This window comes from Rahnella sp. EDr1-12 (assembly GCF_049206505.1).
In the GTDB taxonomy this organism is placed as follows: domain Bacteria; phylum Pseudomonadota; class Gammaproteobacteria; order Enterobacterales; family Enterobacteriaceae; genus Rahnella; species Rahnella rivi.
On record NZ_JBLZNY010000004.1, the window covers coordinates 57,456 to 115,126 of the forward strand.

At 54.4% G+C, this 57,671-nt stretch carries 48 protein-coding genes (1 of these 48 only partly in view); 20 read left to right on the forward strand and 28 right to left on the reverse strand.

Going from position 1 to position 57,671, the window contains the following annotated elements; genetic code table 11:
• Positions 1-9: 9 nt before the first annotated feature.
• The 5 genes from aroK to pilM all read right to left on the reverse strand — a co-directional run bounded on the left by aroK (position 10) and on the right by pilM (position 4,393).
• Complete coding sequence (gene aroK / locus ACO0U8_RS16995; protein ID WP_014333540.1) at positions 10-531, reverse strand: shikimate kinase AroK; 522 nt, start codon at positions 529-531, stop codon at positions 10-12.
• A gap of 346 nt (positions 532-877) precedes the next feature.
• Positions 878-2,140 carry a DNA uptake porin HofQ gene (gene hofQ, locus ACO0U8_RS17000; RefSeq protein ID WP_421671397.1) on the reverse strand — a complete coding sequence of 421 codons (1,263 nt, stop codon included), beginning with the start codon at positions 2,138-2,140 and terminating at the stop codon, positions 878-880.
• Positions 2,140-2,985, reverse strand: coding sequence for a pilus assembly protein PilO (locus ACO0U8_RS17005; protein WP_421671301.1), 846 nt, complete (start codon positions 2,983-2,985; stop codon positions 2,140-2,142). Before ACO0U8_RS17005 ends, hofQ begins: the two co-directional genes overlap by 1 nt.
• The gene (locus ACO0U8_RS17010) at positions 2,982-3,554 is read right to left on the reverse strand and encodes a PilN domain-containing protein (RefSeq protein ID WP_421671302.1); all 573 of its coding nucleotides are present in this window, start codon (positions 3,552-3,554) and stop codon (positions 2,982-2,984) included. The genes ACO0U8_RS17005 and ACO0U8_RS17010 overlap by 4 nt, the downstream gene beginning before the upstream one ends.
• A complete protein-coding gene (gene pilM, locus ACO0U8_RS17015; protein WP_217202950.1) occupies positions 3,554-4,393 on the reverse strand; it encodes a pilus assembly protein PilM in 840 nt (279 codons plus the stop codon). Before pilM ends, ACO0U8_RS17010 begins: the two co-directional genes overlap by 1 nt.
• 121 nt (positions 4,394-4,514) lie before the next feature.
• On the opposite strand from pilM, the gene mrcA reads away from it, so the two are divergent.
• On the forward strand, positions 4,515-7,070 hold the full coding sequence (mrcA, locus tag ACO0U8_RS17020; RefSeq protein ID WP_056775357.1) for a peptidoglycan glycosyltransferase/peptidoglycan DD-transpeptidase MrcA: 2,556 nt from the start codon (positions 4,515-4,517) through the stop codon (positions 7,068-7,070).
• 96 nt (positions 7,071-7,166) lie between these two features.
• Here mrcA and nudE read toward each other — a convergent pair whose 3' ends face one another.
• Positions 7,167-7,724, reverse strand: a complete 558-nt coding sequence (nudE, locus tag ACO0U8_RS17025) for an ADP compounds hydrolase NudE (RefSeq protein ID WP_056775361.1) — start codon at positions 7,722-7,724, stop codon at positions 7,167-7,169.
• 467 nt (positions 7,725-8,191) lie between these two features.
• Here nudE and ACO0U8_RS17030 point away from each other — a divergent pair, with 467 nt between their 5' ends.
• The 7 genes from ACO0U8_RS17030 (at position 8,192) to ACO0U8_RS17060 (ending at position 15,127) form a co-directional block, all read left to right on the forward strand.
• A complete protein-coding gene (locus ACO0U8_RS17030) occupies positions 8,192-10,336 on the forward strand; it encodes an intracellular growth attenuator family protein (RefSeq protein ID WP_390973497.1) in 2,145 nt (714 codons plus the stop codon).
• 108 nt (positions 10,337-10,444) lie between these two features.
• Positions 10,445-11,134, forward strand: coding sequence for a GMP/IMP nucleotidase (gene yrfG, locus ACO0U8_RS17035; RefSeq protein ID WP_056775364.1), 690 nt, complete (start codon positions 10,445-10,447; stop codon positions 11,132-11,134).
• A 24-nt stretch (positions 11,135-11,158) separates the two neighbouring features.
• Complete coding sequence (hslR, locus tag ACO0U8_RS17040) at positions 11,159-11,563, forward strand: ribosome-associated heat shock protein Hsp15 (protein WP_122097296.1); 405 nt, start codon at positions 11,159-11,161, stop codon at positions 11,561-11,563.
• A 25-nt stretch (positions 11,564-11,588) separates the two neighbouring features.
• Entirely contained in the window at positions 11,589-12,473 is an 885-nt protein-coding gene (hslO, locus tag ACO0U8_RS17045; RefSeq protein WP_056775370.1) for an Hsp33 family molecular chaperone HslO, read from the forward strand.
• Positions 12,474-12,712: 239 nt separating this feature from the next.
• Positions 12,713-14,335 (forward strand): phosphoenolpyruvate carboxykinase (ATP), encoded by a 1,623-nt coding sequence (gene pckA, locus ACO0U8_RS17050; RefSeq protein ID WP_421671303.1) that lies wholly within the window; start codon positions 12,713-12,715, stop codon positions 14,333-14,335.
• Between the two features lie 103 nt (positions 14,336-14,438).
• Positions 14,439-14,651 carry a FitA-like ribbon-helix-helix domain-containing protein gene (locus tag ACO0U8_RS17055; protein WP_056775379.1) on the forward strand — a complete coding sequence of 71 codons (213 nt, stop codon included), beginning with the start codon at positions 14,439-14,441 and terminating at the stop codon, positions 14,649-14,651.
• The gene (locus ACO0U8_RS17060; RefSeq protein WP_122097294.1) at positions 14,648-15,127 is read left to right on the forward strand and encodes a type II toxin-antitoxin system VapC family toxin; all 480 of its coding nucleotides are present in this window, start codon (positions 14,648-14,650) and stop codon (positions 15,125-15,127) included. Before ACO0U8_RS17055 ends, ACO0U8_RS17060 begins: the two co-directional genes overlap by 4 nt.
• A 123-nt stretch (positions 15,128-15,250) precedes the next feature.
• Here the strand turns inward: ACO0U8_RS17060 and envZ are convergent, their stop codons facing one another.
• Together envZ and ompR are read right to left on the reverse strand one after the other, a co-directional pair.
• Positions 15,251-16,612: a two-component system sensor histidine kinase EnvZ gene (envZ, locus tag ACO0U8_RS17065; protein WP_056775384.1), complete on the reverse strand. Its 1,362-nt coding sequence runs from the start codon at positions 16,610-16,612 to the stop codon at positions 15,251-15,253.
• Positions 16,609-17,328, reverse strand: a complete 720-nt coding sequence (gene ompR / locus ACO0U8_RS17070) for a two-component system response regulator OmpR (RefSeq protein ID WP_009635740.1) — start codon at positions 17,326-17,328, stop codon at positions 16,609-16,611. Before ompR ends, envZ begins: the two co-directional genes overlap by 4 nt.
• Positions 17,329-17,975: 647 nt before the next feature.
• Here ompR and ACO0U8_RS17075 point away from each other — a divergent pair.
• The 4 genes from ACO0U8_RS17075 to ACO0U8_RS17090 all read left to right on the forward strand — a co-directional run bounded on the left by ACO0U8_RS17075 (position 17,976) and on the right by ACO0U8_RS17090 (position 22,995).
• Positions 17,976-18,530 (forward strand): fimbrial protein, encoded by a 555-nt coding sequence (locus tag ACO0U8_RS17075; protein ID WP_390973507.1) that lies wholly within the window; start codon positions 17,976-17,978, stop codon positions 18,528-18,530.
• Between the two features lie 94 nt (positions 18,531-18,624).
• Entirely contained in the window at positions 18,625-19,311 is a 687-nt protein-coding gene (locus ACO0U8_RS17080; RefSeq protein WP_390973509.1) for a fimbrial biogenesis chaperone, read from the forward strand.
• Between the two features lie 120 nt (positions 19,312-19,431).
• The gene (locus ACO0U8_RS17085; RefSeq protein ID WP_390975714.1) at positions 19,432-21,903 is read left to right on the forward strand and encodes a fimbria/pilus outer membrane usher protein; all 2,472 of its coding nucleotides are present in this window, start codon (positions 19,432-19,434) and stop codon (positions 21,901-21,903) included.
• A 9-nt stretch (positions 21,904-21,912) separates the two neighbouring features.
• Positions 21,913-22,995 (forward strand): fimbrial protein, encoded by a 1,083-nt coding sequence (locus ACO0U8_RS17090; protein ID WP_421671304.1) that lies wholly within the window; start codon positions 21,913-21,915, stop codon positions 22,993-22,995.
• A gap of 36 nt (positions 22,996-23,031) precedes the next feature.
• On the opposite strand, the gene pbpC is transcribed toward ACO0U8_RS17090, so the two are convergent.
• Both pbpC and ACO0U8_RS17100 read right to left on the reverse strand, forming a co-directional pair.
• Positions 23,032-25,401, reverse strand: a complete 2,370-nt coding sequence (pbpC, locus tag ACO0U8_RS17095; RefSeq protein ID WP_421671305.1) for a penicillin-binding protein 1C — start codon at positions 25,399-25,401, stop codon at positions 23,032-23,034.
• A gap of 75 nt (positions 25,402-25,476) precedes the next feature.
• Positions 25,477-31,479 (reverse strand): MG2 domain-containing protein, encoded by a 6,003-nt coding sequence (locus tag ACO0U8_RS17100; RefSeq protein WP_421671306.1) that lies wholly within the window; start codon positions 31,477-31,479, stop codon positions 25,477-25,479.
• 275 nt (positions 31,480-31,754) lie between these two features.
• Here ACO0U8_RS17100 and greB point away from each other — a divergent pair, with 275 nt between their 5' ends.
• The 6 genes from greB (at position 31,755) to ACO0U8_RS17130 (ending at position 38,937) form a co-directional block, all read left to right on the forward strand.
• Positions 31,755-32,228 carry a transcription elongation factor GreB gene (gene greB, locus ACO0U8_RS17105; protein ID WP_056775408.1) on the forward strand — a complete coding sequence of 158 codons (474 nt, stop codon included), beginning with the start codon at positions 31,755-31,757 and terminating at the stop codon, positions 32,226-32,228.
• Between the two features lie 121 nt (positions 32,229-32,349).
• Positions 32,350-34,683, forward strand: a complete 2,334-nt coding sequence (locus ACO0U8_RS17110; RefSeq protein ID WP_217202650.1) for a Tex family protein — start codon at positions 32,350-32,352, stop codon at positions 34,681-34,683.
• Positions 34,684-35,081: 398 nt separating this feature from the next.
• Positions 35,082-35,306 (forward strand): ferrous iron transporter A, encoded by a 225-nt coding sequence (feoA, locus tag ACO0U8_RS17115; RefSeq protein ID WP_056775414.1) that lies wholly within the window; start codon positions 35,082-35,084, stop codon positions 35,304-35,306.
• A gap of 65 nt (positions 35,307-35,371) precedes the next feature.
• On the forward strand, positions 35,372-37,690 hold the full coding sequence (gene feoB / locus ACO0U8_RS17120; RefSeq protein ID WP_421671307.1) for a Fe(2+) transporter permease subunit FeoB: 2,319 nt from the start codon (positions 35,372-35,374) through the stop codon (positions 37,688-37,690).
• Positions 37,691-37,698: 8 nt separating this feature from the next.
• Positions 37,699-37,938, forward strand: a complete 240-nt coding sequence (locus tag ACO0U8_RS17125) for a FeoC-like transcriptional regulator (protein WP_122097288.1) — start codon at positions 37,699-37,701, stop codon at positions 37,936-37,938.
• Positions 37,939-38,016: 78 nt separating this feature from the next.
• A complete protein-coding gene (locus ACO0U8_RS17130; RefSeq protein WP_122097287.1) occupies positions 38,017-38,937 on the forward strand; it encodes a LysR family transcriptional regulator in 921 nt (306 codons plus the stop codon).
• Here the strand turns inward: ACO0U8_RS17130 and ACO0U8_RS17135 are convergent.
• The 11 genes from ACO0U8_RS17135 to bioH form a co-directional block, all read right to left on the reverse strand.
• Entirely contained in the window at positions 38,917-39,561 is a 645-nt protein-coding gene (locus ACO0U8_RS17135; protein WP_217202647.1) for a hypothetical protein, read from the reverse strand. The two genes, ACO0U8_RS17130 and ACO0U8_RS17135, sit on opposite strands and share 21 nt — an antisense overlap.
• A 93-nt stretch (positions 39,562-39,654) precedes the next feature.
• On the reverse strand, positions 39,655-40,590 hold the full coding sequence (gene mdcH / locus ACO0U8_RS17140; protein ID WP_421671308.1) for a malonate decarboxylase subunit epsilon: 936 nt from the start codon (positions 40,588-40,590) through the stop codon (positions 39,655-39,657).
• Positions 40,591-40,617: 27 nt separating this feature from the next.
• Positions 40,618-41,244, reverse strand: coding sequence for a malonate decarboxylase holo-ACP synthase (locus ACO0U8_RS17145; RefSeq protein WP_421671309.1), 627 nt, complete (start codon positions 41,242-41,244; stop codon positions 40,618-40,620).
• Between the two features lie 15 nt (positions 41,245-41,259).
• The gene (locus ACO0U8_RS17150) at positions 41,260-42,222 is read right to left on the reverse strand and encodes an AEC family transporter (RefSeq protein ID WP_056775431.1); all 963 of its coding nucleotides are present in this window, start codon (positions 42,220-42,222) and stop codon (positions 41,260-41,262) included.
• Between the two features lie 189 nt (positions 42,223-42,411).
• Positions 42,412-43,227: a biotin-independent malonate decarboxylase subunit gamma gene (mdcE, locus tag ACO0U8_RS17155; RefSeq protein ID WP_136376618.1), complete on the reverse strand. Its 816-nt coding sequence runs from the start codon at positions 43,225-43,227 to the stop codon at positions 42,412-42,414.
• A complete protein-coding gene (locus ACO0U8_RS17160; RefSeq protein WP_122097282.1) occupies positions 43,224-44,066 on the reverse strand; it encodes a biotin-independent malonate decarboxylase subunit beta in 843 nt (280 codons plus the stop codon). The genes mdcE and ACO0U8_RS17160 overlap by 4 nt, the downstream gene beginning before the upstream one ends.
• On the reverse strand, positions 44,056-44,358 hold the full coding sequence (locus ACO0U8_RS17165; RefSeq protein WP_421671310.1) for a malonate decarboxylase subunit delta: 303 nt from the start codon (positions 44,356-44,358) through the stop codon (positions 44,056-44,058). The genes ACO0U8_RS17160 and ACO0U8_RS17165 overlap by 11 nt, the downstream gene beginning before the upstream one ends.
• Positions 44,359-44,398: 40 nt before the next feature.
• On the reverse strand, positions 44,399-45,256 hold the full coding sequence (locus ACO0U8_RS17170) for a triphosphoribosyl-dephospho-CoA synthase (RefSeq protein WP_056777135.1): 858 nt from the start codon (positions 45,254-45,256) through the stop codon (positions 44,399-44,401).
• A gap of 5 nt (positions 45,257-45,261) precedes the next feature.
• Positions 45,262-46,923 (reverse strand): malonate decarboxylase subunit alpha, encoded by a 1,662-nt coding sequence (gene mdcA, locus ACO0U8_RS17175; RefSeq protein WP_056775441.1) that lies wholly within the window; start codon positions 46,921-46,923, stop codon positions 45,262-45,264.
• A 308-nt stretch (positions 46,924-47,231) separates the two neighbouring features.
• Positions 47,232-47,501 carry a YdgH/BhsA/McbA-like domain containing protein gene (locus tag ACO0U8_RS17180; protein ID WP_056775443.1) on the reverse strand — a complete coding sequence of 90 codons (270 nt, stop codon included), beginning with the start codon at positions 47,499-47,501 and terminating at the stop codon, positions 47,232-47,234.
• A gap of 232 nt (positions 47,502-47,733) precedes the next feature.
• On the reverse strand, positions 47,734-48,504 hold the full coding sequence (gene bioH / locus ACO0U8_RS17185; RefSeq protein ID WP_122097279.1) for a pimeloyl-ACP methyl ester esterase BioH: 771 nt from the start codon (positions 48,502-48,504) through the stop codon (positions 47,734-47,736).
• A 46-nt stretch (positions 48,505-48,550) separates the two neighbouring features.
• On the opposite strand from bioH, the gene gntX reads away from it, so the two are divergent.
• Positions 48,551-49,234, forward strand: coding sequence for a DNA utilization protein GntX (gene gntX, locus ACO0U8_RS17190; RefSeq protein ID WP_421671311.1), 684 nt, complete (start codon positions 48,551-48,553; stop codon positions 49,232-49,234).
• A 103-nt stretch (positions 49,235-49,337) separates the two neighbouring features.
• Complete coding sequence (nfuA, locus tag ACO0U8_RS17195) at positions 49,338-49,913, forward strand: Fe-S biogenesis protein NfuA (protein ID WP_056775453.1); 576 nt, start codon at positions 49,338-49,340, stop codon at positions 49,911-49,913.
• 53 nt (positions 49,914-49,966) lie between these two features.
• Here nfuA and malQ read toward each other — a convergent pair whose 3' ends face one another.
• From malQ to ulaB, 7 genes are all read right to left on the reverse strand, one after another.
• A complete protein-coding gene (gene malQ, locus ACO0U8_RS17200) occupies positions 49,967-52,042 on the reverse strand; it encodes a 4-alpha-glucanotransferase (RefSeq protein ID WP_421671312.1) in 2,076 nt (691 codons plus the stop codon).
• A gap of 8 nt (positions 52,043-52,050) precedes the next feature.
• Positions 52,051-54,465, reverse strand: coding sequence for a maltodextrin phosphorylase (gene malP / locus ACO0U8_RS17205; protein ID WP_421671313.1), 2,415 nt, complete (start codon positions 54,463-54,465; stop codon positions 52,051-52,053).
• Positions 54,466-54,720: 255 nt separating this feature from the next.
• Positions 54,721-55,410, reverse strand: a complete 690-nt coding sequence (locus ACO0U8_RS17210) for an L-ribulose-5-phosphate 4-epimerase (protein ID WP_122097275.1) — start codon at positions 55,408-55,410, stop codon at positions 54,721-54,723.
• Positions 55,407-56,267: an L-ribulose-5-phosphate 3-epimerase gene (locus ACO0U8_RS17215; RefSeq protein WP_421671314.1), complete on the reverse strand. Its 861-nt coding sequence runs from the start codon at positions 56,265-56,267 to the stop codon at positions 55,407-55,409. Before ACO0U8_RS17215 ends, ACO0U8_RS17210 begins: the two co-directional genes overlap by 4 nt.
• A gap of 10 nt (positions 56,268-56,277) precedes the next feature.
• Positions 56,278-56,934: a 3-keto-L-gulonate-6-phosphate decarboxylase UlaD gene (locus tag ACO0U8_RS17220; protein WP_183849767.1), complete on the reverse strand. Its 657-nt coding sequence runs from the start codon at positions 56,932-56,934 to the stop codon at positions 56,278-56,280.
• A 25-nt stretch (positions 56,935-56,959) separates the two neighbouring features.
• Positions 56,960-57,430 (reverse strand): PTS ascorbate transporter subunit IIA, encoded by a 471-nt coding sequence (gene ulaC / locus ACO0U8_RS17225; protein ID WP_421671315.1) that lies wholly within the window; start codon positions 57,428-57,430, stop codon positions 56,960-56,962.
• A 10-nt stretch (positions 57,431-57,440) separates the two neighbouring features.
• On the reverse strand, positions 57,441-57,671 hold the 3' portion of the coding sequence (ulaB, locus tag ACO0U8_RS17230; protein WP_122097273.1) for a PTS ascorbate transporter subunit IIB. It continues 78 nt past the right edge of the window; the window shows 231 of its 309 coding nt (coding positions 79-309); its start codon lies off the right edge, out of view — the gene reads right to left on this strand; the stop codon is at positions 57,441-57,443.

The following is a 57,671-nucleotide window of genomic DNA, read 5'->3' on the forward strand; positions in this document are numbered from 1 at the left end:
AACCAAAAATCAGTTACTTTCCAGCATGTTAATAATCTGGTTGGCGACGACTTTGGCACTTTGATCATCGGTACGAATAGTGACGTCGGCAATCTCTTCATACAAAGGATTGCGTTCTCTCGCCAGTGCTTCAAGCACTTCACGCGGCGGAGCACTCACTTGTAATAATGGACGTTTTTTGTCGCGTTGTGTACGCGCCAGTTGTTTTTCGATGGTAGTTTCAAGATAGACGACAACGCCACGCGCCGACAAACGGTTACGGGTTTCACGTGATTTAACGGAACCCCCGCCAGTTGCCAGAACGATGCCTTGTTTTTCGGTCAATTCGTTGATCACTTTTTCTTCGCGGTCGCGGAAGCCGTCTTCGCCTTCTAAATCAAATACCCAGCCCACATCAGCTCCGGTACGTCGCTCAATTTCGTGATCGGAGTCGAAAAACTCCATATTGAGTTGTTGAGCTAACTGTCGACCAATAGTGCTTTTGCCGGCACCCATAGGCCCAACCAGAAAGATATTGCGTTTCTCTGCCATGTTTTTCGGTATTACTAAGACTATTTCGTTGATGATAACCCGCCCCGCCAATCAAATTAGCGGCGGGACCTAAACTGAAACCTCATGAGCGATAGTGCGAGATCAGAAAAAAATTATCTCAACACTCTTGGTAGTTTGGCAACCGAATAAATCACATTGCACGCCGCAGGAGGGAAACCGTACGTTTTTATCGACGTGTGTGCAGTAAAAAAAGATCACGGTGCTTAATTCGGTAACCCTTGTAAGCTAAATCGACGGCAGCGTCAAACTCAGAAGCCTCTGACGACACAAAAAGTTGCACGTGCTCAAGGTAATTATGCGGTTTAGGTTAACACTTAATACCCGCTTAGCGGGTGCGGATTAAGGTTGGAGTGATGAAAATCACCAACTCACGCCGCTGTTCATTCGTATACTGGTGTTTAAACAAGGAACCTACCACCGGAATATCGCCGAGGACGGGCACTTTTGTATCTGTGTTCTGATTTTTACGTTGAAAAATTCCGCCGAGTACAATCGTTTCGCCATCTTTTACAGTGACCTGGGTTTTAATTTCCTGCTTATCGATCGCCAGCGCTTCACCTTCTGACTGTTTAATGCTCCGCCCCGGCATGTTCTGGCTGATTTGTAATGCCAGCTGGATGCGACCGTCACGCTGAATTTTGGGCGTCACTTCCATACCGAGCACGGCTTCTTTAAATTCGATCGAGGTGCTGCCACTCGCACCACTGGACACCTGATAAGGAATTTCGGTGCCCTGTTTGATACTGGCGGTCTGCATATGCGCCGTCAGCAACCGCGGGCTGGCGATAATATCGACTTTGTCTTCCTGCTCAAGCGCAGTCAATTCGAGATCCAGTATCCGTCCGCTGATGTGCGCCAGATTAAATCCCGCGGTAAATATCGGGTTTTCTACCGGCATCCCCATGCTGAAATTGTTCATACGCACGGCTTTGGTGATCGCCTCTTCCCCCGTGAATCCCCAGCGTACGCCTAATTCCCTCAGGCTTTCGCTATTCATTGTTACGATGTGTGCTGCCAGTTGCACCTGCTGCAAGGGCAGATCCATCTCTTTCACCCACGGCGCAACCACATCCAGCGCTTCTTGAGTATCACGCAATAAAAGTGTGTTGGTGCGCGGATCCGCAGACGCACTGCCCTTTACAGAAAGCAGCGTGCCTTTTTGCGCGTTCAGACTCAGCGCCGCGTCTTTGGCATCGGCATATTGCAGCGGCACGGTCAGGCTGAGTACCGGACGTTGATCTTCCTGCTGCTCGGCAGCCTCCCTGAGTTTCTGTTGCTGTAAAAGCGGATCGATTTCAGGTGACACCATCAGCACGTTGCCTTCCAGCTGGCTGGTGAGATGGTTCATGCGCAGGATAATATCCAGCGCCTGCTGCCAGGGCACTTCCCTGAGCTTCACGCTGATCTGCCCTTCAATGCCCGGCGCAGTAATAAGATTGAGCTGCCGGGTATCGGCCAGCGCCTGCAACACCATTTCCACCGGCGCGGTCTGAAACTCCAGTGACACCGGCGACAACTGAGCGGCCTTCGCCGCGCTAAAACACAAACATAACGGCAGCCACCAGGCGGCATAGTTAATCTGTTTCATCATTTTCCTTTCCGTGGAGTGACAATAGGTTGACCAAACCGAAGGGTCTGGCGCTGCTCGCCGCAGCGAATATCGCTGATGCTGAGTTCGATCTTTGACGCACTGAGCGCTTCTACCGTCCATTGCGGCATACCGATCTGCGCGCCTGCTTCTACCTTTATCCAGCCTTCATCCGGCGAGAGTAACCAGCCGGACTGCTGCCCTTCCGCCTGCACTATCCCGCCTAAACGCCATGCCGAAGATAGCGCTTCGTCCGCACAAGGCCGGGCTGGCGTGGAAGCAAAGGGATCACGCACGGGAAGGCTCGTGGCAGCCGCATCGGGAATTTCCGCAGCCTCGGCGGTTTGCGTCAATAAAAGTGAGGCCGCAAGACCGTCTTCACCCGCCCGCAGATTCAGTTCACTGAACGCCGGATGCGAAGGTTTTTGCAGCAATGTCTGAAGAAAATGCATCAGCGCGCTAAACGACGCGTTCAGATGAAGTTCACCTTGCGGGCCGGGCGCGGGCAACCACTGAACCAGCGTGGCTTGTGAGGTTTTCAGTGGCTGTGAGAATTGCTGCTCCAGAGGCAAAATGTCATTTTCTGCCCGCACGTTTTCTTTCAGAGTCTGCTCCAGGCGCGACAGCGGTGATGCCTGAAGCAATATCACCTGGGCATGAGCCACAACCCGCTGTATATCCTTGATCTGCTTCTCCAGATCATTCTGTTGCTGCCACATGCCACTCAACACGCACTGATATAGGATCATCGCCATGCATAACATTGCACACGTCAGCATTGATGCCAGCTGCCAGCCCGGTCTTTGCATGAGAGGTTCAAGCCGCGCGGCGAAGGAGAACGTCATGGCCGCGCCTCCTGTTTATCCGCTGATAAAACGTCAGGCGGCTGACGCAGTTGCATCTTCAGGGTAAAACTCAGCGCCAGACCGGATTGCTGACGTACATCTGCAAGGCTGACGTCACCGAGTAATTCGCTGGCGGCGAGCGTTTCACCAAAAGCCAAAATATCGTGATAAAATCGCCCTTCACCCTTGAGCGTCAGGTGGTTCTGATGCTCAGTCAGTTCACTCAGCCGGAGATCCTCGGGCATATTTTCAGCCAGCAACGTCAGCAGTTGCAGATAGTCCCTGCTTCGCTGCGCCTTCTGCTGGCTTATCAGGCGCTGAGCCATCTGCTCTTTTACCTTTGCTGATGCCGCATCCACACGCCGTTGCTGGAGAGACAGCGCCTGCGAAGCGAGTTTCAGCGCAGCGACATGCTGCAGTAACAGTGTCTGATGCTGTGCCTGAAAAGCAGCACAGATCCAAGAACCCGCCAGCAGCAATCCCGGAAACAACATCGTCACGTTCAGCCAGAAACGCAGCCGTTTCCGGCCCTGCACCCTGCGCCAGGGCAATAAATTGACCTGTAGCATCAGCAATCCATATGTCGCAGTGCCAGCCCGACGGCGGGAGCAAAAGCGCCGGGGCTGACCGGTAGCGGTGCAGATAACTGACCGATAGCGCTCAGCGGCGACCAGCTTTGCAGTGACGGCGGTGGATTTTCGCCGCTGTAATAGCCTCCGGCTTCACACAACGTCGCCGCGCGATACTGCGTACGAACCCGCTCTGCCAGGGAAGTGTCGGCCTGCGCGTCAGTGTTATCGAATAATCCAAACTGGAACGGCAAACCGTGCGGCGAAGCCCAGAGAATGGCATCGTCGAGAGGATGAATCAGCAAAGCGTCACCGGGAAGCCCGGCGGCATGGGCGGCAACCTGAAGAGCACAGGGGGCAAGTTCGATCACCTGCGGGAAAAGCTGCGCCTGCGCCAGACAGCGCATCCACTGTTCGATTTCCTGCTGCCTGGCAGCGGTGACCACCATCTGATTATCGCCGCACGGGTCTGCGCGATAGTCCATCACCAGATGTTCGATGCTGAGGGGGAACTGTTTCGCCGCATGGGCGAAAATAAAGGCGCTGCGGGCAGGCTCAGGCATACGCACATCAGGCGCGGCCATACGCTGCTGCATGATCCGCTGTGCCGGGAGGCTGATTCTGAGTGACAGCGTCGAGGGTAAGGTTTTGCGCCAAATTGATAAAATGGCGATCAGTGGCGCAGTCTCATGTAATATGCCCTCCCGCAACGTGAAATCGGGCAGCGGATGCTGCCACCAATGACGTAATTGCCAGCCATGACGCCGCCTTTGTACGGCGATCGCACGGGCAAAACCGGCTTGAATATCCAGACCTACCTGCCATGCTTGTAGTCGCATTTTCGCCCAATCTCCATATCGTCAAGTAAATAAAAGTACGTATCCATGTTGCAGGCTTGCCTTTATACTACCGCGCGGTTGTTTATAAACTGCCCAATTGACACTAAATGGGAAATCTCAGGTGAAGTTCGTAAAGTATTTATTGATTCTTGCAGTGTGTTGCATTTTGCTGGGAGCAGCCTCGATCTTCGGTTTGTATAAATTTATCGAGCCTCAGCTACCCGATGTTGCCACGCTCAAAGACGTGCGCTTGCAAACACCCATGCAGGTCTTCAGTGCCGAAGGCGATCTGATCGCCCAATACGGTGAGAAGCGCCGTATCCCGCTGAAACTGGGCCAGATCCCTCCGGAAATGGTGCATGCGTTTATCGCCACAGAAGACAGCCGTTTTTACGAGCATCACGGTGTGGATCCGATCGGTATTTTCCGTGCGGCGTCTGTCGCGCTGATGTCCGGTCACGCCTCACAGGGCGCGAGTACCATTACTCAGCAGCTGGCCCGTAACTTCTTCCTGAGCCCAGAACGCACGCTGACCCGTAAAATCAAGGAAGTATTTTTAGCCATCCGCATTGAACAGCTGATGACTAAAGATGAAATCCTCGAGCTGTACCTAAACAAGATTTATCTCGGTTACCGCGCCTATGGCGTGGGCGCTGCTGCGCAGGTGTATTTCGGGAAAGACGTGAGCCAGCTGACACTCAGCGAAATGGCCGTGATTGCCGGTCTGCCAAAAGCGCCGTCAACCTTTAACCCGCTCTATTCACACGACCGTTCTGTTGCACGTCGCAATACCGTACTGGCCCGTATGCTGGATGAAAAATACATCACGCAGGAGCAGTACGATCAGGCACGTGCAGAACCGGTTGTGGCGAACTATCACGCCCCACACATTGAGTTTTCTGCGCCGTACCTGACCGAAATGGTGCGCCAGGAGATGGTGAAACGTTATGGCGACAACGCTTATAACGATGGCTATGAGGTCTACACCACCATCACCAAGAAAACGCAGCTGGCAGCGCAGGAAGCCCTGCGTACTAACGTACTGAATTACGATATGCGCCATGGCTACCGCGGCCCGTCGAATCAGATGTGGAAAGTCGGTGAACCTGCGTGGGATGAAGACAAAATCGTTCAGTCGCTGAAAACGCTGCCGGTCTACGGGCCATTGTTCCCGGCGGTCATCACGTCAATCGACGATGCACAGGCCACGGCAACCATGTCTAACCGTGCGGTGATCAGCCTGCCGTTTAGCACCATGCGTTGGGCGCGACCTTACCGTAATGACAATGCTCAGGGCCCGACGCCGAAAAAAGTGTCCGACGTGGTTCAGCCGGGCCAGCAGGTGTGGGTGCGTAAAGTGGGTGATGTCTGGTGGCTGGCACAGGTTCCTGATGTCAACTCCGCCATCGTTTCCCTGAATCAAAACGACGGCGCGATTGAAGCGCTGGTGGGTGGATTTGATTTCAACCAGAGCAAATTTAACCGCGCAAATCAGGCTGTCCGTCAGTTGGGTTCGAACATTAAACCGTTCCTGTACACCGCTGCGATGGATAAGGGGCTGACGCTCGCCACTATCCTCAATGACATGCCGATCACCCGCTGGGATGCGGGCGCAGGCCAGGACTGGCGTCCGAAGAACTCCCCGCCAACCTACGTTGGCCCTATCCGCCTGCGTCAGGGGCTGGGAGAGTCTAAGAACGTGGTGATGGTGCGTGCGATGCGTGCGATGGGCGTAGATTACGCAGCAGAATATCTGCAGCGTTTCGGCTTCCCGGCCGCTAACATTGTGCATTCTGAATCACTGGCGCTCGGTTCTGCTTCGTTCACGCCATTACAGGTGGTGCGCGGTTACGCGACGCTAACCAACGGCGGTTATCTGGTGGATCCGTATTTCATCACCAAAATCTTGTCGGAGTCCGGCGAAGTTCTGTTTGAAGCTAAACCGAAAATCGCCTGCCGCACCTGTAATATTCCGGTGATTTATGGTGATACACAGAAATCGGCGGTGCTATCTGATGACAACGTGGAAAACGTTGCCACTTCAGTGAATAACAGCAATAACGCGGTGCCGACGCCGCAGCTTGAACAGGTGCCGGCTAACTCTCCGCAGGTCGATGCACAGCAACAGTACGCGCCACATGTGATCAGTACGCCGCTGTCATTCCTCATCAGTGATGCGCTGAACTCCAACATCTTCGGCGAACCTGGCTGGATGGGCACAGGCTGGCGCGCAGGACGTGACCTGAAACGTCACGACATTGGCGGTAAAACCGGGACAACCAACAGCTCGAAAGATGCCTGGTTCTCCGGCTATGGTCCAAATGTAGTGACTTCAGTCTGGATTGGTTTTGACGATCACCGACGCGATCTGGGGCGTTCGACCGCTTCGGGTGTGATCCCGGATCAAATCTCCGGCGCTGAAGGCGGTGCGAAGAGTGCGCAACCGGCATGGGATGATTACATGAAAGCGGTGCTGGAAGGCGTACCTGAAGAGAAACAAACGCCGCCTCCGGGCATTGTGACGGTGACTATCGATAAGAGCACCGGTAAGTTGTCTGACGGCGGCGGTGGCAGCCGTCCGGAATACTTCATTGACGGAACGCAGCCGACGGAACATGCGGTGCATGAAGTCGGGACGACCATCATGGATAACGGTCAGGAACACGAACTGTTCTGATGCCTGAGCTGTAAAGCAAAAAAGCCGGTCTGCATAATGCATGACCGGCTTTTTTATTGGCGTTTTTTAGGCTCAAACGCCGCAAAGCCCATTGAGTCAGCGGGCGTTGCGGGTCAGGAAATCATGCGCCAGGAATAACGCGCTGACGTTGCGGGCTTCGCAAAAATCAGGCTGTTGCAGCAGTTCCATCATCCGCGAAATCGGCCAGCGGGTCTGCGGTAAAGGCTCCGGCTCATCACCTTCGAGACTTTTCGGATACAGTGCTTTCGCAATCACAATGTTCATACGGCTGGAGAAATAGGACGGCGCCATCGTCAGTTTTGCCAGTACGTCAAAATGACCGGCACCGTAACCGACTTCTTCCATCAGTTCACGGTTCGCCGCTTCCAGCACACTTTCTCCTGCATCGATAAGCCCTTTCGGAAAACCCAGCTCGTAGCTTTCGATACCGACGGCATATTCATGGATCAGCAGCAGATCGTCATCAATGATCGGCACGATCATCACCGCTTCGCGATCGGAAGGACGCATGCGTTCATAGACACGTTCGGCGCCATTGCTGAACGCCAGATCAACAGATTCGATGGTGAATAAACGCGAACGGGCTACGGTTTCCACCTTCAGGATTTTCGGTTTTTGCAGGTGTTGTGTCATTTCATCCCCAACTTATTATTCACCTGACTGCGGGTGTCGTAATGGGTTCATATGGGTTTCTGAATATTACTATCAGAAAACATTGTGCGTTAATGCAAGCCTGAATCGCAATCTTTACCGCGCATAAGTTCCGCGCGGACGGGTATATTCACCGCCGAAGCTCGGATTTCACTCCTGATATCGTGCAAAAAAGACCCGTTGTTATGTTCGCGTCACAATTCTGCTTTAACAAAAACACGCACGATTCAAAATAGGATTATACCGATACCCATTAAAGTACAATTGCGGATATCCTTTAGCGTGGTATGTTTTGAAAAAAATTTGCGCATAAAAATCAGTCAAATAATGAAAATTCTGTCCGATATCAGGCCGCGCGTAAAAATGTGTATTGGGTTTATGTGTTTTTAAATTATGTATAATACTTTCACAGAGTTGACGTAAGTCACCCACGTCAGAACGGGGATAGGATGAGCACAGTAGTCGTGACACTGGTGTTGTTGTGTATCGCAATCATTGCCACTGGGAGTTTCTTTTGGTTTGCCTTGCGACGCCGCCAACGCGACGAGTCCGTGGTACATTTCCCCACCCCCAGCCAGCGAAAACTTTCGCAACAAGAGCGCGACGCCGTTGAACGGTATCTGCGACAAAGCGAAGGCCTGGGACAAACACCGATTACCCACCGTAATAACCTGATTATCCTGCGCGATAAACTCATCCTGACCACCAAAAGCGAAAACGTCTACAGCCTCAAGCGCGCGATTACCCGTTACGGGGTCGCCAGCGAAGAGACCAACAGCGGACGCTACTTCCTTGATACCACCGAAATTCACCTGCCGCCTTTCTGGGAGCAATACATTGCCCAGGAAAATCAGGTTGAGCTGATCAAAACGCAGTCTATGCCGCTGGTCATCTCCCTTAACGGGCATTCGCTGGTCGATCACGTCTATGAAGGCCCGACGCCGGTTTCTACCGTGCTGCCTTCGCAGCCGCAAAATGCCTCGATCCGCCATGAAGAAAGTGAACATATCGAACTGGTAAAAGTGCGCCGTGAAACCCGTGAAGAACACGCACTTACCCGCTCCAGCGGCGTGAAAGAAGCGCTGGCCATCTCCGGCGTTTTATTGCTGCTGTTTATCACCCTGCTCAGCCCGGTGGTGTTCCTGCCGTGGTTACTGACGCTGGCGGCGGTGCTTACTGCCTGGGTGAGCTGGCGCGTCGTCTCCGAACGTTTAGGTAAAAACCGCAAGGAAATCCATTGCCTGCGGGGATTACCTAAACGCTGGGGTCTTTTTGGTGAATCCAAACAGGGTGATATCAGCAATATTTCACTCGGTACGGTTGATCTGATTTATCCGCCGCACTGGCAGCCGTTTATTGGCCGTGACCTGGGCCAGCCGACAGATATCGAGCTGTACATGAACAGCCACGTGGTTCGTCAGGGCAGCTATTTGTCTTTGCACGACGAAGTGAAAAAATTCCCGTTGCAACTGTGGGGAAAGAACCTGGTGCTGGCGACCAGCGCTTTCCTGCTGCTGCTCATGCTGCTGGTGTACGTACCGCTCGGACTGCCGCTTAAACTCAGCATGGCGTGGCTACAGGGTGCGCAAAGTGCGCAGGTCAACAGCGTGCAGGATCTGGAAAAAACGGCGCTGCGCGTCGGCGACACGCTGAAAGTTCAGGGCACGGGGATGTGCTATGTGGCGCCATCGGGCAGCCGCAGCGCATCGGGTTTCATGCCATTCGACTGTTCCGGTATTTACTGGAACAACGCCGCGCCGCTGCCGGTTCCGCAGTCAGAAATTATTGATGCCGCCACCGCACTGCAAACGACGGTCAACAATCAGATGCATCCGGGTGAAAATCTGGAGCAGAACATCAACCCGCAACTGGCGACCGCGATTGAAAAATCCGGCATGATCCTGCTCGATGATTTCGCCGATATCGTGCTGAAAACCGATGCGCTGTGCGGAAACAAATCAAACGAGTGTGTGCGCCTGAAAAATGCGCTGGTGAATCTGGGCAATTCAAATAACTGGAGCATGCTGGTGAAGCGTGCAAAAGCGGGAACATTGCAGGGAATCAACGTTCTGCTGCGGCCAGTCAGCGCGCAATCATTGAGTGAACTGGTCAACAACGCCACGTCTTCTTTCTTCCTGCAGGAAACCCGCCGCGCCGCTGACAGCCTGAACAGCCCACCTCCGGGCGGATTCCTGATCAGCAATGACGAAGGCCGTCAGCTGGTCGAACAGCCGGTGCCGCCGGTCGGGTTATTCGGTAATCCGCCACAGGATCAGTGGAAACAGCTGCAAACCCTTTCCGCGATGTTGCTGCACACACCGTTCAGTGCGCAGGGTGTGATCACCAGCATCAGCATTGATGCCAACGGCACGCGTCACATTTCATTGCACAGTGAGCCCGATATCTCGACGCTGTGGCGCTATCTTGGCACCAGTGTGCTGCTGTTCTTGCTGCTTGGCGTCCTGCTGGTGAATACGGTGCTGTTTATCCGTCGCTTCATCAAAGACAAGCGTCGCATCGACGATATTGAACAGTATTACAACGCCAGCTTTCACCCGACATTGATGCCTGCCCCCACGCATACGCTGAACTGAATCCCAGGGCGGCTCTGCGCCGCCCTGAGAGAATATGGTATTCTGGCCCTTCCCTGCTTGCGTTTAACCTCTCCTGCCATGCTCCGGCACGCAGGACATGGAGTTTTCATGCCTCTTGATCTCGACTGGAACAATATCGATACCGTTTTACTGGATATGGACGGCACGCTGCTGGATCTGGCTTTCGACAGTCAGTTCTGGTTACAGGACGTGCCGGCAGCACTCAGCCTGCAACGTGCAATCCCGCTGGAAAATGCCCGCCAGATCATTCATGACGAATACCTGGCCGTTCAGCACACCATGAACTGGTATTGCTTTGATTACTGGAGCGAGAGGCTAGATCTGGACATCTATCAGATGACCACAAACATCGGCAAAAATGCGCGCTTACGCGAAGATACGGTGCCGTTCTTGCGTCATCTGCGGGCGAGCGGTCGCGAAACTATTTTGCTGACTAACGCGCATCCCCACAGTCTGTCAGTTAAAATTGAACACACCGGTTTGGATCAGCACCTTGATTTATTACTTTCCACCCACACATTTGGTTATCCAAAGGAAGATCAACGTTTGTGGGCTGCCGTGCAGCAGCAGACCGGTTTTAACCCCGGCAGAACCCTGTTTGTCGATGACGGGGAACCGATCCTGAATGCGGCAAAAACCTTTGGTATCCGCTATTGTCTGGGTATAGAAAATCCGGATTCGAGCGGGGCAAATAAGTCATTCCAGGGACACCCTTCCATCAATGACTACCGCGACCTGTTGCCTTCGATTCACCCCGTAACAGGCCCGGCTCAGTAGTTCCGGTACGTTTCAGGGGGAGAGATGAAAGGTAAAAAGGAAGAGGACGACAACGCAGTACGTCTCGATAAATGGCTGTGGGCGGCTCGTTTTTATAAGACCCGGGCACTGGCACGCGAGATGATTGACGGCGGCAAGGTGCATTACAACGGCCAGCGCGGGAAACCCAGCAAGCTGATGGAACTGAATGCCGAAATCACCCTGCGTCAGGGAAACGATGCAAAAACGATCATTGTGCTGGGGCTGACCACTCAGCGTCGCAGTGCGGAAGAAGCGCAAACGCTTTATCAGGAAACCGAGGCCAGCATTGCCAGCCGGGAGAAAATTTCTCAGGCGCGGAAGATGAATGCGATGCCCCATCCGGACCGACGTCCGGACAAAAAGGAACGCCGCAACCTGATCAAATTCAAATATGGCGATGCGGAATAAAACACCGCCAAACAGAGAGAACGTTATGTCAAATCACGACCAGTTACACCGTTACCTGTTCAACCATCACGCTGTGCGCGGCGAACTGGTTTCACTCCATGAGACGTTCCGGCACATCGTAGCGGGTCACGACTACCCGGCGGAAGTCCGTAATTTACTGGGCGAAATGTTGGTCGCCACCAGCCTGCTGACGGCCACTCTGAAATTTGATGGCGATATCACCGTACAACTGCAGGGCGATGGCCCGCTGAAACTGGCGGTGATCAACGGCAATAACCGACAGGAATTGCGCGGCATTGCGCGTTTACAGGGTGACATCGCCGAAGGCAGTTCCCTGAAAGAGATGATTGGTAACGGCTACATGGTGATCACCATTTCTCCAAACGTGGGCGAACGTTACCAGGGCGTTGTCGGGCTGGAAGGTGAAAATCTGGCTGAGTGTCTGGAAAACTATTTCATGCAGTCTGAACAGTTGCCGACACGTATTTTCATCCGTACGGGCGAAGTCGAAGGCCAGCCCGCGGCTGGCGGCATGTTGTTGCAGGTTCTGCCCGCTGAAGAGACGGACGCGGAAGAGTTCAGCCATCTGTCACAGCTGACGACCACCATCAAAGCTGAAGAATTGCTGAATTTGCCGGCTAACGAAGTGCTTTATCGTCTGTATCATCAGGAAGAAGTCACTCTGTATGAACCGCAGGACGTATGTTTCCGCTGTACCTGTTCGCGTGAACGCTGCGCCGGTGCGCTGATGACGCTGCCAGATGAAGAGATCCTCGAAATGCTGGAAGAAGACGGCAAAATCGAGATGCACTGTGATTATTGCGGTTCAGATTATGAATTTGACGCCATGGACATGGCGACGCTGAAGGCGAGCGGCAATGTTATTTCGGGAAATGATAACGTTCATTAACTGTTAACTCATTAAACTAAAGGGACTTTCTGTTGAAAGTCCCTTTTTTATTGCTTCCTCATAACTTCATTGCACAATTTGTTAGTTTTCCATCACATTTCCAGAAGAAAATTCACATCTCCGGTTATTCTTTGAGAGCTATCGCTGTTTGACCGCCATAAATACCTACAATTACCGCTGGTTTATCCCTAAAGACGCTGACTCTTTAGGGGTTCTACGTTCAGGTAAGGAGCAGGGAAATGCCAACCACTCTCGGGATCAACGCCGAAACACTCGCCCGCTACGGGATCCATCAAAGCAGTCAAATCGTCTATAACCCTGATTACGAGACTCTTTTCAATGAGGAAACCGCACCGGGCCTCGAAGGCTTTGAGCGCGGACAGGTGACAGAACTGGGTGCAGTGAACGTCGATACCGGCATTTTCACCGGCCGTTCCCCAAAGGATAAATACATTGTCCGCGACGACACCACGCGCGATACCTTGTGGTGGGCAGATCAGGGCAAAGGCAAAAATGACAATAAACCTTTGTCGCCTGAAGTCTGGTCTTCGCTGAAAGCTTTAGTCAGCAAGCAATTGTCTGGAAAGCGTTTATTCATCATCGATGCCTTTTGCGGTGCAAACGCCGATTCCCGCCTGAAGGTGCGCTTTATTACTGAAGTCGCCTGGCAGGCTCACTTCGTCAAAAACATGTTTATTCGCCCGCAGGTGGCTGAGCTGGAGAACTTCGAGCCTGACTTTATTGTCATGAACGGCGCGAAATGTACCAACCCGGACTGGCAGAAACAGGGCCTGAATTCTGAAAACTTCATCGCGTTTAATCTCACCGAGCGCATTCAGCTGATCGGCGGCTCATGGTACGGCGGCGAGATGAAGAAAGGCATGTTCGCGGTGATGAATTACCTGTTGCCGTTGCAGGGCATAGCGTCAATGCACTGTTCCGCCAACGTCGGTGAAAAAGGTGATGTGGCGGTCTTCTTTGGCCTTTCAGGCACAGGAAAAACCACATTGTCCACCGACCCGAAACGTCAGTTAATTGGTGACGATGAACACGGCTGGGACGATGACGGCGTGTTTAACTTCGAGGGAGGTTGTTACGCAAAAACCATCAAACTCAGCAAGGAGGCGGAGCCGGAAATTTTTGGTGCGATAAAACGCGATGCGTTACTGGAAAATGTCGTGGTCAGCGAAGACGGTAAGATCGACTTCGATGACAACAGCAAAACTGAAAATACCCGCGTTTCATACCCGATTTATCACATCCAGAATATCGTGCAGCCGGTGTCCAAAGCAGGTCACGCCAGCAAAGTGATTTTCCTGACCGCCGATGCCTTTGGCGTTTTGCCTCCGGTATCCCGACTCACGGCTTCGCAGACGCAATACCATTTCCTGTCTGGTTTCACCGCCAAACTGGCGGGTACGGAGCGCGGCGTCAATGAGCCGACACCGACCTTCTCCGCCTGCTTTGGTGCCGCCTTTCTGATGCTGCACCCGACGCAATACTCCGAAGTGCTGGTCAGGCGCATGGAAGCGGTTGGCGCTCAGGCCTATCTGGTCAATACCGGCTGGAACGGCACCGGTAAGCGTATTTCGCTGAAAAACACCCGCGCCATTATCGACGCCATCCTCAATGGCACAATTGACGACGCAGAAACGTTTACGCTGCCGCTGTTTAATCTGGCCGTGCCGGTTGAACTGCCGGGTGTCGATACGCACATTCTGGATCCGCGCAACACCTACGCCAGCCGTGAACAATGGCAGGAAAAAGCTGAGCATCTGGCCCGGTTATTTATTGATAACTTCGACAAATATACCGATACGCCTGCGGGTGCCGCATTGGTCAGCGCCGGGCCGACGCTTTAATCTGTCGATATTCACCTTTAAGGCGCGGGCTTCCGCGCCTTTTTTATTGCAACCGGCCCGGCGGCATTTCAGAATGACAGCAAAGCTGTCAGAGGAGCATCACATGGCGACCATTACCGTTCGTAATCTGGATGACGACGTGAAGGAACTGTTGCGTATCGCGGCAGCCAGAAAAGGCCACTCGATGGAAGAGGAAGTGCGTTTAATTCTGAAGCAGGCTTTAACGCCCGCCCAACCTGACTTCGGTTTGGGCAGCCAGCTCCGCCAGCGCTTTTCTACGCTGAGCATCGGGCCCCTCGAACTGCCATCAAAATGATTATTCTCAATACCGCCGTCATCCTGGAGATGATCAACCCCCGGCCGCAAAAGAACGTACTGCAATGGCTGGATGCGCAGGACACTACGCAGCTGTACCTGACCAGCCTGAGCGTCGCCGCACTTTTCTCTTGGGTTGAGAATTTGCCAGAGAACCAGCCGAAAGCCGCACTTTCTGAGGCTTTGCTGGAAATGCTGAATCAGGATTTCGCCGGTCGCCTGCTGTCATTCGATGCGGCCAGCGCACTGTATTACCCGCGAGTTTCAGCCTTATTAAAAGCGGCCAACAGGGATATGCCGGAGCCTGACATCCAGCTCGCCGCCGTTTGCCTCAATCATCAGGCGACTCTGGCAACGGATCATCCTGAAGGCTTTGCACTGGCAGGCGTGCAACTCGTGAATCCGTGGGACGCAGCAGAGACACCGAGATGGCGGGAAGAAGCGGCAGAGTATTATGTGATGAGCAGGAAGAGCTGATAAAACCGCGGGTTGCCGCAGCGCGACAAGTGATCGCCGATATGAAGAAACCGGGATGTTCTCAGTCTGCTTTTTACAGCCCTGATGCCATTAAAGCGGGGGATTATTAAGGCCCCCGTTTAATCAGACGGGCTTCTGCTGAACCGCCACCGCTTTCAGCATCTCAACCGGTAACGGCAAATAGGCGCGAATGCGTAACCCGCCACGCTCACTTTTCCCGATATCCAGCGTCCCCGAATGCGCATCAATAATACGCTGAACGATGGCCAGCCCGAGCCCGGTTCCGCTGGTGGTGCGTGCGCTTTCCCCCCGCACAAACGGCTGGAACAGATGCTTGAGCTGATCAGGCGCAATGCCCGGACCGTCATCCTCAACCTGGAACCAGGCGCGCTGCAACTCACGACCGCTGCTGACTTTAATCCAGCCATCACCGTAGCGGGCGGCGTTAACCACCATATTCACCACTGCGCGCTTGATCGACAGCGGATGCGCATTCACCAGCAATTCACCTTCAGCCAGACCGGAATCGATTTCACGCTCATAGCCGCTTTCTGTGGCGATCACTTCACCCAAAATACCATTGAGATCGGTGATTTCCGTCGGCATTTCCTGCCCGGTGCGCAGATAATCAATGAACTGCTCGATGATGGCATTGCACTCTTCGATGTCTTTATTGATCGACTCCGCGAGATAACCATCGCCGTCACTCATCATTTCCGTCGCTAAACGAATGCGGGTGAGCGGCGTGCGTAAATCATGGCTGACGCCCGCCATTAATAATGTGCGGTCATCGGCCAGCAGTTTCACACCGGCAGCCATCTGGTTAAAGGCACGGGTAACCGAACGGACTTCTGAAGCACCGTACTCGCGCAGCGGCGGAGGAATGATCCCTTTACCCACCTGCAACGCGGCATGTTCAAGTTCCACCAGGGGTCGGTTCTGAATGCGGATAAACAGCCATGCGCCGCCTATCGCCAGTAACATAATGGCAAGCGTATAACGGAACAGCGGGGAAAAATCACCCTGATGAATTTCAGTCAGAGGTACGCGCACCCAGATATCCGGCGACAGCCAGGTTTTCAGCCACACGACCGGCGTGTTTTGGTTCACTTCAACACGCACATCAGTCGGGCCGCCGAGTTGCTGGGCCATCTGCTGACTGAGGAATTCGTAATGTTGCGCCCAGCGCAGGCCACTCTCCTCTGCCGCAGAGTTGGTATAAAGAGAGATGCCCAGTTCACGATAAATCTCGCGACGAAACGCCGGTGGTACGGCCAGCAACGTGCCATCTTCCAGTTGCAACCGATCGGTCATCAGCATACGCACTTCGTACGCCAAAACCTTATTGAACTGTTGCAGGCTCGGTAAGATGGCGAAGTTCAAGACCACCAGATAAGTCGTCACCAGGCTGACGAACAGCAAGGTGACGATGAGTAACAGTGTTCGGGCAAACGAGCTACGCGGTGAAAAGCGTATTCGTCTCATGCCTTACTGCCGTCCGGCACGAAGACATAGCCCAGACCCCAGACGGTCTGGATATAACGTGGATGCGCCGGATCTTCTTCTACCATGCGACGCAGACGCGAAATCTGCACGTCGATAGAACGCTCCATTGCACTGTATTCACGACCACGCGCAAGATTCATCAGCTTGTCGCGGGACAGCGGTTCACGCGGATGGCTCACCAGTGCTTTCAGCACGGCAAATTCACCGCTGGTAAGCGGCATAGGCTCATCTTCACGGAACATTTCGCGGGTGCCGAGATTCAGTTTGAATTTACCGAAGGAGATCACCGCTTCTTCCTGAGAAGGGGCACCCGGCAGTTCATTGGCCTGACGGCGCAATACGGCACGAATACGGGCCAGCAGTTCACGCGGGTTAAACGGCTTAGGAATGTAGTCGTCGGCACCAATTTCCAGCCCCACGATACGGTCAACTTCTTCGCCTTTCGCGGTGACCATAATAATAGGCATCGGATTACTCTGGCTGCGCAGGCGGCGGCAGATAGACAAACCGTCTTCGCCCGGCAACATCAAATCCAGCACCATCAGGTGGAAGGACTCACGGGTCAGCAGGCGGTCCATTTGTTCAGCATTGGCAACGCTACGCACCTGGAAGCCCTGTTCAGTCAGATAACGCTCCAAAAGTGCGCGCAGACGCATGTCGTCATCGACCACCAGAATCTTGTGATTTTCTTGCATGTAACTCTCCCAAAGGCGTGAATGCCTGAAGCGTGTATTGTTAGAAAAATCAGCCAAAACAGACAGTGTTTAATGGTATATATTCTAGCCGAAATTGTAACAATGAATACGGATTTCCTAATTTATCAACAATATCAGAGGAATCTTCCGCTACCAACGCCTGCTTTGTTACGGTTTGTCCCGCCCTCCAAAACCCGTTCCCGACTTCTGCTGTACTTTATCTGACCTGTCTGACCGATTCCCAGACGGCATCCTTGCGGGTGAAGAGTAAAAAATGGCTCATTGTCGGTAAAAAAATCACTCTTAAATTAATTTGAGATGAAATTAAACAGAAATCTTAATGAGTCCTTTTATAGATAAAATTAATAATAAAATTTTAATAATATCTTTTTCTTTTCATCACAGACCAGTTAATCATCAACAAATCATTAAAATGAATCATCTAAATATAAACAATTATTCAGATTTATATATTAGAGTAAAAAACATCCCAAGGCTAAATAGACAACTCTGCACCTACTATTCAATACATAAAACACTTGATAGAATCCGATTCCTGCAGGACTTTCATTAATAAGTTTTGTGTATGAATTGATGGAGCCTGTAGCCCTCACCTTCAATATTTTATTTATGAATGGATGCTGAAAATGAAAATGAAATACAAAGCTATTGTTAGCGGATTACTTCTGGCGTTAGCTGGAAACAGCTACGCGATTGACGGAAGAATTAACTTCACGGGTGAAATCATTAAAACTGCTTGTGTGATTAACAATGGTAATGACTTAGACATTGAGCTAGGTACATATTCCGCAGCTCAGTTCCGTGCCATTGGTGATACTTCACCTAATATTCCGTTCACATTGCCGCTAGCGAATTGCCCTGTAGCACAAAAAGTTGGTGATCCTATTCCTCACTTCCGTATATGGCTGGAGGGCGATGTTGTTGATGCCACTCACCCTAACCTTCTTTTATTGCAAAATAGTTTTGGTGATACTATGTCTGATGGCGTAGGCGTCCAGATTTTAGATGCTAAAACTAAAAATGTTATGTTACTGAATACATTGCCAACGATGACCTATGACATCAACACAGCAATAATGGATGTTAACCTCCTGGCAAACTACAAATCCTATAAAGCACCCAACGACATTACTGCTGGCCGCGCAGATGCAAATGTCAATGTGACTCTTGATTATCGTTAAGCCCATTTGAATCGTGCAGGCAAAATTAAGCCTGCACGATTTATTTATTACAAAGGATTAAATAAGTCTATTCATAAATGGATGTTATAAATACATGTACAATCCAATCAAAATACTCCTTATGCTTTCCTCTCTGTTTCTCCTTTCCATTCAACTGAGTTATGGCGGAGGAATTCTTGTAGGGCGCACACGAGTGATTTATGAAGCCAATAAAAAAGAGGCATCATTACCTCTCAGCAATAAATCGGAAAGCAGGCCATTTCTTATCCAGTCTTGGACAGATGATGGTGATGGAAAAACACGAGGCCCATTTGTTGTTACTCCTCCACTTTTTCGTCTGAATGCCAATGACGAAAGCAACCTCCGTATTACATATACTGGAGGTGAATTACCTCAAGATAAAGAATCAATATTTTATATTAATGTGCGTGCTATTCCCTCTACGCCTAAAAATGATTACAACGAATTAAGACTTGTCATAAAAACCCGAATAAAGCTTTTTTACAGACCAGAAAAATTAAGCGGAAAAGCTTTTGAGGCATATAAACTGCTCACTTTCTCGCACGTTAAAGATCAACTGATGATAACTAACCCTACACCTTATTATGTGGTTTTCAGTTATCTCAAGGTAGGTAATGCCTTCCTGAATGACACCGACATGATTGCACCAAATAGCCAAATTTACGTGAAGTTACCGGCTAACAACGTCGGCGATATCATTGAATGGAGTGCAATAAATGATTATGGCGGGGATACCGCACCAGAGAAAAGAAGCCTTTGATTTTAATGGCTCCGCTCTGCCTTTAGTTGCATCAGTAAGATTCCAGGAAACTCAGAGAAATTGACTATGGATAGCCATCCAAATGCAAAAAAAGCGGGAAAGAGTGCCTTACTTCCCCGCATGCAGCGTCATATGGTCGCGCATTGCCTGAGCTGTTTCACGGCATTAATGAGCTATGCCGCCATGGCGGAAGAGGTCTACTTTGACCCTCACTTGCTTGAACAAAGTGGCCAGCCGACAGACAACGTGGATCTTTCAATTTTCTCAAAAAGTGATAATGCGCAGGTTGCCGGCGTTTACGATACGGCTATCTACGTCAACCTTGATAAGGTGCTGCAGCAAAAGATTCGTTATGACCAGTTGTCTGACGGTTCGTTATCTCCAGAGATTACCCCCGATCTGTTACGCGCACTGAACGTAAGGGTCGATGCATTTCCCTCTTTAGCCAACCATCAGCACGATGCTCCGCTTAATGTGCTTGGCCAGTATATTTCGGCAGCTACAGCTAAATTCGACTTTAACCGGATGCGTCTGGATATCAGTATGCCGCAGGCAGCAATTAATCAAACGGCTAAAGGCTACGTAGACCCAGAACGGTGGGACGACGGCGCTCCCGTATTATTTTCTAACTATACTTTTTCAGGTGCTGAACGAAAAAACAAAAATGGCAGCGATGATTCCAGTCAGTATCTGAACATGCAAAACGGAGTTAATTTAGGCCCCTGGCGCTTTCGAAATTACAGCACGTACAGCAGTAATGAAGGCCAGCAAAGTTGGGATGCCATTGCTACCTATGTTCAACGTGATATCAAAAGCCTGAAATCTCAGTTTCTGATCGGAGAAAGCTCTACGCCGGGAGATCTGTTTGCCAGCCTGCAATTTTCGGGGATTCAGCTGGCTTCAGATGACAATATGCTGCCTGACAGTCAACGGGGATTTGCACCTACCATACGCGGGATCGCCAATTCTTCTGCCGAGGTCACCATCCGCCAGGATGGCTATATTATTTATCAAAGTTATGTCGCACCGGGCGCTTTTGAAATTAACGATCTTTACCCTGCGTCATACAGCGGTGAACTCGAAGTCACCGTTAAAGAAGCGGATGGAACCGAAAGAAAATTTAATCAGCCCTTTTCATCTGTACCGATCATGCAACGACCAGGACGCTTCAAATACAGCGGCACTGTAGGTCGCTATCGCTCAAATGACAGTGATGATAAACAACCCAACTTTGCTCAAGGGACGGTAATTTACGGTATTTCCAATGAGATAACTTCCTATGCTGGCACACTTTTATCTACCGATTATTTTTCAGGTATGGCAGGGATAGGCTTTAACTTGTTTTCGCTGGGCTCCGTTTCTGTCGACCTGACTCAGGCTCAAACAACACGCGAAAATAATCAAAGCAGCAGCGGCCAGTCTTATCGCCTCCAGTATTCGAAAAATATCGAGGCAACGGATACCAATCTTTCAATCGCCAGCTACCGCTATTCCACAAGTGGATTCTATGATTATGATGAAGCTAACCGCTCACAGGAAGATGCAAAGCAAGAAGGGCATAAACGCAGCAAATATCAAGTCAGTATTAATCAGGCTCTTTGGGAAGGCGCCAGCGTGTATGTGTCGGCTTATCAGCAAGACTATTGGCGAGACACCAGTAAAGAGAATAACGTCTCGTTGGGATTGAATAACAATCTGTATGGCATCAGCTATAACCTTTCTTATAGCTACAGCCAGTTGGACGGCGAGAATAGTGATCAGCAAATCGCATTGAATATCCGCATCCCGCTGAGCGGCTGGTTGCCGCAAAGCTGGGCCACATATAGCGTTTCACGCGACAAAGAAGGGAATACCCGCCAGCAAGCAGGTCTTAGTGGAACCGCACTTGACGACCATCGACTTAGTTATTCCCTTCAGCAGAGCCATGCAGATCATGGTGGCAACGACAGCAGTAATATCAACACTGCTTATCGCTCATCCTTTGGCACATTCAACGCGGGCTATTATTACGATAATGACTCGCAACAAATCAACTATGGCATTGCTGGCGGCATCGTCGCGCATTCACACGGTTTAACGCTCTCTCAACCACTGGGTGAATCCTTTGCGTTGATTGATACAAATGGCGCCAGGGGAGCAAGATTGCAAAATCTCCCCGGACTCAGTACCGACTGGCGTGGATACGCCGTGGTGCCTTATCTCACATCCTATACCGAAAATCGCATCGCGTTAGATACCACGACCTTACCCGATGACGTGGATGTCACCCATACGTCAAAACTGGTTATACCCAACAAAGGTGCGATGGTCGTTGCACATTTCGACGCACGTATAGGGGCACGTGCGTTAATTAAACTTGTCCGCAGTAATGGTATCGCAGTGCCTTTCGGTGCTGTTGCTGTCAGTGAGGATCAATCGCTCGAAAATATCGTAGATGATGGCGGTGTACTGTATCTCTCAGGAGTAAAAACTGACGAGCCCGTAGATTTGCAGGTGAAATGGGGGGAGGCAATCCATCAACAATGCAAAGCCACCATTAATTTAAAACCTGCGGCATCATCGGTGCAATCCATCACTGCCTCATGCATTTAAGGATAAAACATGAACTGTTTGAAATCAGCCCTGCTTGCAAGCCTTACAGGTTTTTGCTCTTTGCAGGCTATTGCGGGCACTGCCACCTGTGAGCCAACGAATGGCAGTGCAGCTACTTATGAAAGTTCTCTTCTGCGTGATTTAACTGGCAATGACAATGAAAAGGGCAGCCTTATCACTGATGCGCTGAACAGCAGTCAGCAGAGTTATCAAATCACTTGTAATTGCACGCCTGCAGACGCCTCAAATGTTAATGGTGTATTAATCATGTACAGTCTGCAAACTTCACTCCCCCTCGGACATACCACTAACTACTTCAAAATAAATGATCATCTTGACGTAATGACTCAGATTGCTATCCCTAAAAACGGCAATGTCACCGTTCCGACCAGCAGAGCCGCCAGCGACGGCACACATCACTGGGATAAAGAAAACTCCGGTATCTGCACGCAGCAGAAAACCCAGGATAATCTGACTACCGGCTCCCAGGGCAGAGTAACGATATACATCACAAGACCTTTCATTGGTGTAGTGAACATTCCCCGCATCGAGATAGCCCGGATTTATGCCTCTTCAGCAACATCCAACACAAACGCGCCTCCTTTAGGATCACCCGTTGCTATTGTTTATCTCAGCGGAACGCTGACGGTACCGCAAAATTGTGAGATCAATCAGGGTGAAATCATTTCAGTCAATTTTGGTACTGTTCAGTCCAGCCTGTTTACTACTAAAGATTCTCCACCCAATGGTTATCGTCCTGTGACCTTTAATATTAAATATGACTGTTCGAAAAGTGGACTTCCTTCCATTCCCACCAATGATAAGTTAGAGATGATGCTTGAAGGGCAGGATGTAGAGAATCAGTATTATTTAATCGCGCGTCGCCGCCCCTCTGATAACAAAGCGGATATTGGAATTGTCGTAGAAGATGCAGGCGGGACTTACATGCCCTTTGTACAGGGGGTGTTACCTATGAATCAGAATGGGCTGGGGACAATTAATCTAAAAGCCATACCCATAAACCTGGTCGGCGGCGAACTCGACACAGGTCCCTTCCAGGCCACGGCCACGCTTAAAATCGATATCAGATAATTTTCAGGCAGCCATTGCGCTGCCCGAATTTCACCACTAATTCACAATCTCAATACTCACCAACCGGCTGTCCGCGCGTCCGCGATCGTCTACGGCGCGGATGCGGTACTGCCCGTTATTGATAGGCTGCCAGTTAATGGCGGATTTGCTTGCGGAGCTGCCGAGATAGATATCATCGACAAACCAGTAGACCGTTTTACTGTCCGCGTCAGTGACCGCGTTGAACGAAATCCGGTCGCGCCCCTGCTGGGATTGCCGCAAGGTATACGTCGTGTTTTTAAGCGGCGAGGTAATACGTGGCGGGTTACCACTGACGTCCACGCCGTTATCTTTGCAGTGACTCACCGGCGGTTTGCGCTTAGGTAAACCGGCTTGCGCAAACACGTTAGCCAGGTCCGACGGCCAGAACTCAAACACTTCTGTACGGGTTTCGTCCTCATCAAAGGGCGGACACGCCACATCACCAGTCAGTTTATCAAGACGCACCGGGCGATAGACGGTATCGACTTTAATTGGTGATTTACCGGGAATAAACCAGGTTTTGCCCTTTTGCTGGCACCAGGGTGTCGGTAAATCACCGCTGGCCAGGCAGATATCCACCCGTTTCAGGTGTTTAGGGAATGCACGCTTCGGCTCCTGCAATGCCGGATAGCTGGCATTGATGCTGTCGATAATATTGAAGAACAGCGGCGCTGCGGCCTCTGCGCCGACAAACACATTATTGCCTTTACTGTCGAAATTCCCCTCCCATACCACCAGCACGTAAGGACCGAAAATCCCGACGCTCCAGGCGTCACGAAATCCCCATGAGGTGCCGGTTTTCCAGTACACGGGCAGCGCGGAGGGCTGCTGGGCCAGCGTATCGCCAGGGCGGCGGTGCTGACGCAACATGTCCAGCGTCATAAAACTGGCTTCTTCACTCAGTAACCGTACCGGCGTGGCCGTTTGTGGATCACTCTTTTGCATCCTCAGCGGTTGCAGCACGCCGCGGTTCGCCAGCAGGGCATACAACTTTGCCAGTTCCTGCATCGTCACTTCCCCGCCGCCCAGCACCAGCGACAGGCCATAGTGATTTTCGCTGGACATATTGGCAACGCCGGAAAGACGCAGAAACTGATAAAACGACGGCTGGCGAAGCTGCGACGCAACATACACGGCAGGAATATTGCGGCTGAAGTTCAGGGCATCCGTGGCCGTCACTGGCCCCAGAAAGCGGCGGTCGAAGTTCTCCGGCGCATAAGCACCGAAGGCTGACGGCACATCCTTCAGGATAGTCATCGGATGCAACACGCCCTGCTCCATGCCCAGCGCGTAAATAAAGGGTTTGAGCGCCGATCCCGGCGAGCGTTTGGCGTTAGTGCCGTTCACCTGCCCCTGAATACTGCGGTTGTAGTAATCCGCCGATCCCATCAGCGCCCGCACCCCCATATCGCGGCTATCGACCAGCAGCACGGCGGCATTCTGGATACCGCGACTTTGGTTACGGGTGATAAATGCGTTTACCTGACGCTCAACCAGCCGCTGCAGGCCCGCGTCCAGCGTCGTGTCGATGCGGGTATTGGTCTGGATCAGTTGCCGGTTTTGCAGCCTGAGCTGTTCGATAAAATGTGGCGCGATGTAGGGCATCCGCTCCGGCTGGCGCAGCGCCAGCGGCAATCTGAACAGTGAAATCTGGCTGGAATCTGTGACGTAATGTGCCTGCCAGCGCTCAAACAGCCGGTTGCGTGCCTGCGTCAGCGCCGCCCCCAGTACGCCGGTATTGGCATCAATACGAAAACTCGGTGATTGCGGTAAAACAGCCAGCGTCAGGGCTTCAGGTAATGTCAGATCTTTGGGGGCCTTATTGAAATAAATCAGACTGGCGGCGCCGATGCTCTCAATGTTGCGCCCGTAGGGCGCGTAGTTCAGATAGGCTTCGAGGATGTCGTGTTTGGAATAACTCAGCTCCAGCTGAACCGCACGTAAAACCTGCATGATTTTGCCGGACGGCGTGCGGGTATTGAGATGCCAGTGCATACGCGCCAGTTGCATGGTGATGGTCGAGCCGCCCTGCATTTTGCCGCCCGCCACATAACTGCGCCAGAATCCACGCAGCAGGCTGACCGGGTTGAAACCGGGGTTAACGTAAAACCAGCGGTCTTCGTGCAACAGCAAACCGTTAATGGCCAGCGGAGAAACCTGTCCGAGCGGCGTCCACAAACGATAGCGGTCATCATTGGCAAGCGTGATGCGCATCAGCGTGCCCTGGCGATCGTAATAGACGGTTGAGAAAGGTTGCCCCTGCGAAAGCGGCGGATGCGGCCACAGACGGCAGACAAGCACGATCAGCGCCAGTAAAAAGACGCCCATCAGAATATTTTGCAGCAGACGTTTTGCTGTGCGGAAGAATGTGGGAATGGTGATCATCTTGCTACCTGGGAAAGGTTACGCCCCGCCGTGAATGGCGGGGCGTAGTCTTCAGACAGTGCCTGGCACCCTCTGTTATTTGTTGTCAGCAGCAGGCACAACCACCAGTTTTTTATCACTGACGGAGAGCGCCTGAACTTCGCGGTCGTACATCGCCTCGCCATACGCTGGCGGGATCACAAAGCTGCCGGTATTGGTGGCTTTGATCTGATACACAAACTCCTGTACATCGGTGCTTGCGCTGCCGTAAATCACCACGCGATCTTCACGAATATCGCTGTAGTCCGGCGCCCACGTTGAACCCGATGCCGCCAGCGGTGACTGCCAGGAAGCTGACGCTTCCGCGTCGCTGTTCTCGTCGCTGCTGTCAGATTCCGGTTCCGGTGGCGTTTGCTGAACCACTTCGAAGCCGCCCGGCAGCAAATCAACAATCGCCAGATTGCTTTGACCCTCTTCTGAATTGGCACGGACTTTCAGATGCACGTTGATCTTCTGCCCCAGCGTGACCTGCGTGACCGCATTGCCTTTTTCATCCGTGTAATCGCGGGTGATTTCCAGACCGCGCGAAATCGCTTTCTTCGGCGCGGACAGGTCGTAACCGGCCTGCGTCACCACATACCAGGCTGGCGCATCGTTACCGTTTTCCACACGCAATGCTTTCGCATCAGCAGTGAAATTCGCTTTCGCAAACAGCCCCTGAACGCTGGAAATCAGCTGCGGTTCAACATTATTTCTTTTGCTGATCTGCGTGATTTTCAGCGCATCCGGTGCCGTTACCTGGGCTGCCACCTGTGAGGAATAGCTCTCCAGCGCCAGAATGCTCATCGCCGAAGAATAGGTGGTGTAACGTTCCTCTTTCAGCGATTTGACCATGTTTTCCAGCACCTGCGGCGGAATGGCTGACACTTTTTCCGGGAAGTGACGGGTGATCAGATACAGCCGCGTTGCGTCCTGCACCAGTGGGTCAAAGTAACTCTGCGTCCACCAGGCTTTGTCATACGCCTTGCTCAGTTGCTTCCATGTCGGCTGCAACAGCGTATTGGCTTCATCATCCATCTTCAGCATGCGATAAGACGACGCCAGATACAGCGCGCTGAGATCGGTTTTCCAGGTGTCCGGATAACGCTGTTGCAGTGTGTCCTGCACCGAGGCCAGCGAACTGGTGGTGATTTCACCCTGACGCGTCAGCAGATACACCGCCCATGCGCGCAGACGTAAGTTGTACAAATCATCATTCTGATTCGCCGCCAATACACGTAATGCGCCGTTGGCCTCTTCCAGCATGCCGGCTGGCAGCGCCACGCCTGCGGCTTTGGCTTCCAGCAAATACTGCACCACATAAGGCGTGACGAACGGATCGGTTTCCGGCGACGAACGCCACAGACCTATCGCGCCGCTGTCGTTCTGACGTGAACGCAGGATCGCCAGCATGTCTTTCAATTTCTTACTGGTTTCAGCCTGACTCAGACTGCCTTTCATTTCCGGATGCAGCCCTTCAAGGATCATCGGAACCGAACGGCTGACAATCTGCTCCGAACAGTAGTACGGATAATCCGCCAGATACTGCGACAACCCGTTGGTCAGCACCAGTGGCGAGTTGGAAACTGCCGCTTTGCGCACCGAATATGCATCAAACATCTGACGCAGGTTATCGACGTTCTGGCTGCTTCCGCTCATGCGTCCCATCACCGACTGCGTGCGGAACGGCATCGCCGGTCGCACCGACGTGCTGATGGTACGGCGGCTGGTTTTATCAGCATACGTAGCGTCAAACACCAGCGGCGCATCGCCCGGCAGGGCTTTGGCGCGCAGACGGAAGTTGATTACGCCTTCGCGTTTTTCGGCCAGCGACAGGTTCTGATCGGCTTTACCGACCACTTCCAGTTGTGGCAGCACGGTCAGGTGGATCGCCACCGGAATGCTTTTTCCGTTCAGACCTTCGAGGTTATTGCTGACCCCGACACTAACGTCAAACTCATCGCCCGGCGCTACCATCGACGGCACATTCGGCGTCATGATGAAGTTGTCGCGCACCGTTGCGGACGTTTGCGCTTTACCGATTTTGTCCGGCGTGACTGAAATTGCCATCACGCGGATTTTACCGTTGAAGTAATCCGGCACCTGGTAATCGAACTGCTTCTCGCCATTTACTTCGGTAATGCCAGACCAGTACGCCACCGGCTTATCGCGTTTACGTTTGAACGGATTGACGTTCAGATCCAGCCCTTCACCGGCGTCCCCGCCCGGCGCGGCGGCCAGCTGCATCAGCTTGCTGAACTCCGGCAGGATAAGGTCGAGGATTTGCGAGCTTTCCACGCCAAGCTCGCGTTTACGGAAGAAATACTCCAGCGGATCTTTCAGGCGATAACGCGCCACCTGCAAAATCCCCTCATCGACGGCAAACAGCGCAACCTGCTGCGGGCCGTCTGTCATCACGGTCATCGCCAGGTTTTCGCCCGGTTTGATCACTTCAGGCGCGTCAACTTCGAGGTAGTTCTGCCGCGCTTTGGTACTGATTTTGAATGGCATTACGCCGTAGCTGAGCGGGCTCATGAAGATTTCGTCGGAATTCACATCGCGTACGAACTGCACGTTGATATAGCCGTTGCCTTCCATGCCCGCAGGGACGCGGATTTTCTGCACCGAACTGGTGGTATCGGTGTGGAACCACTGCCAGCTGTAGACTTTATCTTTCTCGATGGTGATAAGGCCACTGCCGGTATACGGCGCGTTAACCGACACCTCGATTTCCTCGCCCGGCAGATATTCGCCCTGATTCAGTTTCAGCTTCAGTTCGGCATTTCTGTCCAGCGAACGGCTGAGGTTGGCATTACCGGCGACGGTATAGCCAATGCGGTTCAGCACGTTGCCCTGTGCGTCTTCAACCACCAGCACGAAATCACCCGGTTTGTCCGTCGCCAGCGTCAGGTCATTGCCCTGCGCGGTGAGTGACAGCGGCTGTTCCGACAACTGCACTTCCTTCATTTTGGACTGATATTTATAAACGCCGGAATCCTGTTTGGTCAGCACCGAAATGTATTTCTGTTCGATCAGTGCAACTTTCAGCGCAGGCAGCGCGATCTGTTTCAGCGTCGGATCAACCGCAATCACATTGAGATGACGCACCGCACTGCGGTTGATGTACCCCAGATCGCCGTCCGGTTTAACGCCGACCAGATAATCATACGGCGACACTAAAACCCGTGCAGTGGCGGAAACCGAACGCCCGCCACCGGCCACAAACGCCTCGGACAGCAACTGCAACTGGTAGGTCGCGTCAGCATAGGATTTCAGGTCCAGCGGAATGTTCGCCGCGCCTTTTTCATCGGTGGTGCGGTCTTCCAGTTCTGTTTCGAAACCGTCGCTGTTCTGGCGGTTCTCATAGAAGGCATATTCCGGGAACTGATCAAAGCTCGGATACATCGGGCGCAGCGTCAGTTTCGAGGTCACGCGGCGATCTTGTGCCGGTGTGCCAAACAAATTTTGCACGTCGATATTGGCCTGCAATTCCGAGGGTTTCACCCAGCCCTGCTTGCGCTCAGGCGTCAGCTGGAGTTTTACCTTCAGCTGGTCCGGCTCGAACTCTTTCACATTGACGGAGGTATGGCCCAGCAGCGTAGAAGATTCATTGTCTTTGCCGATCAGATACAGATAGACGTTCCATTCGCCGGTAGGCGAATTATCATCAGTCGTGTAACTGAGTTCGTTAAAACCACTGGCACCGAGCGTCAGCGGTACAGTGCTCATCAGCTTATCGCGCGGATCATGGATCTCAGCGCGAACCGGCACACCGGCCAGCCCGTTACTCCAGTCAGCAGCGCGGGTGATCAGGCCGATATTAAACGTATCGCCCGGACGGTAGACACCGCGATCGGAGAACAGATAGCTGCTCAGCGTGCGCGGATCGTTCGGCGTGATTTCGCCATCAATGTCAAAACGCGAGAAGTCGAGGCCACGATCGTTATCGCGATCGGCAGGCAGGAAGGAGACATCGCCCTCTTTCTCTGCCAGGAACATCACCGGCTGGCGCTCGCTGGTGTAAACGTCCAGCGCCGGGAAACGCACATGGCCGTCGGCACCGGTGGTTTGCGTCAGCAGCGTGACGCCGTTTTTCGCAATCACCGAGACTTTCGCGTTCGCCACCGGCGTACCGCTGTGAATTGACTGCACAAACACATCGCGGGTTTTATCCTGCGAACGCTTGGCAATAATCCCCAGATCGGTCACAACGACAAAGCGGGAATCGCCCACAGAGGGTTCGTCACTGCTCTCTTCTTCCTGATAGACGTTGCCGTCATCATCTGCGGCCGGTTTTTCTTCTTTCTTCTTCGGATCCCATTCCGACAGCGTCAGCAGGAATACGCCACGGTGCGAGTTGGGATCGGTCGAAAGGTAGCGGGAGAGATCAACGCCCTGATAATTCACCTCACCCGGTTTATCGTTATTTACCGCCGTCTGATATTTAAAGTGCTCAGTAAAATACTCGTCATTCAGACGGTTAAATTCTGCCGAGGAATACTGACGGCTTTTGAAGGAAACGATGTGCTGCAACTGGCCTGGGATCACCCGTTTGATGTCCAGACGCATTCCCGGCACGTTACGCGCCGCAACGCTGATTTGCTTGTCACCGTTGACCGACAGCAGCGAGCCCTGCGACATAAATTGCAGAGATTTCGGATAATCAGGAACTTGCACGATACGGTAGACTTTTTCCGGCATTTTGTAGCCACCGGAGGAGGTCAGCACGTTATCAATTTCCACCAGCATTGAGCGGTGCGCAGGGGCATCAAAGCGGAAGCTGAACTGCGGCTGAAAATCACTTTCGGCGTCATTGAGCTGAATATTCAGCGGTGTGGACAGCGCCAGCACGTTATTTTCGATGCTTTGCACTTCCCAGCTGGCGTAGTCGTCCGGGCCGGTACCGGCTTCGGTTTCATTCGGATCGTGCTGCGGCAACAGCCAGACTTTCACCGCGCGGCGAATGTCTTTGTCTTTGACCGCATCGCTGAAACCGACAATCAGTGCACGCTGGCCTTTCGCCCCGTCAGCATCCACGACCTGCGCGCTGGCTTCATTTACCGTCAGGCTGTAAAGCGTCGGCACGGAAACCACACCATTTCTGGCTTGTGTCGTGGCGTTCGATGCCACCGAGGCTTTCACGCCCTCACCGATCGAGACGCGCACGGAGCCGCCGTGATCAAGTGATTTCAGCGGTTCAGAATGCACCCACGCATTGAGTTTTTTCTGGTCGTAGACCACGGAATAATTGAGTTTTGACTCGGTTTTGGCTTTTCCTTCGGTCAGGCCAAGCGCGATTTGCTTTTCAAAGCTGGCCACATCCACCGGTGCATTAAATCTGAGGTTGAAAATGGCACTGCGTTTTTGCGGATCCTGCGGGTCCTGATAATACTCAGTTTCCCCAAGCTGATAATCAAACGCCGGCGCAGTGAATTCATAGCGCGTCACGGGCAGTTTGATTTGCGGGGCGAGTAACACGTCAGGCGTGAAATTCACTTCATATCGGGTGCCCATTGGCAGCGGTTTTTTCGGCGTGAATGCCAGCGTGTAGCCACTCAGCCATTTCCACTCGCCTTCCACAGCGGGTTTCAGGGAAATCCCTTTCTCGACCACTTTGCCAACATCGGTCAGCGGTGCAGCGGAGTTTTTGAAGTAAAACGACACCTGCTGCGGCACCAGTTTCTGTGCGGCGTAGTTCACCGCTTCCGGGCCACTGACCCGCACGCTGGTTTCCTGATAGACCATCGGTGCCGGTTCAATCGGCTGTGGACGGTTTAACCACCAGTGCCAGCCATAAACGCCCGCGCCTGCCGCGCACAGCAATACCAGAATCGTCAGGCTGATGGCTTTCGGGTGTTTATCCACCCCGCCTTCCAGGCGTGCAAAACCACGCTTCAGCCCGCCGGACATTGCCGTCCACCAGACCGGCGCACGCCAGTCGATATTGCCGACAACAGGTTTAAAGACGCGCCCAAGCAGACCCAAAATGAAGGCCAGCGCGCGGAGGACGCCTTTTATCAATGTAAAAGGCAGACGAAGTAAGAATTTGAGTAAATCCATTTGTAGCTGTACCCCTAATCCCTGTGACCCATAACCAGAAGTTATTTTTTATGAAACTATTATAAAATTCAGAATATTGCGTAAACGGTGAATAGAATATAAACCCACGCTATCGCGGCGAAGGATAATAATTATTCGACTAAAAAGCCATCACATAAAGCGTAGCAGTCCGGCAGATTTTTCGGCCAATTTCTGCACTGCCAGCAATGCAAATGTGTGAAACAATGGCCGCAGAAATTTTTGAAAAATTAACCGCGTGGAAGGCAACAGCCAGCATGAAGACCAAACTGATTACCCGCGAAGGCTACGACAAGCTCAAAACAGAGCTGGATTTCCTGTGGCGGGAAGAGCGTCCTGAGGTGACTAAAAAAGTCACCTGGGCCGCAAGCCTCGGCGATCGCAGCGAAAATGCTGATTACCAGTACAACAAAAAGCGCCTGCGCGAGATCGACCGCCGCATCCGCTATCTGACCAAATGCATGGAACAGCTGCGCATTGTCGATTACTCGCCGCAGCAGGACGGCAAAGTGTTCTTTGGCGCATGGGTAGAAGTGGAAAACGACGACGGCGACATCAAGCGTTTTCGCATCGTTGGCTATGACGAAATCTTTGGCCGCAAAGACTATATTTCTATCGACTCCCCGATGGCGCGTGCGCTGCTGAAAAAGGAAGTCGGTGACAGCCTGGTGGTCACCACACCGGTTGGCGATGCGACCTGGTACGTCAATGACATTGACTACGTGAAATGATCAGCTAACTCTCAAAACGCGCAGCGCAATGGCCTGATGGCTGGCATTTACAGCCTTCAAACCGTATAACTGTGCCCCTGCTTTTACGTCACTCACTAACGAAAAAACTGATACCAGACCTATGAATGATCAACTGAGCCGCATTATCGCAAGTGAATTGCAGGTTCGCCCGGAGCAGGTTGCTTCCGTGGTGCGTCTGCTGGATGAAGGTAATACCGTGCCGTTTATTGCGCGGTATCGTAAGGAAGTCACCGGTGGGTTGGATGATACCCAACTGCGTCAGTTGGACTCCCGTCTGGGCTATCTGCGTGAGCTGGAAGACCGTCGTCAGACCATCCTCAAATCCATCGAAGAACAGGGCAAGCTGAGCGACGATTTGGCGAAAGCCATCCGTACCACGCTGAGCAAAACCGAGCTGGAAGATCTCTACCTGCCGTTCAAACCCAAGCGCCGCACGCGCGGGCAAATCGCGATCGAAGCCGGTCTGGAACCGCTGGCCGAATTGTTGTGGAACGAACCGCAAAACGAGCCGGATGCCGCCGCCGCGAAATTTATCGATGCCGATAAAGGCGTGGCCGACACCAAAGCGGCGCTCGATGGCGCGCGTTACATTCTGATGGAGCGCTTCGCCGAAGATGCAGGGCTGCTGGCGAAAGTCCGCGATTATTTGTGGAAAAACGCTCACCTGACCTCCCGCATGGTCGAAGGCAAAGAGCAGGAAGGCGCGAAATTCCGCGACTATTTTGATCACCACGAACCTATTTCTCAGGTGCCTTCGCACCGCGCGCTGGCGATGTTCCGTGGCCGTAACGAAGGTATCCTGCAACTGGCGCTGAATGCCGATCCGCAGCACGACGAGCCGCCGAAAGAGAGCTACGCGGAACAGCTGATCATCGATCATCTCGGTCTGCGCCTGAACAACGCGCCTGCCGACGTCTGGCGCCGTGCGGTGGTCAACTGGACCTGGCGCATCAAAGTGCTGCTGCACCTTGAAACTGAACTGATGGGCACCGTGCGCGAACGCGCCGAAGATGAAGCAATTAACGTCTTTGCCCGCAACATGCACGATTTACTGATGGCGGCACCCGCCGGGATGCGCGCCACCATGGGCCTCGATCCGGGCTTGCGTACCGGTGTCAAAGTGGCCGTTGTGGATAACACCGGCAAACTGGTGGATATCGACACGGTTTATCCCCATACCGGACAGGCGGCCAAAGCCGCGCAGCAGGTTGCCGCGCTGTGCATCAAACATAATGTTGAGCTGGTGGCGATCGGTAACGGTACCGCGTCCCGCGAAACAGAACGTTTCTTCCTCGAGCTGCAAAAACAGTTCCCGGCGGTAAAAGCGCAGAAAGTGATTGTCAGTGAGGCCGGTGCGTCGGTGTATTCCGCCTCCGAACTGGCCGCGCTGGAATTCCCGGATCTGGACGTTTCCATTCGCGGCGCGGTGTCTATCGCCCGGCGCTTACAGGATCCGCTGGCAGAGCTTGTGAAAATCGACCCGAAATCTATCGGTGTCGGCCAGTATCAGCACGACGTCAGCCAGTCACAGCTGGCGAAAAAACTCGATACCGTGGTCGAAGACTGCGTGAACGCCGTGGGTGTGGATCTCAACACGGCCTCCGTGCCGCTTCTGACCCGCGTGGCTGGCCTGACCCGCATGATGGCGCAGAATATCGTTAACTGGCGCGACGAGAACGGTCAGTTCCGTAACCGTGAACAACTGCTGAAAGTCAGCCGTCTGGGGCCGAAAGCCTTCGAACAGTGCGCGGGCTTCCTGCGTATCAATCACGGCGACAACCCGCTCGATGCCTCAACGGTTCACCCGGAAACCTATCCGGTGGTCGAACGTATTCTGGCCGCGACACAGCTGGCGCTGAAAGATCTGATGGGCGATTCCAATGCGCTGCGCGGTCTGAAAGCCAGCGAATTCACCGATGAACAATTTGGTGTGCCAACCGTCACCGACATCATCAAAGAGCTGGAAAAACCGGGGCACGATCCGCGTCCTGAGTTCAAGACAGCGACCTTTGCCGATGGCGTGGAAACCATGAATGACCTGATGCCGGGCATGATCCTCGAAGGCTCCGTCACCAACGTCACCAACTTCGGCGCATTCGTGGACATCGGCGTTCATCAGGACGGTCTGGTGCACATTTCATCTCTGGCAAACAAATTCGTCGAAGATCCGCACACCGTGGTGAAAGCCGGCGATATCGTGAAAGTCAAAGTGATGGAAGTCGATCTGCAACGTAAGCGTATTGCGCTGACCATGCGTCTGGACGAGCAACCGGGCGAAGCACCGGCGCGCCGTTCATCGGCACCGGCTGCGGCCACCCCGCGCGATGGGCAGAAACGTCCCGCACAAAACAAACCGGCAGGCCGCAATGCGGCACCGGCGGGCAATAACGCGATGGCCGATGCGCTGGCCGCCGCACTGGGCAAAAAACGCTAATTTTTTCGTTTTCTCCTGCCAACCGAAAGCCGCTGAATTTTAGCGGCTTTTTTTATGTACTTTATTTCGACACTTTTTAAAGTCTCTCCTATTGAATCAATCACTGCGGTAAATCAATAAATCGGCCTTTGCACAGGCATAGGATAGCGACGCGGTAGGGACAACCGTGAAGAGGCACGCCTCTTTTCTTTTTGTCTCTTCATGCGTACTAATTATGATAACTATTTTCGTTTGTACTACTTTGCGTATTCAGTACGCCGTCGGTTTCAGACTGACATTTTGCACCAGGGACAATTTCTGAGCAGTATTTCGCAACTAAGTGGGATCACCGGGCACGGAAGCGCGGCGTAGCATTTGTCACGCTGCCCCCAACATGCCTGAACGCTTCGCGAGGAACTATGCAACTTCAATCAAAACGTGCTTACAAAATCACCGGCTTTTCTCATGAAATCAGCCCGGCCTACCGCCAGAAACTGCTGTCGCTCGGCATGCTGCCAGGGTCATTCTTCAACATCATCCGCGTGGCACCGATGGGCGACCCGGTACAAATCGAAACCCGCCGCACCAGTCTGGTGGTTCGCAGAAAAGATCTCGATCTGCTCAAACTCGAAATGCTGGCCTGACCTTTTTGCGCAGGTCGCTCTGATCCCCTGCGCGTTTCTCCTTTCTCACACGTAGATCTGAACGTATGAAAGCACTGACCATTGGCCTGATTGGTAATCCCAATTCAGGTAAAACGACCCTTTTCAATCAGCTGACCGGTTCACGCCAACGCGTGGGCAACTGGGCTGGCGTGACCGTCGAGCGCAAAGAAGGCCAGTTCGCCACCGGAGAACACAAAGTCACGCTGGTGGATTTACCGGGCACCTACTCCCTGACTACCATTTCCGAGCAAACCTCGCTCGACGAACAAATTGCCTGCCACTACATTCTTAGCGGCGACGCCGATCTGATGATTAACGTGGTGGATGCCTCGAACCTTGAGCGCAATCTCTACCTGACGCTGCAACTGCTCGAACTCGGCATTCCCTGCATCGTCGCACTGAACATGCTCGACATCGCCAACATCCAGAACATCCATATTGATATCCCGGCGCTCTCCGCGCGTCTGGGTTGCCCGGTGATCGCGCTGGTATCGACACGCGCATCAGGCATCAAAGAGCTGAAAGCAGCTATCGACCAGCTGCCGCCCGCCACCGCCATGGAGCGCGTGGTTTACCACCCCATTCTGCAACAGGAAGTGGACGCGCTTGCCCGCGATATGCCGGCAGAAATGGCGCTGCAACAGCGTCGCTGGCTGGCGCTGCAAATTCTCGAAGGCGATATTTACAGCCAGAGTCACGCGGGTAACGCGCAACAGCGGCTGCCAGAAGTGAAAGCCCGGCTCGCCGCGCAGCAACTGGATGACCCCGCGCTGCTTATCGCCGATGCGCGCTACCAGTGCATTGCCGCCCTGAGTGCCGACATCAGTAACTCGCATCTCACCGCGCCGAATAAACTGACGCAGGTGCTGGATCGCGTGATCCTCAACCGTTTCCTCGGCGTGCCGATTTTCCTGCTGGTGATGTACCTGATGTTCGTTCTGGCGATCAACATCGGCGGCGCGCTGCAACCGATTTTCGATATCGGCTCAGCGGCGATTTTCATTCAGGGCATGCAGTGGATCGGATTTACCCTGCACTTCCCGCAGTGGCTGACCATTTTCCTGGCACAGGGGATCGGTGGCGGTATCAACACCGTGCTGCCGCTGGTGCCGCAAATCGGCATGATGTATCTGTTCCTTTCCTTCCTTGAAGACTCCGGTTACATGGCCCGCGCGGCCTTCGTGATGGACAGACTGATGCAGGCGCTCGGTCTTCCTGGCAAATCTTTCGTGCCGCTGATTGTCGGTTTCGGCTGTAACGTGCCGTCGATTATGGGTGCCCGTACGCTGGATGCGCCGCGTGAACGCCTTATCACCGTCATGATGGCGCCGTTTATGTCCTGCGGCGCGCGTCTGGCGATTTTCGCCGTGTTTTCCGCCGCGTTCTTCGGCCAGGATGGCGCGTCGATTGTCTTCTCGCTGTATCTGCTGGGGATTGTGGTCGCCATCCTGACCGGTCTGCTGCTGAAATACACCATCATGCGCGGTGAAGCCTCGCCGTTTGTGATGGAGCTGCCGGTGTATCACGTTCCGCATCTGAAAAGTCTGCTGCTGCAAACCTGGCAGCGTCTGAAAGGTTTCGTGCTGCGTGCGGGTAAAGTGATTGTGATTGCGAGTATTTTCATCGGCGCGCTGAACAGCTTCTCTTTCAGCGGTAAGGCGGTGAATAACATCAATGACTCCGCGCTGGCATCGGTCAGTAAAGTGCTGACACCGGTGCTCTCACCGATGGGCGTGCACCCTGACAACTGGCAGGCAACCGTCGGGCTGGTGACCGGTGCGATGGCGAAAGAGGTGGTGGTCGGTACGCTGAACACGCTCTACACCGCCGAACACATCACCAATGAAGAATTCGACGCCGCCAGTTTCAACCTGCCCGACGAACTGCGCGGTGCCGTAAACGAAACCTGGCAGGGCCTGAAAGACACCTTCAGCATCAGCGTGCTCTCCAACCCGATCGAAGCCAGTAAAGGCGACGGCGAGATGGGCGTCAGTTCAATGGGCGTGATGAGCAGCAAATTTGGCTCAGCGATTTCGGCCTACAGCTATCTGATCTTCGTGCTGCTGTACGTGCCTTGCGTATCGGTGATGGGCGCTATCGCCCGTGAAACCAGCCGCAGCTGGATGACGTTCTCCATCTTCTGGGGGCTGAACGTGGCGTATTCTCTGGCGACACTGTTCTATCAGGCAGCCACGTTCAGCAGCCATCCGACGCACAGTGCGACCATCATCCTTATCGTACTCGTCTTCAACGCGCTGGTGCTCACCACCCTGCGCAAAGCCCGCAGCCGCGTCAGCGTTCACCTGCAACCGCGTCAAGCTGCGGCCTGCTGTGCACCGGCGACCGGCAGTGATTGCCATTAGGAGGCGCGATGGCCAGTCTGATTCAGGTACGTGACAGCCTCGCACTGGCTGGCCGGGCAGATGCCCGCCAGCTCAGCCGGCAACTCAACACACCGCAACCGCTGGTGCAGGCGATGCTCGAAAAGCTGGTCGCCATGCAAAAAGCCGAGGCGATAGACGCCGACGACAGCTGCCTTTCCGGCGGCTGTAAAAGCTGCGCCGAAGGCAAAAAGTGCCTGACGGTCAGCTACCGGTTAATCCCGCAGTAATTCGATTTTTTCCTAAATAGCCGCGTTGCGGCTATCATCACAGGTCGCAACGGCCGCCAACGTGCCGCAGGAGCCTGCATGATCGACAGTGAAATCACTTTTCGCAAACTCGAAATTTTCCTCGCCTATATGGAAAAACAAAACATCAGCCGCGCCGCCGAACAGCTCGGGCTGAGCAGCGTCAGCGTGCATCGCGCCCTGCATTCGCTCGAAGAGGGGTTACGCTGCCCGCTGTTTATCCATAAAGGCCGTAACCTGCTGCCGCTGCCCGCCGCTGAAGCATTGCTGGAACACGCCACGCAGGTCATCGAACAGATGGAACACGGCATTCAGGCCACGCAACGCGCCGCCGGATTTGGGGATAAACGTCTCAAACTGGGCACGCTATATTCCCTGACACTGGAAACGATCCCCCGCCTGATCATGGGGCTGAAGCTGCGCCGTCCGGAGCTTGAGCTGGAACTGGTGATGGGTTCGAACAATGATTTACTGCACAAACTGGAAGACGGTCAGCTGGATGCCATCCTGATTTCGACCAGCGATTCCAACGTTGATGCCCAGCGCTACGATCAGCTGCCGTTGTTCCAGGATGATATTTTTCTCGCCGCCCCGGCCAGTGCAGAACTGGCGAGCGAAGGCACGGCGGATTTACGCGATTATAAGCAGGAAAAATTCGTCTCACTGGCGGAAGGGTTCGCCACTTATCACGGCTTTCAGGAAGCGTTTCAGGTTGCCGGATTCGAGCCGGACATCGTCACGCGGGTGAATGATATTTTTTCGATGCTGAGTCTGGTGCAGGCGGGCGTCGGGTACACGCTCATTCCTGGCAGAATGAAAGGTGTGTATGAAAATACGGTGAAACTCCTGCCGCTGGCCGAAGCCTACCAGATGCGTCAGACCATCTCGCTGGTCTTCCCGCACAGCCGCGAGCACGATCCAAACCTGCTCGCCCTCGCAGCCGAAAGCCGGATGTATGCGTTAGCGAGCAGAAAGCGCTGAAAGACGCTCGCTGTTTTGTGCAATCAAAACGACCGGCCAGTGTGTTTTATCCGGATGCTCACTCCAGATAGCAGATTCCGGAATACTCACGCCGTCATAACGCATTTTCGAGCCGTCATAAGGGTAAAATTGCCCTTTTTCTGTATCGAGTATGAAAACCAATAATCCCGCTGCATTTTGGGCAAGACGTTTCCAGAGCGCCCGACCGCCGGTGTAATGATCGTTATCACTCATCAGGGTGAGATGTTTTTTGACCACCAGCGTTTCATACAACAATGTCGCTAAACGGTAATCGCGCATGCCGGCATTCACCACCACGCCTTCTACCTGAAACGCCTGATCGTCTTCCCAGAACTGACGGACTTCGAGCAGTTCATCGCTATTATCCCTGCGGGCAAGTTCCAGCGTTGCTACTACGTGGTGTCGGTTTTCACCCCGGTTATCGGTTCGGGTTTGTGCTTCAGCAATGGCAATGAACGGAATCTTCTCGTCATAGATGACCAACATATCGAGATTGTTGAAGCGTATTTCATCAATGATTTCAAATCTTCTGGCCAGAGTGGCCGGACTGTACGATCTTTCGAGCACGATCATTTGCGAATCCCCGCGAATTAAAACTGGCATGATATCCCTTCAATCAGAGTGGTTGGACAATAGCACGCTGCGCAATAATCAAACAGCCCAACGCCTTTCATCACCAACCTACCATGCCTTTAATCAGCGTTCGTTTTCCCGTAACCGCATTGCGAGACGTCCCGCAACCTGCAGGCCGGACTGGCATAAAGAGAGCGCTTCGCCCTGCTCCATTGCGCGGCGGGTCAGGCCGGTCAGCACCGCGCCCGGTGGCATTTCAATTGCCAGCCGCACATCGCGCTGATACGCCGCCACCATGGCGTCACGCCAGTTCACGGTGCGCGCCATGTTCATCGCCAGATCGTCGGCGATTTTCTCCGGCTGCCAGTAAACGCGGCCAGTGGTGCCGCTGAGATAACCGCAGGTCGGGCGGGAAATCGACATTTGTTTAAACGCTTCCACCAGCTTCGCCGCGGGCTCATCCAGCAACGCACAATGCGACGGCACGCTGACCGCGAGCTGATACGTTTTCTGCGCGCCCAGCCCTTTGGCAAGCTGCATCACCTGCGCCATGGCGGCGTCGCTGCCCGCAATCACCAGCTGGTCTTCCGCGTTGATATTGGCAAGAAATACCGGCGACGTGGCGCTGTTCACCTGCGCCACCAGCCCCTCAACCTGCATCTGACGCAGACCGGTGATGGCCGAAAGCCCAAAGCCCTGCGGATAAGCCTGCTGCATCAGCTCACCGCGCAGCGCAACCAGCCGGACGGCTTCGGAGAAATCGAGCGCACCTGCCACCACGGCGGCGGGAAATGCACCAATCGACAGCCCGCTGCAAAAATCTGCCTCAATGCCTTCGGCCTGACATTGCTTCGCCCACACCACACCGGCAATCAGTAAACACAGTTGTACCGCGCGGGTAGAACGCAACGCATCGGCGGTATCGAGCAGCAGAACATCTTCGCCCAGCGCGAGGCTGGCTTGTGCGATCAGGGAATGGGTAAGCGGATTATCCGGCAGACGATGCAGCATGTGCGGCACCTGCGGCCCTTGTCCGGGGAAGGTAAATAAGATTTTCATCGTGCTCCTTGCTTCTTTTGGCCGGTATCACTCTGCCGGCGGTTGCCACGGGTCACGCACCAGCAACGGGCCGGACGCCGTTTTCAGCATGATGTCCCCGCCACGCAGCCATTCGCTGAGGGCAAATCCCCCTTGCGGCGTAGTGATCTGAACATCGGCGCGGCAGGGAAGCCGCTGAAGCTGGTCGTAAAAATCGGAAAATTGAGAAGCGTCCACCGGTGCGTCGCAGCGCACCAGTAAATCAAGATCGCTGTCGGCATGCATGACCGGGAGGTCACTGGCCAGCGCGTAAGCACAACTGCCGGTCACCCCCCACCGGAAAGGCAGTTGCAGATTGCACAACGTAATCAGCGCCTGCACCGGTTGTTGTGACACAAACGGCGAATGCAGTAACAGGTTGATGTCGCTGACCAGTGATTCCGGTGTAACTGCCCGCACCACCGCCGCCGGGTCAATCCAGGCGGCGGCACGCTGAATGCGGGTCAGCCCGCGAATACCCACCGGGATTGCGCCGTCAGCACGTTTATCGCGACGCACCACCAGCGGCAGCGCCGTGCGCCAGCCGGTGTTTACCCACGCGGGTAAAACGTCGTCGCTTTGCAGCGCAGAACGGTCGCTGATCCAGACAAAATCATGGGCTCGCGGGTCACACATATTTCCCCCTTTCTGTTAGTGAAGTGCGGCTGTCAGTGAGATAAACAGCGGCAAAGTCACGATACATAATACGGAACTGATCAGCAGTGACGCTTCGGCATCCGGAGACTGCACCCCGAAACGGTTACCGAACACGATACCGAAGAAACCGGCAGACAGTGCAATCATCAAAATAGCGGTGACCGCCACCTGACCGCTCAGGCCGAATGCCAGTACCAGACCCCAGGCGATGAACGGCTGGATCAGGTTTTTGGCGACACAAGACAACAGCACCGGCGCGTTAATTTTCAGTTTACGGGCTGACAGGATCACACCGGTCAGGAACAGCGCAGAGGCGGTGGCTGACAAACCCAGCGGCTTAATCGATGCCAGGAAAATTTCCGGCATTTTAATGCCAATCGCTGACAGGATCACGCCCAGAAGCGGTGCCCAGACGATCGGTTTTTTCACTGAACGCCACATCAGAACCGGCAGCAGTGCCAGAGAAGACCCCTGATTTTCGCCGCTCAGACGGGCTTTTTCACGTTCGAGAATCAGCAGACAGAACGGCGTCATCAGCACCGAACCGCAGGCGATAGATACCGCAACGGACAGTGAAGTCGACGGCGCATCGCCCATCACGCTGCTCAGAATAGGCAAACCGAGCGCCGCATAGTTAGGCAGTGCGACGGTCAGCGTCAGAACGGCAGCGTCCTGCGGAGACTTGTTGAAGACTTTGGTGCAAATAAAATAAATCGCCGCGTAGGTGATCCACATCGCCAGAACCAGCACCAGAATCAGCGGTGACTGTTCAACAATGCCTGACCACGGCGTCTGTACGGTCGCTGCAAACAGCGCAGCGGGTAAAGCAAAATCCATCACGAAAATATTCAGTAAAGAGACATTCTGGTTATCCACCATTTTCGCTTTCCCGGCGTAGAAACCGAGGATCATGATGACGAAAATAGGGGCAAGCGCGTGCAATATTACGTAAGTCATAGCGATATTCCTGAGACAAAAATGAATGCTCAGTCAGCGCCGGTGCGATGGTTTTTTTAGTATGACAGTCCAGTTGCAGACAACAGCAGGCTCCTGCCCGGACGGTATGTCTGGGCGGGAACCCGCAATGCGGCTGCGTCACGCTGTTTGCAGGTGCGTTACCGGTTGAGACTGAAAGTTATGAATGAATTACCATTCCTGGCGCATCTGCTGGCGAACGCGCTGCGAACTTGCGCGATTTTCCGCACCCAGACGGTTGCTGAGGCTAACGCCTTCTTTGCGTGCGTCCTGGATGTTTTGCCAGACCGTGTTTTCGACACGGGCGATATCGTCAGGCGTGGCGCTGTCCGGGTCTGCAATGTCGAGTAATTGCGACAGCAGGCCCAGCGTGGCGTAGTTTTCGATGTCGTAAGCCATCGGTGGAATGGTGGCGGCCAGTTTTTCCAGCGCCTCCACGGAGCGTAAGGTGATACGTGCGGCGGATTCTTTCCCCATCGCATGGATCATCACGCCGTTGTTTTTAAAGGCGATCAGTTTGTTGGCCTGATAACCGTGCGCCAGAAACGCACCGGACATGGCTTTGCCGACAATCAGCCCGATGACAGGATGCCCGGCCAGTCGTGCTTTGGCGTAAGCGCCTGCGGCACCGGCCAGCGCCTGATGAATGCCGAACGCCTCTTCGCGGCGGCCATACGCCTGACTTGGCACATCGATCACCGCCACGATGGCGCGTTTAGTGCTGGCGTTAGCGTCAGCGTCAATCACGTCGTTGACCACTTTTGCCAGATTCCAGCCTTCGAGCAGGCCGACTTCGCCGCCAGCGGCACGCGGATACTGGTTATTTTTGTCCGGCACCACGGCGATGAAACGCACGGTCTGGTCATTCATTTTGCCGTCAGCCGCTTTCACCGAAGGGCAAAGACCGCTGACCGGTGTGGCGTCTTTGGTCAGTTGTGCGAACCAGTAATCACCCCGGCTGGCTGCGTTGCTGTTGATAGTGCTCATGCGCGATCCTCCCGGTTAAACAGGGCTTCCGTCACATCACGGCTGGCCTGCTGCGCGGTGTCAAAACCGGTCAGTTTTGGCAGGTAATAATCATAATTATCAGAACGGTGTGTGGCCGGAACGCCTTTTTTAATGAAGTCCAGCACGGTTGATTTCACCTGTGCGAGGGAATCTTTCACCAGCGCATCCACAAAGCCGCTGTGATAACGCACTTCGCCACCGGTCATGCTCCAGATAAACGGACGGTCGCGGGAATCGTATTCATCGATACCGGCTTCCTGTTCGATAACCTGCGGGCCGTTCAGACCCAGACGGGCTTCACGGGTGACAATCAGATAACTGCACAGCGCAGCGGCAATCGACATCCCGCCAAAGCAACCGACGGTACCGGCCACCACGCCAATCACCGGCGTGTAGCGGCGTAAATCGACGATAGCGGCATGAATATCCGCGATCGCCGCCAGCCCCAGATTGGCTTCCTGCAAACGCACACCGCCGGTTTCGAGCAGCAGAACCGCCTGCGTCGGGATGCCGTTGCGGTTATCTTCTGCGGCCATTTCCAGCGCAGCGGCCATTTTGGCCCCAGACACTTCGCCCATGCTGCCGCCCTGGAAGCTGCCTTCAATCGCCACAACCACGGCGGGCTGGCCGTTAATCTGGCCTTTGGCGACCACCATGCCGTCGTCGGCCTGCGGAACGATGCCCTGCGGTTCCAGCCACGGAGACATAATGCGTTCAAACGGGCCAAGCAGTTCACGGAAAGTCCCGGCGTCCAGCAGTTTGCGGGCGCGCTGACGGGCACTCAGCTCGATAAAGCTCTGATCAGCATCAGTTTGCATGTTCAGCCTCCTCAAAGACCTGTTCGATACGCAGACGGGCAACCCCTGGTGTGGCGCCAAAATCATTGATGTCGAGACGCCCGGCCGGTAATTCACGCAGGGAGCTCAGACGGTCAAAAAAGTTCTGCCATAAGGTATGGCTGCCGTCGACCGAGGTGGTGACGATAATGTTCAGCTCATTGACTGTTTTTGGTTCATACAGCGCTTCTAAATCGCCGGAACCTACCACGCCTGCTTCGGCGCGGCCTGCCAGCGGTTTTGTCGCCGGGTAATTAAATTCAAAACGTTCCATAACACCTCTTTGTACTGATGTTAGTTAATGCGCATCCGGTTCAGGCCACGCTGACGCGGTCAAGAAACAGCGTCGCGGCCAGTAAATCGGCGGCACCACCGGGTGATGTGTTGTCGGCCAGCATGCGGTGCTCGAGATGGCGTAATAACTGTTTGCCCGCCATCGTTCTCATTCCGCCGGCATCGAGCACGGCCTGCGCGCCCTGATGCATGGCGTGCAGCGCCGGTAATCCGCCGCGTGACAACACGCAGGTATCGGAAAGCCGGGCCATGACCGCCAGTAAAGCATCGACCTGTGCTTCGCTTTCGCTGGCACCGCGAGCCCGGCTGTGATGGAGCTGCGGCAGCGCACAATGGAGAATGTGCGGGAATGCCCCCTGAGCCTCTTCACGCGCACCGGGCACCTGATAACGCTGCACGGCGTGCGCACCTTTACTGAATTTTTTCGGGCTGAATGCGTCGGGCAACGCCGCAATTTTCGCGGCGCGCTGCGCAATATGCAGCGGCTGGAGATCTTCCGGCTGCATGGCGATCGCGCTGACCAGCAGCCCCATCGCCCAGATAGCACCCCGGTGCGTGTTCACGCCGCCGGTTTCCGCCATCATCAGCGCTTCTCCCGCACGGCCCAGACGGCCCACTTCCTGACGCAGGGCGATATCCGCCGGGCGCTGCCAGCTGTGTAAAGCCAGCAAATAGAACGTGGACGTCAGACTGCGCGCCGAGCGCACCATCAGATCAAGGGTTAAATCCTGATGTGCGCCGGAACTCCGGCTGTCTACCAGCCCTGGTTTCGGGCTAAGCCGCGCTTCGTCGATCAGCGCCTGCGTCGCCGTTTCTGCCAGCCTTTCGGCCAGCTCTTGTGCTGTGAGTACAGCGCCAATCGTTAAAGTCTGCGGCATCGTCATTACCAGCTACGAAATTTAGCGGGCGGGTTGTACAAACCGCCGGACCAGTCAACCAGATCGCTCACGCTGCCAGCCGCCAGTAATGAACGGGTGGCGTCGGTGCGGCGGATGCCCATGTCTTCCGGGAAGACCACCAGTTCCTGACGGCGCAGGTCAGCGACGCGTTTAGCATCAACGCCCAGACCGATGTCAGTGATCCCGGCAACGGCGGCGACCATCGCACGGCGTTCTTCCAGAGAACGGGCGCGATAGAGGTACGCGATGCCTTCTTCGGTCAGCACGTGCGTCACGTCGTCGCCGTAAATCATCACCGGCGCCAGCGGCATACCGGATTCTTTACCCACATCGACCGCTTCGAGTTTCTCTACAAACGTCGGTTTGCCACCGGCCTGGAAGGTTTCCACCATCTGTACGACCAGTTTTTTACCGCGTGCCATGGGATCCGGCTCTTCAATCATATCCAGCCAGGCGGGCGTGGCGTGACGACGACCATGCGGGTCATGCCCCATGTTTGGCGCGCCACCGAAACCGGCCAGACGTCCACGGGTCACGGTTGAGGAGTTAGCCAGGCCATCAACCTGCAAGGTGGAACCGATGAACATGTCTACCGCGTACTGACCAGCCATCTGGCAGAACGCGCGGTTAGAACGCATGGAGCCGTCGGAACCGGTGAAGAACACGTCCGGACGGGCGCGGATATACTCTTCCATCCCCAGCTCGCCACCGAAACAGTGAACGGTATCCACCCAGCCGCTTTCAATGGCAGGGATCAGCGTCGGATGCGGGTTCAGCGTCCAGTGTTTACAGATTTTGCCGCGCAGGCCGAGCTGTTCGCCGTAGGTCGGCAGCAGCAGTTCGATGGCGGCGGTGTTAAAACCGATACCGTGGTTCAGCGACTGCACATTGTGTTTGGCGTAGATGCCTTTGATGGCCATCATCGCCATCAGCACGTGAACCGGTTTAATCAGGCGCGGATCGCGGGTGAACAGCGGTTCGATGAAGAACGGCTTGTCAGCGACAACCACGAAATCAATCCAGTCGCCCGGAATATCCACGCGTGGCAGATCGCAGTCCTCTTCAACCAGTTCGTTCACCTGGGCAATCACGATACCGTTTTTAAAGGCGGCGGCTTCGACCAGCGCTGGCGTATCTTCCGTACTCGCGCCGGTGTAGAGATTCCCTTTACGGTCAGCCTTGAAGGCGGCGATAAGCGCGATGTTCGGCACCAGATCGACATACAGGCGGGAATAGAGCTCGATATAGGTGTGAATCGACCCGATTTCCATCTGACCGTCTTCCAGCAGCTGCGCGATGCGCAGGCTTTGCGGGCCGGAGAAAGCGAAATCGAGTTTGCGGGCGATGCCGCGTTCAAAAAGATCCAGATGTTCGGCGCGGCTGACGCTTGGCATGATCATATGTAAATCATGCAGTTTTTCAGGGTTCACCTGCGCCAGCGAGCGGGAAAGGAAATCAGCTTGTTTCTGGTTATTCCCTTCCATCACTACGCGGTCGCCGGAGGCAATCAGCGCTTCGAGGATAGGAATAATTTTATCGGTGGGTAACACTTTACCCTCTGCCACGGCACGGACACTGTCGAGACGCCGTTGTTTTTCATTGCGGCGGGTGTCCCACGCTTTCGTGGTCTGCGGATGTTGCGGCATGCCAAACCTCCCTGGGTTGAGCTTGCTGAAACCTTCCCGGCGTGACGAAAGAGCAGAACGGAGGGAAGTTCAGTCAAGTGGCGGTTGCATCACATTTGACCTGTTTAGGTAACGGGTTAAGTGTAGGAATCGGGGGCATTTCCATCAATAAAGTGCTCTGACACTTCGTTACTCTCAGAGTAATGATTAAAAATATCGTCGATAAATCAGGGGAATGAGGAATTCAGAAAGGGGGATGGCGCACAAATATCAGGAAATAAAAAGGGATGCACAGTGGCATCCCCGGAATGTAGTGCAGAACGGACGGATTATTTGAAGACTTCAGCCGTTGCGGTGATTTTCTTTTTCTCTTGTGCCGCGATCACGACATAATATTTGCCGCCTTTCTCATCAGCCAGTTTGGACAGCTCTTCTTTAGCATCCATTGGCGCGGTGTATTCGTTGCTGGTGGTGACCACGCCCAGGCTGGTGTAACCCTTATCCTTTGCGTCTTCTTTGCTGATCATCTCAGCTGCCATTGCATTGATTGAGAATAACCCGGTCAGCATTGCCGCAACGATAATTTTATTAGATTTCATGACATTACCTCTAAATTAGATGAATAGTTTTCAAAGAAAGCAGTCAGGATATAAACGGCAGGTGCGAATGCGCTGGCATGACCTTCATGGTTAAACACCAGTAAACTCCCCAGAGACGCAAACAGGCAGGCGTAACAACTTACGCTTGCCACTCACTCCGTCATTATCGGCTTAAGTATTGGTCACCTTTGGAAATTATCCAGAAATTTGAAAAATATTTTTACATCCTCTTTCATTTTGTCATCAGGAAGTCTTCAACGAGTGAACAAAAAACCTCGGGGTGAGAGACAAAAGGGGCATGCGCCGCTTTATTAATGATTTCGGAGCGGGACTCAGGCCACAGCGCATCCAGCAGCGGCACCACTTTGCGCGGAACCAGACCGTCGAGCGCGCCATAAATTCGCAGCACAGGCGCGGTCAGAGCAGCCATCGGCTGGCGTAAATCGACGTTGCGTAAGATCTCCAGCCCGCCGTTCAGCACGTCGACCGAAGGCATGGGCTGGCCCAGCACAATGGATTTCAGCAGACGCGCATCCTGCCGGGCGCTGTCGCTGCCCAGGGTTTGCAACGCCAGAAAACGCTCGACCGTGCGCTGAAAATCTTCACTCAGCTGATGCTGAAAACCCTGTAATACGTCAGGGCGGATGCCCGGCCACGCTTCATGCGCTGAAAAGCACGGTGACGACGCCACGGTGATCAGTTTTTCCACCCGCGCGGGCGCACTCAGCGCAATCTGGCTGGCGACCAGCCCGCCCATTGACCAGCCGAGCCAAGACGCTTTTTCCGGCGCGACCTCCAGAACCGTTTCCGCCATCGCGTCCAGCGTCATTGCCCCGAAACCCTCACTGCGGCCATAGCCCGGCAGGTCGATCAGATGCAGACAAAAATGCGGCGCAAGTCGCTCTGCGGTGTAACGCCACACTTCGGCGTTCAGCCCCCATCCGTGAAGCAGCACAAGATGGCGATCTCCTTCGCCGATTGTTTCCCGGTAAAGCGTGTTCATAGCGTATTGTCCGTGTCTGTCTGATTGGCAAAAGGAACCCGCCACTATGCTAACAATTGCCAGCCGCTGTTGGCTATGCCAGTGTCCGCTGCATCTGGCGGTACAGGGAATATGCAGCCTGTGTCTGAAAACGTTGCCCGCCGCCCCGCCCTGCTGCCCGCGTTGCGGATTGCCCTCCTCCGGCGGACATATCGATTGCGGGCGCTGCCTGCTTAAACCGCCGCCGTGGGATGCGATGATCTTCGCCTGTCCGTACGAGATGCCGGTCAGCGGGCTGGTGCTGCGGCTGAAATTCTCCAGACAGCCTGAGCTGGATACCGCCCTCGCACGCCTGCTTTTATTGCGCTGGCAGGCGCGCTGGCGTGAAAACCGGCTGCCGCGACCGGATGTGCTGCTCAGCGTACCGCTGCATCAGAAGCGTTATTTCTCACGCGGGTATAATCAAAGTGAACTGCTCGCCCGCCCGCTTGCGCGCTGGCTGCACTGCGATTATCGCCCCGCAGCACTCAGCCGCGACCGGCGCACGCCCCCGCAGCAAAGCCTGACTGAGCGGGAAAGGAAGTGGAATCTGCGCAAGGCATTTAGCTGCCATGAAAACCTGAAAAATAAGCACGTGATGCTGATCGACGACGTGGTCACCACCGGCAGCACGGTGAAAGAGATCGGTAAAATTCTGCAAAAACAGGGAGTTGCCTCGCTACAAATTGGCTGTATTTGCCGCACGCTGTAAGTTTAAGCACAGGCTGCTAACACACTGGTCACACGAGGGATGACGGGTAAATGCAAAGGGCGTATTATAACCAACTGGAATAGTCAACTATTGAGCTAATGTTATGATCCTTGTTACCGATGCTGCCCAAGAGCACTTTGCCAAACTGCTGGCAAACCAGGAAGAAGGCACCCAAATCCGCGTATTCGTGATCAATCCGGGTACGCCAACCGCAGAGTGCGGTGTCTCCTATTGCCCACCCGACGCGGTTGAAGCGACGGATACCGAACTGAAGTTCGAAAAGCTGTCTGCTTTCATCGATGAATTAAGCGCGCCTTATCTGCAGGACGCGGTGATCGACTTCGTTACCGACCAGCTTGGTTCCCAGCTGACGCTGAAAGCGCCGAACGCGAAAATGCGTAAAGTGTCTGATGATGCGCCGCTGATGGAACGTGTTGAATACCAGCTGCAGTCACAGATCAACCCGCAGTTAGCCAGCCACGGCGGCCGTGTTTCCCTGATGGAAATCACCGACGACGGTATCGCTATCCTGCAATTCGGCGGCGGCTGTAACGGCTGTTCAATGATTGATGTCACCCTGAAAGACGGCATCGAGAAAGAACTGCTGCAAAACTTCCCAGAGCTGAAAGGCGTTCGCGATCTGACCGAACACCAGCGCGGCGAGCACTCGTTCTACTGATCCTCCGTTGATCAGCCAGAATGCAAAAAGCACCCTTCCGTTGGGTGCTTTTTTTATGCCTGCCTGCGCTGGTTCACATCACGGAGCAGCGCATCAATCTCCTCATCGGCAAACATCTCCTCCAGCGTTCGCGTCAGTTTGCGGCGCCAGTTGGGATATTCAGCATTGGTACCCGGCACATTGACCGGCGTCGCCATATCCAGCCAGTCCTCCGGTTGCAGGCCGAGTAACGCGCTGGCGCTGCCTGCCAGATACCCTTGTAGCCCGTGATTCAGCACCGGGCTCATCGGCATATGTTCAGCCTTGCGGGGTGTGGTTTTAGGGACGCAATGCTCAAGATGCAGCGCATTGAGCAACCCCTGCTTACTGTGTTCACGTTCCCCGCGCAGCTTCTCCAAAACCTGTGGATCCGGGTAGACCCCGAGAGACGCCCCCAGCGTTAAATCGCCGCCTTCCCAGTAGCCCCGCAACGTCGGTAAATCGTGCGTGGTGACCGTTGCCATCGCCTGCGAAACATAGTCTTCCGGTGGCCGGTAGACGAAGTGTTTATCGTGCTCGAAATACAGCACTTTGTAGGAATAGACGCCGCTGTCGCGCAGGCTGGTGACAATCTCTTTCGGCACGGTGCCGAGGTCTTCACCAATCACCATGCACTTATGCCGCTGGCTTTCCAGCGCCAGCACGCCGAGCAAATCTTCCAGCGGATAACGAACATACGCGCCATTTCCCGCCTCCTGATCTGCCGGTATCCACCACAAACGCAGTAATCCCATGACGTGATCGATACGCAGTGCGCCGCATTCCGCCATATTCGCGCGCAGCAAATCAATAAACGGCTGATAGGCGCGGGCTTTCATTTCATGCGGATCAATGGGCGGCAGGCCCCAGTTCTGCCCCTGCGGCCCGAGAATGTCCGGCGGCGCGCCGATGGTGGCATTCAGGCAATACAGCGCCGGATCCGACCAGGTTTCTGCCCCGCCTTCTGCCACGCCGACCGCTAAATCACGGTACAAGCCGATGGGCATGTTCAGCTCAACGCTGCGCTGATAACAGTCTGAAAACTGCGCATGCGCCAGCCACTGCTGCCACATATAAAATTCAATTTCGCTGGCGTAACGCTCGCTGAATTCGGTCACGTCGGCGCCTCTGGCATCGCGATAGGCATCGGGCCACACCGGCCAGCCCCACTGGCCTAAATCCAGATCGCGCAGATGCACATGCAGCGCGTCGAACAGCGCCTGTTGCCGCAAACTGTCACCACCAGCTTTGACGAAACGGCGGAAATCCTGCTTACGCGGGGTGTTTTCCGGCAGTTCGCAAAACAGCGGCCAGGCCAGTGTCAGCGCCGCCGATTTCAGCGCCATCACCCGTGGATAATCGACAAACTCCGTGCTGCGCGCCTGCAATAACGCGTCGTGCGTGTCGAGGGCATGCCACCAGCGTTGTGCCTCGCTGCTGGCGGTGAATTCTTCCACCGCATTGACGTCGATGTACGTCAGGTTCAGCCAGCGGCGGGACGACGGGCTGTACGGGCTGGCGCTCAGCGGATTGGCAGGGTACAGCGCATGGATCGGGTTCAGCCCGACAAACGCCCCACCGCGTTTTCCGACTTCTTCGACCATCTTTTTCAGATCGCCAAAATCGCCCACGCCCCAGTTATTTTCCGAGCGCAGCGTATAAAGCTGAACCGTCGCGCCCCACAGTTTTTCCCCGGCCAGCAGGGCCTCAGGCTCATAACAGCGAGCGGGGGCTACGATGATCCGGCAGTGCCAGACGTTGCCGTTTTGCGATAACGTCAGCTGGTGATAGCCGGCGGGCAGCGCCGCACCTACGTTCAGCGCATTGCCCGCCGCAAGATCGCCCTGCGACTGCGCACCATTTTCCTGCGTCAGCTGCCAGCGAAATGCGCCGCAGCCTTCCGGCGTCAGCAGTATTTTTTGGCCCTGGGTAAAGACTTTCACCGGGGGCACCGGCGTCACGTCCTCTTCATCCGCCGGATCCCGTCCCATCGCCGCCAGCAAGGCGGCGCGGGTATCATCGGACACCGTTTCCACGTCATCCGCCATATTAATAAAACTGTCCAAAATCCCGGCCCGGCGCGCGGCCTCAACGAGTTGCTTATCCTCCATGTCGGCTCCTAACGTTTGGCCTGCCAGATACGCTGCTGGTAATCGCGAATGGAACGGTCGGCGCTGAACATCCCGACGCGCGCCGTATTGAGCAGCGCACGGCGCGTCCATTCGTCGGCGTTACGGTAAAGCGCGTCCACCTGTTTTTGCGCCTCGCAGTATTCGGCGAAATCCGCCAGCACCAGATACGGATCACCGCCATCGAGCAGGCTGTTCAGCATCAGATCGAACGCTTTTTTATCGCCATTGGCATAAAAACCGCTGGCCAGTTCGTCGAGAATGGCTTTGAGGTGTTTGTCTTTTTTCACCAGCGCTTTCGGCTTGTAGCCTTTTTTCTGCTGCGCTTTCACTTCGTCGACCGTCAGGCCAAAGATAAAGATGTTGTCCTCGCCGACCTGTTCGGCAATTTCGACGTTTGCGCCGTCGAGCGTTCCGACGGTCAGCGCGCCATTCAGCGCCAGTTTCATGTTGCCGGTGCCCGAGGCTTCCTTACCCGCCGTTGAAATTTGCTCGGAGACGTCCGCAGCCGGGATCATCAGTTCCGCCACCGACACGCAGTAATCGGGAATGAACACCACTTTGATACGATCCGCGACGATCGGATCGTTGTTGATCTTCTCCGCCACCTGATTGATCGCATAGATAATATTTTTGGCGAGGTAATAACCGGGGGCGGCTTTGGCACCGAACAGGAACACGCGCGGCACGATGTCGAGTTTCGGGTTGTCACGGATCTGGCGGTACAGCGAAAGAATGTGCAGCAGGTTGAGGTGCTGACGTTTGTATTCGTGCAGGCGTTTGATCTGCACATCGAAAATCGCGTCCGGATTGAGCCTGATGCCCATGCGCTGCCAGACGTATTCCGCCAGCCGCACTTTGTTGTCATGCTTGATGTTGCGGTACTGCTTACAGAATTTTTTGTCTTTGATGCCGTCTTCCAGCCCTTTCAGCGCATCGAGATCCGTGACCCAGCTGTCGGTTTTCAGGCGGTCATCAATCAGCGTAGACAGCGCCGGATTACACTGTTTCAGCCAGCGACGCGGCGTGATGCCGTTGGTGACGTTGTGGAATTTTTCCGGCCAAAGCTGGTGATATTCCGGGAACAAATCTTTCACCACCAGATCCGAGTGCAGCGCCGCGACACCATTGACCGCAAAACCGGCGACCACGCACAGGTTCGCCATGCGCACCTGTTTGTCGTGATGCACCGCCAGCTTCGCCCACACCGCTTCATCGCCCGGCCACTCTTTGCTGACCAGTTTCTTAAAGTTGGCGTTAATTTGCTTGATGATCTGGAAATGGCGCGGCAACAGGCTGCGCACCAGACTTTCGTCCCAGGTTTCCAGCGCTTCCGGCATCAGCGTGTGGTTGGTGTAGGCAAACGTGCGGCTGGTGATGTGCCACGCGTCATTCCAGCTCAGCTGATGCTCATCCAGCAATACGCGCAGCATTTCAGGAATAGCGATGGTCGGGTGCGTATCGTTGAGCTGGATAACTTCATAATCCGGCAGCTCGCTGATTTTTCGGCCAAGGAAATGATGACGCCACAGGATATCGGCCACCGAGCAGGCACACTGGAAATACTGCTGCATCAGGCGCAGACGTTTACCGGCCTGATGATTGTCGTTCGGATAGAGCACTTTGGTGAGTTTCGCCGCATCCACGCCCTGCTGTTCTGCTTTCAGAAACTCGCCGTCATTAAATTTTTCGAGATCAAACGGATGCGGATGCGTGGCTTCCCATAAACGCAGCGGCTGCGTGATGCCGTTGCGATACCCCATCACCGGCAGATCCCAGGCTTCGCCACGCAGCGTAAACTCCGGCTCCCAGCGCGGAACACCCTGCTCATCTTTCACGATTTTCCCGCCGATCCCGACGCTGACCGCCAGCGAACTGTTGTGGCGGAACCACGGGTATTCGCTGCGGTGCCAGTCATCCGGCGACTCTTTCTGTTTGCCATCCACAAAACGCTGGCGAAACAAACCGTACTGATAGTTCAGGCCGTAGCCGATGCCCGGTTGCCCGACCGAGGCCATCGCATCGAGATAACAGGCTGCCAGACGCCCGAGGCCGCCGTTGCCGAGCGCCGGGTCGATTTCTTCTTCCAGCAGGTCGGTCAGATTGATATCGAAAGATTCCAGTGCCCCGGCAATTTTCTCGTACCAGCCGAGGTTAATCAGATTGTTGCCGGTCAGCCGCCCGACCAGAAACTCCATCGAAATGTAGTTAACGTGGCGGGTGATTTTTTTGCTTTTGCTAGTGACGGTATCGCTTTGCGGCGGTAACTGTTCCGCGACGGCAGCACTGACCGCATGCCACCACTGATGCCGGGTCATATCCGTGGCACAAGTGAGTCCGAACGCTTGCCACTGGCGGGTGAGCGCCGCCAAAAAAACATCCTGCTTGAACGTGATCTTCGACATAAGGGCAGTCTCTTTTCTGTCTGAGGGACGGAATACTTCCGTGAGAAAAAGCCTGGTTGCGCTAAAAAATGTGATCTGGGCATCTTTATGTATAAACCCTATGCCGGAAAAAAGCTCACTGCGGGGATGAGGAAAAATGCATGAAATCATGTCGAAGGGATAATGTCGGGTTAGCCGTAGATACCCTTAAGCCCCATCCAACCCCCATCTTCGAAGGGAGGGCCGGGGGAGCATTTTAAGGGCATCTCAGTGCCGTTATTTCTGTCCGTAATAGGCATCCGGCCCGTGTTTGCGGCTGAAGTGTTTTTGCAGCAAATAGTCGTCCATCGGGGTTTGGTTACGCCGGATTGAACCGGTGATCCATGCCATTTTCGCGACTTCTTCCAGCACCACGGCGTTGTGTACCGCCTGTTCCGGCGTGGTGCCCCAGCAGAACGGGCCGTGCTGGGCGACCAGAATGCCCGGCATGTGCAGCGGGTCGATGCCGCTCAGCGCTGCGGCGATCACTTTGCCGGTTTCCAGTTCATATTCGCCGCCCACTTCCTGACGCGATAAAGGCCGGGTGCACGGCACCGCACCGGCGAAATAATCCGCATGCGTGGTGCCGAGCGGCGGGATGGCCACACCGGCCTGCGCCCATGAGGTCGCGTAGGTGGAATGGGTATGCACGATGCCGCCAAGCTGCGGAAAACGGGCGTAAAGTTCGAGATGCGTGGCGGTGTCAGAGGAAGGGGTGTAATGCCCTTCCACGACGTCGCCTTGCAGGTTCAGCACCACCATATCGCTGGCCTGCATGCTTTCGTATTCCACGCCGCTCGGCTTGATGACCACCAGCCCGCGCTCGCGGTCAATTCCGCTGACGTTTCCCCACGTAAAGGTCACCAGACCGTAAGCGGGCAGCGCCATGTTGGCTTCAAATACGCGTTGTTTCAGAGCATCCGTCATACGGTTTCCTCCATGTTCAGCCCGGCTTTCTGCATTTTATCCACCACCCAGGCGCGGGCATTGCGCACTTCCTGCATCGGATCGGCGGCCGTTTCGCTCCACATTTCGATCAGGTACGGCCCGCGATAACCGCTTTTTTGCAGCGTGGCAAAGCAGCGCTCGAACTCCACCACTCCGCTGCCGAACGGCACGTTTTTGAATACGCCGGGCTGCGTGTCTTTAATATGCACGGCGACGATGTGCCCCGCGCCGCTCGCCAGTTCCATCTGCACGTCGTTATCCCACGCCGACAAATTGCCGATATCCGGGTAAAGCTGGAACCACGGGTTATTCAGGTAATGCGTGTAGCCCAAGGCTTTGCTGATGGAATTCATCAGCGGGTAATCCATGATTTCCATCGCAAGCGTCACCTGCGCGCGGCTGGCCATTCCGACCGACTCCTGCAAGCCGTCGCGAAAACGTTCGCGGGTGTGGTCGTTGGCCTGCTGGTAATAAACGTCATAACCGGCGAGCTGGATCACGCGGATACCGAGATCCTGCGCCAGCACGATGGCTTTGCGCATGATGTCCAGCCCCAGATTACGGGTTTCATCATCTTCTGCGCCGAGCGGAAACCGCCGGTGCGCGCTCAGGCACATAGACGGAATGCGGATGCCGGTGCGTGAAATCGCATCGACCACCAGCAGGCGTTGCTCGCGTGACCAGTCAAGCCGCGCCAGCCGGTGATCGGTTTCATCTACCGACATTTCAACGAAATCGAAGCCCAGCTCTTTCGCCAGCGTCAGGCGCATCAGCCAGTCTTCGCCCGCAGGCAGGGCTTTTTCATAGATACCGAGTGGAACGGCTTTATGCATCATGCGAGATTCCTTAGCCCCAGAGCTGGCTGATGGATTTTTTGAACTGACGCGCCGCGTCAACCGGATCTTTGGCATCGCGGATACTGCGACCGGCGATGAAAACGTGGACCGGAATGTCTTTAAACAGCGGCAAATCTTCCAGCGCCAGCCCGCCGGTAATGGTCACTTTAAAGCCCATATCCGACAGGCGTTTGATGGCGGTGATATCGGCATCACTCCACGCCACACCGGCGGCCTGGGCATCGCGGCTGCGGTGATAAACCACCTGCTGAATACCGGCGTCATGCCATTCCTGCGCCTGTTCCCACGTCCAGTAACCGGTCAGTTCAATCTGCACGTCGCCGTTAAATTCCTTCGCCACTTCCAGCGCGCCTTTGGTGGTGTTGATGTCGGCGCAGCAAATCACCGTCACCCAGTCGGCGTTGGCTTCAAAGCACATGCGCGAGAGGATTTTTCCGGCATCGGCGATTTTGGCATCGGCCAGCACGATTTTTTCCGGATACAGCGCTTTCAAATCACGCACCGCCCGCACGCCTTCGGCGACGCATAAAATGGTGCCGACTTCGATGATGTCGACTTCGCTGGCGATAAGGCGCGTGGTTTTGTAAGCGTCGTCCATCGACTGGTTATCCAGCGCCACCTGCAACATCGGTAATGAATGAGACATATTGAATTCCTTCTCTGCTAACGAATTAGTGAACCGCCGCGGCGGAAGTCTGGTCGATCAAATCCAGCACCTGCTGCGCGGTGGTACAGGCGCGCAGGTGGTCAAAATTGGCTTCGTCATCAAACAGGTTCACCACCTGCATGATGCCGATTTCCTGATGGGCGTTGGCATCCACCGCCGCCAGCGTGATGAGGATATCCACCGGATCGTTATCTTCGTGGTTGAACACGCGCGGCGTTTTCAGGGTCACCAGCGCAAAACCGGTTTTCAGGACGCCTTCTTCCGGGCGGCCATGCGGCATCGCCAGCCCCGGCGCTATCACGAAATACGGCCCGAACTGTTTCACGCCATCCAAAATTGCCTGGTAATAACGCGGCTCGACCACTCCGGCGTCCACCAGCATATCGACGCCGATTTTCACCGCTTCCTGCCAGGTTTCGGCTTCTGCGTTGAGGCGAATCGAGTTGTTTTCAGCCAGCGAATCTCGCAGTTTCATACAGCGCTCCTTACTTTTTCAGCGACGACGGAAAGTGCGCGTTGATCACTTCCATCACTTTCGGGCCGAAATCTGCCGCCGACAGCATGTTGCGCACGCCGACCACGTATTTGTTGCCGCTGACCGTGATTTCATCCGCCACGTGCGTGGAGGCGACAATAATATCGGCGCCGCCCAGCTCTGATTTGTATTCCCCCACCGCGCAACTGTTCATGGTGTGATCCACGCCTTCCTGCGTCAG

Bases quoted from the DNA above. Each gene is read 5' to 3' on its own strand.
- aroK (WP_014333540.1), bottom strand. From the start codon at position 531: ATGGCAGAGAAACGCAATATCTTTCTGGTTGGGCCTATGGGTGCCGGC.
- hofQ (WP_421671397.1), bottom strand. From the start codon at position 2,140: ATGAAACAGATTAACTATGCCGCCTGGTGGCTGCCGTTATGTTTGTGT.
- ACO0U8_RS17005 (WP_421671301.1), bottom strand. From the start codon at position 2,985: ATGACGTTCTCCTTCGCCGCGCGGCTTGAACCTCTCATGCAAAGACCG.
- ACO0U8_RS17010 (WP_421671302.1), bottom strand. From the start codon at position 3,554: ATGCTACAGGTCAATTTATTGCCCTGGCGCAGGGTGCAGGGCCGGAAA.
- pilM (WP_217202950.1), bottom strand. From the start codon at position 4,393: ATGCGACTACAAGCATGGCAGGTAGGTCTGGATATTCAAGCCGGTTTT.
- nudE (WP_056775361.1), bottom strand. From the start codon at position 7,724: ATGACACAACACCTGCAAAAACCGAAAATCCTGAAGGTGGAAACCGTA.
- ACO0U8_RS17030 (WP_390973497.1), top strand. From the start codon at position 8,192: ATGAGCACAGTAGTCGTGACACTGGTGTTGTTGTGTATCGCAATCATT.
- yrfG (WP_056775364.1), top strand. From the start codon at position 10,445: ATGCCTCTTGATCTCGACTGGAACAATATCGATACCGTTTTACTGGAT.
- hslR (WP_122097296.1), top strand. From the start codon at position 11,159: ATGAAAGGTAAAAAGGAAGAGGACGACAACGCAGTACGTCTCGATAAA.
- hslO (WP_056775370.1), top strand. From the start codon at position 11,589: ATGTCAAATCACGACCAGTTACACCGTTACCTGTTCAACCATCACGCT.
- pckA (WP_421671303.1), top strand. From the start codon at position 12,713: ATGCCAACCACTCTCGGGATCAACGCCGAAACACTCGCCCGCTACGGG.
- ACO0U8_RS17055 (WP_056775379.1), top strand. From the start codon at position 14,439: ATGGCGACCATTACCGTTCGTAATCTGGATGACGACGTGAAGGAACTG.
- ACO0U8_RS17060 (WP_122097294.1), top strand. From the start codon at position 14,648: ATGATTATTCTCAATACCGCCGTCATCCTGGAGATGATCAACCCCCGG.
- envZ (WP_056775384.1), bottom strand. From the start codon at position 16,612: ATGAGACGAATACGCTTTTCACCGCGTAGCTCGTTTGCCCGAACACTG.
- ompR (WP_009635740.1), bottom strand. From the start codon at position 17,328: ATGCAAGAAAATCACAAGATTCTGGTGGTCGATGACGACATGCGTCTG.
- ACO0U8_RS17075 (WP_390973507.1), top strand. From the start codon at position 17,976: ATGAAAATGAAATACAAAGCTATTGTTAGCGGATTACTTCTGGCGTTA.
- ACO0U8_RS17080 (WP_390973509.1), top strand. From the start codon at position 18,625: ATGTACAATCCAATCAAAATACTCCTTATGCTTTCCTCTCTGTTTCTC.
- ACO0U8_RS17085 (WP_390975714.1), top strand. From the start codon at position 19,432: ATGCAGCGTCATATGGTCGCGCATTGCCTGAGCTGTTTCACGGCATTA.
- ACO0U8_RS17090 (WP_421671304.1), top strand. From the start codon at position 21,913: ATGAACTGTTTGAAATCAGCCCTGCTTGCAAGCCTTACAGGTTTTTGC.
- pbpC (WP_421671305.1), bottom strand. From the start codon at position 25,401: ATGATCACCATTCCCACATTCTTCCGCACAGCAAAACGTCTGCTGCAA.
- ACO0U8_RS17100 (WP_421671306.1), bottom strand. From the start codon at position 31,479: ATGGATTTACTCAAATTCTTACTTCGTCTGCCTTTTACATTGATAAAA.
- greB (WP_056775408.1), top strand. From the start codon at position 31,755: ATGAAGACCAAACTGATTACCCGCGAAGGCTACGACAAGCTCAAAACA.
- ACO0U8_RS17110 (WP_217202650.1), top strand. From the start codon at position 32,350: ATGAATGATCAACTGAGCCGCATTATCGCAAGTGAATTGCAGGTTCGC.
- feoA (WP_056775414.1), top strand. From the start codon at position 35,082: ATGCAACTTCAATCAAAACGTGCTTACAAAATCACCGGCTTTTCTCAT.
- feoB (WP_421671307.1), top strand. From the start codon at position 35,372: ATGAAAGCACTGACCATTGGCCTGATTGGTAATCCCAATTCAGGTAAA.
- ACO0U8_RS17125 (WP_122097288.1), top strand. From the start codon at position 37,699: ATGGCCAGTCTGATTCAGGTACGTGACAGCCTCGCACTGGCTGGCCGG.
- ACO0U8_RS17130 (WP_122097287.1), top strand. From the start codon at position 38,017: ATGATCGACAGTGAAATCACTTTTCGCAAACTCGAAATTTTCCTCGCC.
- ACO0U8_RS17135 (WP_217202647.1), bottom strand. From the start codon at position 39,561: ATGCCAGTTTTAATTCGCGGGGATTCGCAAATGATCGTGCTCGAAAGA.
- mdcH (WP_421671308.1), bottom strand. From the start codon at position 40,590: ATGAAAATCTTATTTACCTTCCCCGGACAAGGGCCGCAGGTGCCGCAC.
- ACO0U8_RS17145 (WP_421671309.1), bottom strand. From the start codon at position 41,244: ATGTGTGACCCGCGAGCCCATGATTTTGTCTGGATCAGCGACCGTTCT.
- ACO0U8_RS17150 (WP_056775431.1), bottom strand. From the start codon at position 42,222: ATGACTTACGTAATATTGCACGCGCTTGCCCCTATTTTCGTCATCATG.
- mdcE (WP_136376618.1), bottom strand. From the start codon at position 43,227: ATGAGCACTATCAACAGCAACGCAGCCAGCCGGGGTGATTACTGGTTC.
- ACO0U8_RS17160 (WP_122097282.1), bottom strand. From the start codon at position 44,066: ATGCAAACTGATGCTGATCAGAGCTTTATCGAGCTGAGTGCCCGTCAG.
- ACO0U8_RS17165 (WP_421671310.1), bottom strand. From the start codon at position 44,358: ATGGAACGTTTTGAATTTAATTACCCGGCGACAAAACCGCTGGCAGGC.
- ACO0U8_RS17170 (WP_056777135.1), bottom strand. From the start codon at position 45,256: ATGCCGCAGACTTTAACGATTGGCGCTGTACTCACAGCACAAGAGCTG.
- mdcA (WP_056775441.1), bottom strand. From the start codon at position 46,923: ATGCCGCAACATCCGCAGACCACGAAAGCGTGGGACACCCGCCGCAAT.
- ACO0U8_RS17180 (WP_056775443.1), bottom strand. From the start codon at position 47,501: ATGAAATCTAATAAAATTATCGTTGCGGCAATGCTGACCGGGTTATTC.
- bioH (WP_122097279.1), bottom strand. From the start codon at position 48,504: ATGAACACGCTTTACCGGGAAACAATCGGCGAAGGAGATCGCCATCTT.
- gntX (WP_421671311.1), top strand. From the start codon at position 48,551: ATGCTAACAATTGCCAGCCGCTGTTGGCTATGCCAGTGTCCGCTGCAT.
- nfuA (WP_056775453.1), top strand. From the start codon at position 49,338: ATGATCCTTGTTACCGATGCTGCCCAAGAGCACTTTGCCAAACTGCTG.
- malQ (WP_421671312.1), bottom strand. From the start codon at position 52,042: ATGGAGGATAAGCAACTCGTTGAGGCCGCGCGCCGGGCCGGGATTTTG.
- malP (WP_421671313.1), bottom strand. From the start codon at position 54,465: ATGTCGAAGATCACGTTCAAGCAGGATGTTTTTTTGGCGGCGCTCACC.
- ACO0U8_RS17210 (WP_122097275.1), bottom strand. From the start codon at position 55,410: ATGACGGATGCTCTGAAACAACGCGTATTTGAAGCCAACATGGCGCTG.
- ACO0U8_RS17215 (WP_421671314.1), bottom strand. From the start codon at position 56,267: ATGATGCATAAAGCCGTTCCACTCGGTATCTATGAAAAAGCCCTGCCT.
- ACO0U8_RS17220 (WP_183849767.1), bottom strand. From the start codon at position 56,934: ATGTCTCATTCATTACCGATGTTGCAGGTGGCGCTGGATAACCAGTCG.
- ulaC (WP_421671315.1), bottom strand. From the start codon at position 57,430: ATGAAACTGCGAGATTCGCTGGCTGAAAACAACTCGATTCGCCTCAAC.